Annotated in this window: 53 protein-coding genes; 26 read left to right on the plus strand and 27 right to left on the minus strand. The window is 60.5% G+C overall.

Annotated elements, in window-relative coordinates; all coding sequences use genetic code 11:
- Positions 1–277: 277 nt before the first annotated feature.
- On the minus strand, positions 278–1,003 hold the full coding sequence (locus A6D6_RS00525; protein WP_133491176.1) for a 16S rRNA (uracil(1498)-N(3))-methyltransferase: 726 nt from the start codon (positions 1,001–1,003) through the stop codon (positions 278–280).
- 116 nt (positions 1,004–1,119) lie between these two features.
- Between A6D6_RS00525 and A6D6_RS00530 the strand changes: the two genes are divergently transcribed.
- Genes A6D6_RS00530 through A6D6_RS00540 form a run of 3 tightly spaced genes read left to right on the plus strand, consistent with a single transcriptional unit; the run spans position 1,120 to position 3,564 of the window.
- Positions 1,120–1,581, plus strand: a complete 462-nt coding sequence (locus A6D6_RS00530; protein ID WP_133491175.1) for an NfeD family protein — start codon at positions 1,120–1,122, stop codon at positions 1,579–1,581.
- 10 nt (positions 1,582–1,591) lie between these two features.
- Entirely contained in the window at positions 1,592–2,551 is a 960-nt protein-coding gene (locus tag A6D6_RS00535) for an SPFH domain-containing protein (RefSeq protein ID WP_133491174.1), read from the plus strand.
- A gap of 2 nt (positions 2,552–2,553) precedes the next feature.
- The gene (locus A6D6_RS00540; RefSeq protein WP_133491173.1) at positions 2,554–3,564 is read left to right on the plus strand and encodes a YheT family hydrolase; all 1,011 of its coding nucleotides are present in this window, start codon (positions 2,554–2,556) and stop codon (positions 3,562–3,564) included.
- Between the two features lie 239 nt (positions 3,565–3,803).
- On the opposite strand, the gene A6D6_RS00545 is transcribed toward A6D6_RS00540, so the two are convergent.
- From A6D6_RS00545 to A6D6_RS00575, 7 genes are all read right to left on the minus strand, one after another.
- A complete protein-coding gene (locus tag A6D6_RS00545) occupies positions 3,804–5,123 on the minus strand; it encodes a hypothetical protein (protein WP_159659638.1) in 1,320 nt (439 codons plus the stop codon).
- A gap of 1 nt (position 5,124) precedes the next feature.
- Complete coding sequence (locus tag A6D6_RS00550; RefSeq protein ID WP_022997438.1) at positions 5,125–5,769, minus strand: 3-oxoacid CoA-transferase subunit B; 645 nt, start codon at positions 5,767–5,769, stop codon at positions 5,125–5,127.
- Positions 5,766–6,446 carry a 3-oxoacid CoA-transferase subunit A gene (locus A6D6_RS00555; RefSeq protein WP_133491171.1) on the minus strand — a complete coding sequence of 227 codons (681 nt, stop codon included), beginning with the start codon at positions 6,444–6,446 and terminating at the stop codon, positions 5,766–5,768. The genes A6D6_RS00550 and A6D6_RS00555 overlap by 4 nt, the downstream gene beginning before the upstream one ends.
- Before the next feature lie 12 nt (positions 6,447–6,458).
- The gene (locus A6D6_RS00560; RefSeq protein WP_236563928.1) at positions 6,459–8,408 is read right to left on the minus strand and encodes a TRAP transporter permease; all 1,950 of its coding nucleotides are present in this window, start codon (positions 8,406–8,408) and stop codon (positions 6,459–6,461) included.
- Positions 8,409–8,479: 71 nt separating this feature from the next.
- On the minus strand, positions 8,480–9,619 hold the full coding sequence (locus tag A6D6_RS00565) for a TAXI family TRAP transporter solute-binding subunit (protein WP_133491170.1): 1,140 nt from the start codon (positions 9,617–9,619) through the stop codon (positions 8,480–8,482).
- Between the two features lie 278 nt (positions 9,620–9,897).
- Positions 9,898–10,689, minus strand: coding sequence for an IclR family transcriptional regulator (locus A6D6_RS00570; RefSeq protein ID WP_133491169.1), 792 nt, complete (start codon positions 10,687–10,689; stop codon positions 9,898–9,900).
- An 83-nt stretch (positions 10,690–10,772) separates the two neighbouring features.
- The gene (locus A6D6_RS00575) at positions 10,773–11,477 is read right to left on the minus strand and encodes a TetR/AcrR family transcriptional regulator (RefSeq protein WP_133491168.1); all 705 of its coding nucleotides are present in this window, start codon (positions 11,475–11,477) and stop codon (positions 10,773–10,775) included.
- Between the two features lie 98 nt (positions 11,478–11,575).
- Between A6D6_RS00575 and A6D6_RS00580 the strand changes: the two genes are divergently transcribed.
- The 3 genes from A6D6_RS00580 (at position 11,576) to A6D6_RS00590 (ending at position 15,291) form a co-directional block, all read left to right on the plus strand.
- Entirely contained in the window at positions 11,576–13,018 is a 1,443-nt protein-coding gene (locus A6D6_RS00580; protein WP_133491167.1) for a coniferyl aldehyde dehydrogenase, read from the plus strand.
- A gap of 79 nt (positions 13,019–13,097) precedes the next feature.
- The gene (locus A6D6_RS00585) at positions 13,098–13,619 is read left to right on the plus strand and encodes a twin-arginine translocation signal domain-containing protein (RefSeq protein ID WP_159659639.1); all 522 of its coding nucleotides are present in this window, start codon (positions 13,098–13,100) and stop codon (positions 13,617–13,619) included.
- A gap of 55 nt (positions 13,620–13,674) precedes the next feature.
- Positions 13,675–15,291, plus strand: a complete 1,617-nt coding sequence (locus tag A6D6_RS00590; protein ID WP_133491165.1) for a GMC family oxidoreductase — start codon at positions 13,675–13,677, stop codon at positions 15,289–15,291.
- 23 nt (positions 15,292–15,314) lie between these two features.
- Here the strand turns inward: A6D6_RS00590 and A6D6_RS00595 are convergent, their stop codons facing one another.
- The gene (locus tag A6D6_RS00595; protein ID WP_133491164.1) at positions 15,315–15,683 is read right to left on the minus strand and encodes a MerR family transcriptional regulator; all 369 of its coding nucleotides are present in this window, start codon (positions 15,681–15,683) and stop codon (positions 15,315–15,317) included.
- Between the two features lie 79 nt (positions 15,684–15,762).
- On the opposite strand from A6D6_RS00595, the gene A6D6_RS00600 reads away from it, so the two are divergent.
- The 6 genes from A6D6_RS00600 (at position 15,763) to A6D6_RS00625 (ending at position 21,278) form a co-directional block, all read left to right on the plus strand.
- Positions 15,763–16,806, plus strand: a complete 1,044-nt coding sequence (locus A6D6_RS00600) for an SDR family oxidoreductase (protein WP_159659640.1) — start codon at positions 15,763–15,765, stop codon at positions 16,804–16,806.
- Between the two features lie 86 nt (positions 16,807–16,892).
- Entirely contained in the window at positions 16,893–17,387 is a 495-nt protein-coding gene (gene coaD, locus A6D6_RS00605) for a pantetheine-phosphate adenylyltransferase (protein WP_133491162.1), read from the plus strand.
- A gap of 92 nt (positions 17,388–17,479) precedes the next feature.
- On the plus strand, positions 17,480–19,165 hold the full coding sequence (gene ggt, locus A6D6_RS00610) for a gamma-glutamyltransferase (protein WP_159659641.1): 1,686 nt from the start codon (positions 17,480–17,482) through the stop codon (positions 19,163–19,165).
- Between the two features lie 88 nt (positions 19,166–19,253).
- The gene (locus tag A6D6_RS00615; RefSeq protein WP_159659642.1) at positions 19,254–20,000 is read left to right on the plus strand and encodes a helix-turn-helix domain-containing protein; all 747 of its coding nucleotides are present in this window, start codon (positions 19,254–19,256) and stop codon (positions 19,998–20,000) included.
- 52 nt (positions 20,001–20,052) lie between these two features.
- Positions 20,053–20,412 carry a VOC family protein gene (locus A6D6_RS00620; protein WP_133491159.1) on the plus strand — a complete coding sequence of 120 codons (360 nt, stop codon included), beginning with the start codon at positions 20,053–20,055 and terminating at the stop codon, positions 20,410–20,412.
- Between the two features lie 59 nt (positions 20,413–20,471).
- Positions 20,472–21,278, plus strand: a complete 807-nt coding sequence (locus tag A6D6_RS00625; RefSeq protein ID WP_159659643.1) for a hypothetical protein — start codon at positions 20,472–20,474, stop codon at positions 21,276–21,278.
- A 19-nt stretch (positions 21,279–21,297) separates the two neighbouring features.
- On the opposite strand, the gene A6D6_RS00630 is transcribed toward A6D6_RS00625, so the two are convergent.
- From A6D6_RS00630 to serA, 6 genes are read right to left on the minus strand one after another with little or no spacing between them, the layout of a single operon-like run.
- Positions 21,298–23,061: a monovalent cation:proton antiporter-2 (CPA2) family protein gene (locus tag A6D6_RS00630; RefSeq protein ID WP_133491157.1), complete on the minus strand. Its 1,764-nt coding sequence runs from the start codon at positions 23,059–23,061 to the stop codon at positions 21,298–21,300.
- A 33-nt stretch (positions 23,062–23,094) separates the two neighbouring features.
- Complete coding sequence (locus tag A6D6_RS00635) at positions 23,095–24,393, minus strand: CsgG/HfaB family protein (protein WP_159659644.1); 1,299 nt, start codon at positions 24,391–24,393, stop codon at positions 23,095–23,097.
- A 30-nt stretch (positions 24,394–24,423) separates the two neighbouring features.
- Positions 24,424–25,014, minus strand: coding sequence for a penicillin-binding protein activator LpoB (gene lpoB, locus A6D6_RS00640; RefSeq protein WP_133491155.1), 591 nt, complete (start codon positions 25,012–25,014; stop codon positions 24,424–24,426).
- Positions 25,015–25,053: 39 nt separating this feature from the next.
- Positions 25,054–25,452, minus strand: a complete 399-nt coding sequence (locus tag A6D6_RS00645; RefSeq protein ID WP_133491154.1) for a YcfL family putative periplasmic lipoprotein — start codon at positions 25,450–25,452, stop codon at positions 25,054–25,056.
- Positions 25,449–26,816: a COG3014 family protein gene (locus A6D6_RS00650; protein WP_133491153.1), complete on the minus strand. Its 1,368-nt coding sequence runs from the start codon at positions 26,814–26,816 to the stop codon at positions 25,449–25,451. The genes A6D6_RS00645 and A6D6_RS00650 overlap by 4 nt, the downstream gene beginning before the upstream one ends.
- A 54-nt stretch (positions 26,817–26,870) precedes the next feature.
- Positions 26,871–28,100, minus strand: a complete 1,230-nt coding sequence (serA, locus tag A6D6_RS00655) for a phosphoglycerate dehydrogenase (protein ID WP_133491152.1) — start codon at positions 28,098–28,100, stop codon at positions 26,871–26,873.
- Between the two features lie 115 nt (positions 28,101–28,215).
- Here serA and A6D6_RS00660 point away from each other — a divergent pair, with 115 nt between their 5' ends.
- Complete coding sequence (locus tag A6D6_RS00660) at positions 28,216–29,610, plus strand: D-2-hydroxyglutarate dehydrogenase (RefSeq protein WP_133491151.1); 1,395 nt, start codon at positions 28,216–28,218, stop codon at positions 29,608–29,610.
- 36 nt (positions 29,611–29,646) lie between these two features.
- Complete coding sequence (locus tag A6D6_RS00665) at positions 29,647–30,318, plus strand: fumarylacetoacetate hydrolase family protein (RefSeq protein WP_159659645.1); 672 nt, start codon at positions 29,647–29,649, stop codon at positions 30,316–30,318.
- Positions 30,319–30,363: 45 nt separating this feature from the next.
- Here A6D6_RS00665 and rloA3 read toward each other — a convergent pair whose 3' ends face one another.
- The 6 genes from rloA3 to A6D6_RS00695 form a co-directional block, all read right to left on the minus strand.
- Positions 30,364–30,930: a retropepsin-like aspartic peptidase RloA3 gene (gene rloA3 / locus A6D6_RS00670; protein ID WP_159659646.1), complete on the minus strand. Its 567-nt coding sequence runs from the start codon at positions 30,928–30,930 to the stop codon at positions 30,364–30,366.
- A gap of 68 nt (positions 30,931–30,998) precedes the next feature.
- The gene (locus A6D6_RS00675; RefSeq protein ID WP_133491148.1) at positions 30,999–32,870 is read right to left on the minus strand and encodes an MFS transporter; all 1,872 of its coding nucleotides are present in this window, start codon (positions 32,868–32,870) and stop codon (positions 30,999–31,001) included.
- Positions 32,871–33,479 carry a TetR/AcrR family transcriptional regulator gene (locus A6D6_RS00680; RefSeq protein WP_133491147.1) on the minus strand — a complete coding sequence of 203 codons (609 nt, stop codon included), beginning with the start codon at positions 33,477–33,479 and terminating at the stop codon, positions 32,871–32,873.
- An 85-nt stretch (positions 33,480–33,564) separates the two neighbouring features.
- On the minus strand, positions 33,565–34,185 hold the full coding sequence (locus tag A6D6_RS00685; RefSeq protein ID WP_159659647.1) for an acyltransferase: 621 nt from the start codon (positions 34,183–34,185) through the stop codon (positions 33,565–33,567).
- 67 nt (positions 34,186–34,252) lie between these two features.
- The gene (locus tag A6D6_RS00690; protein ID WP_159659648.1) at positions 34,253–34,978 is read right to left on the minus strand and encodes a glutamine amidotransferase; all 726 of its coding nucleotides are present in this window, start codon (positions 34,976–34,978) and stop codon (positions 34,253–34,255) included.
- A 104-nt stretch (positions 34,979–35,082) separates the two neighbouring features.
- A complete protein-coding gene (locus A6D6_RS00695) occupies positions 35,083–35,649 on the minus strand; it encodes a DNA-3-methyladenine glycosylase I (protein WP_159659649.1) in 567 nt (188 codons plus the stop codon).
- Positions 35,650–35,848: 199 nt separating this feature from the next.
- On the opposite strand from A6D6_RS00695, the gene glyQ reads away from it, so the two are divergent.
- Together glyQ and glyS are read left to right on the plus strand one after the other, a co-directional pair.
- Positions 35,849–36,853, plus strand: a complete 1,005-nt coding sequence (glyQ, locus tag A6D6_RS00700; protein ID WP_133491143.1) for a glycine--tRNA ligase subunit alpha — start codon at positions 35,849–35,851, stop codon at positions 36,851–36,853.
- On the plus strand, positions 36,853–38,925 hold the full coding sequence (gene glyS / locus A6D6_RS00705) for a glycine--tRNA ligase subunit beta (protein WP_159659650.1): 2,073 nt from the start codon (positions 36,853–36,855) through the stop codon (positions 38,923–38,925). The genes glyQ and glyS overlap by 1 nt, the downstream gene beginning before the upstream one ends.
- A 131-nt stretch (positions 38,926–39,056) precedes the next feature.
- Here glyS and A6D6_RS22195 read toward each other — a convergent pair whose 3' ends face one another.
- A complete protein-coding gene (locus tag A6D6_RS22195; RefSeq protein WP_159659651.1) occupies positions 39,057–39,347 on the minus strand; it encodes a P-loop NTPase family protein in 291 nt (96 codons plus the stop codon).
- A gap of 59 nt (positions 39,348–39,406) precedes the next feature.
- On the opposite strand from A6D6_RS22195, the gene gmhB reads away from it, so the two are divergent.
- The 3 genes from gmhB (at position 39,407) to A6D6_RS00725 (ending at position 41,149) form a co-directional block, all read left to right on the plus strand.
- Positions 39,407–39,958, plus strand: coding sequence for a D-glycero-beta-D-manno-heptose 1,7-bisphosphate 7-phosphatase (gene gmhB, locus A6D6_RS00715; RefSeq protein ID WP_159659652.1), 552 nt, complete (start codon positions 39,407–39,409; stop codon positions 39,956–39,958).
- Positions 39,955–40,716, plus strand: a complete 762-nt coding sequence (locus A6D6_RS00720; RefSeq protein WP_133491139.1) for a lysophospholipid acyltransferase family protein — start codon at positions 39,955–39,957, stop codon at positions 40,714–40,716. The genes gmhB and A6D6_RS00720 overlap by 4 nt, the downstream gene beginning before the upstream one ends.
- A gap of 67 nt (positions 40,717–40,783) precedes the next feature.
- A complete protein-coding gene (locus tag A6D6_RS00725; protein ID WP_133491138.1) occupies positions 40,784–41,149 on the plus strand; it encodes an H-NS histone family protein in 366 nt (121 codons plus the stop codon).
- Between the two features lie 99 nt (positions 41,150–41,248).
- On the opposite strand, the gene gyrB is transcribed toward A6D6_RS00725, so the two are convergent.
- From gyrB to dnaA, 4 genes are read right to left on the minus strand one after another with little or no spacing between them, the layout of a single operon-like run.
- On the minus strand, positions 41,249–43,663 hold the full coding sequence (gene gyrB, locus A6D6_RS00730) for a DNA topoisomerase (ATP-hydrolyzing) subunit B (RefSeq protein ID WP_133491137.1): 2,415 nt from the start codon (positions 43,661–43,663) through the stop codon (positions 41,249–41,251).
- A gap of 9 nt (positions 43,664–43,672) precedes the next feature.
- Complete coding sequence (gene recF / locus A6D6_RS00735) at positions 43,673–44,776, minus strand: DNA replication/repair protein RecF (RefSeq protein ID WP_159659653.1); 1,104 nt, start codon at positions 44,774–44,776, stop codon at positions 43,673–43,675.
- A gap of 52 nt (positions 44,777–44,828) precedes the next feature.
- Positions 44,829–45,929: a DNA polymerase III subunit beta gene (dnaN, locus tag A6D6_RS00740; RefSeq protein WP_159659654.1), complete on the minus strand. Its 1,101-nt coding sequence runs from the start codon at positions 45,927–45,929 to the stop codon at positions 44,829–44,831.
- Positions 45,930–45,967: 38 nt separating this feature from the next.
- Positions 45,968–47,365 carry a chromosomal replication initiator protein DnaA gene (gene dnaA, locus A6D6_RS00745; RefSeq protein WP_159659655.1) on the minus strand — a complete coding sequence of 466 codons (1,398 nt, stop codon included), beginning with the start codon at positions 47,363–47,365 and terminating at the stop codon, positions 45,968–45,970.
- A gap of 452 nt (positions 47,366–47,817) precedes the next feature.
- On the opposite strand from dnaA, the gene rpmH reads away from it, so the two are divergent.
- From rpmH to mnmE, 4 genes are read left to right on the plus strand one after another with little or no spacing between them, the layout of a single operon-like run.
- Positions 47,818–47,952 (plus strand): 50S ribosomal protein L34, encoded by a 135-nt coding sequence (gene rpmH, locus A6D6_RS00750; protein WP_022997393.1) that lies wholly within the window; start codon positions 47,818–47,820, stop codon positions 47,950–47,952.
- 46 nt (positions 47,953–47,998) lie between these two features.
- Complete coding sequence (gene rnpA, locus A6D6_RS00755; protein WP_159659656.1) at positions 47,999–48,391, plus strand: ribonuclease P protein component; 393 nt, start codon at positions 47,999–48,001, stop codon at positions 48,389–48,391.
- 40 nt (positions 48,392–48,431) lie between these two features.
- Positions 48,432–50,165 carry a membrane protein insertase YidC gene (yidC, locus tag A6D6_RS00760; protein WP_159659657.1) on the plus strand — a complete coding sequence of 578 codons (1,734 nt, stop codon included), beginning with the start codon at positions 48,432–48,434 and terminating at the stop codon, positions 50,163–50,165.
- Positions 50,166–50,220: 55 nt separating this feature from the next.
- Positions 50,221–51,597: a tRNA uridine-5-carboxymethylaminomethyl(34) synthesis GTPase MnmE gene (gene mnmE, locus A6D6_RS00765; RefSeq protein ID WP_159659658.1), complete on the plus strand. Its 1,377-nt coding sequence runs from the start codon at positions 50,221–50,223 to the stop codon at positions 51,595–51,597.
- Between the two features lie 6 nt (positions 51,598–51,603).
- Here the strand turns inward: mnmE and A6D6_RS00770 are convergent, their stop codons facing one another.
- Positions 51,604–52,857 carry a DUF2254 domain-containing protein gene (locus tag A6D6_RS00770; RefSeq protein ID WP_159659659.1) on the minus strand — a complete coding sequence of 418 codons (1,254 nt, stop codon included), beginning with the start codon at positions 52,855–52,857 and terminating at the stop codon, positions 51,604–51,606.
- 119 nt (positions 52,858–52,976) lie between these two features.
- Here A6D6_RS00770 and A6D6_RS00775 point away from each other — a divergent pair, with 119 nt between their 5' ends.
- The 3 genes from A6D6_RS00775 (at position 52,977) to A6D6_RS00785 (ending at position 56,783) form a co-directional block, all read left to right on the plus strand.
- Positions 52,977–53,453, plus strand: a complete 477-nt coding sequence (locus A6D6_RS00775) for a MaoC family dehydratase (RefSeq protein WP_159659660.1) — start codon at positions 52,977–52,979, stop codon at positions 53,451–53,453.
- Positions 53,454–53,558: 105 nt separating this feature from the next.
- Positions 53,559–54,941: a class II fumarate hydratase gene (locus A6D6_RS00780; protein WP_159659661.1), complete on the plus strand. Its 1,383-nt coding sequence runs from the start codon at positions 53,559–53,561 to the stop codon at positions 54,939–54,941.
- A gap of 207 nt (positions 54,942–55,148) precedes the next feature.
- Positions 55,149–56,783: a fatty acid--CoA ligase gene (locus A6D6_RS00785; RefSeq protein WP_133491127.1), complete on the plus strand. Its 1,635-nt coding sequence runs from the start codon at positions 55,149–55,151 to the stop codon at positions 56,781–56,783.
- The last annotated feature ends 65 nt before the right edge of the window (positions 56,784–56,848 follow it).

A 56,848-nucleotide genomic window follows, 5' to 3' on the forward strand; every position in this document is an offset into this window, starting at 1 on the left:
CCTCTTTAACGATGCAACGCATATCCCTGAAAAAATCCCCGGGGATGAAAACCGCCACCGGGGCAAACTCCTGTCGCGTTGCCTTCTGGGAATCAAAAGCCGTGCCAAATACTTGGATTTACAGAAAATACCGAGGGGAATGCGGAAATAGGGCGTGTTTACCTACCGCGAAGAATGGAAGTGCCAGATAAGAGGCACACCACGCAAAGAGAAAGCGTGCACAATGGCGGTATCGATGCCCTCATTTCGGGCGAGGAGAGTTCAAATGACGGGACCGTCAGGACAGCCAGGCCCATAAGGCCGCCAGCAATGCCACCGGCGCGGTTTCCGCTCGCAACACCCGACTGCCGAGGGCAAAGGCGGAGAACCCAGCCTGGAAAGCGCTGTCGAGTTCGTCGTCGTCGAATCCACCTTCCGGGCCGGTAAGCAGGGTCAGCTCGCTCTGCCTCCTCAGACTTTCCGGGGCAAACGGCTCACTCCCCGGATGAGCAATCAGTTTGAGCCCGGGCAACGGTCCGGCCAGCCAGTGTTTCAAGGGCATCGCGGCGAGAATCTCCGGCGGCCGGTTCAGTCCGCATTGCTCACAGGCGCTGATCGCTACCTGCCGCCAGTGGTCGCGCTTCTTGTCTTGACGCTCGCCCTTCAGGCGAACTTCACAGCGGGCGGTATCCAGAATCCGGATACGGGCAACGCCCAGCTCGGTGGCTTTCTGGATGGCGTAGTCCATACGCTCGCCCTTGATCATCGGCAATCCCAGGGTCACCGCCAGCGGCGGCGTGCGTTCCATCGGGTCATGGGCCAGAGGCAGTACTTCCACCGTTTTCTTGCCAACCGAGCACAGCCGGGCACGCCATTCGCCACCGTGGCCGTTGAACAGCACCACTTCCTCACCCTCGGTCATGCGCAGTACCCGGGCGATATGCTGGCTGGCGTTGGCGCCCAACTGGCAGGGCCGGTCGAGGTGAAACTCCTGATCATCGAAGAATCGGCGCATTGAAGGCATCGGCGGATCCGTTAACACGAGGGCGGTTTTTGCGGTGCGCCTAGGCTACCATAGGGCACTTGTCAGGGGCGTCATTTCGCCGCCAAAAGCACACCAATTACAAGGGATTGAAACCTATGCCGGAATACAGTTACTGGATCATTCTCGGGTTGATTCTGATCATCGCGGAGTTTTTGATCTCCGGGCTACTGACCATTTTTCTCGGTCTGGCGGCGGTAATCGTCGGCATCCTGGTGTTTTTTGGTGTGCTCGATGACCTGACCTGGGAAATCACCACCTTCGCCGTCATCAGCCTGCTGTTGCTGGTGGGGGCGCGCCGCTATTTGCGCGCCTGGCTGTTCGGGCGCGAGGCCCAGTCCAAATCCATCGAGGACAGCGCCGGCCTGATCGGCTCCCGCGCCACCGTCGATCAGGATTTCGTGGACGGTATCGGCGCGGTACGATACCGCGGCGCCCGCTGGCAGGCACAATCGCCAGTGGCCTTGAAGACCGGGGAGATGGTGCGCATCACCAAACATGATGGACTCTGGCTCACGGTCGAGCCCTGGTCCAGCACTTCAACCGACAAGCAACCGTAAGGATTACATTATGCAAGGATTGATTATTTCCGCACTGATCGCCATCGGCGTCATCGTGCTACTGGGGATGACCATTCGTATCGTTCCGCAACGGAACGTCTACGTGGTGGAACGGCTCGGCAAATACCGCACATCTCTGGAAGCGGGCATGCATATTCTCATGCCGTTCATCGACAAAGTGGCCTACAAACATTCCCTGAAGGAAATCGTGCGCGACGTGCCGCGCCAGAGCTGTATCACCAAGGACAACATCGAAGTCTCCATCGACGGTGTCATGTACCTGCAAGTGATCGATCCCAAATCCGCCAGCTACGGCGTGGACGACTATGTCATGGCGGCCCAGCAGCTGGCGCAAACCACGCTGCGTTCGGTGATCGGTAAGATCGATCTGGACAAGACCTTCGAGGAACGCTCCGAAATCAACATGGAAGTGGTTCAGGCGGTGGACGAAGCGGCCCAGCCCTGGGGCGTGAAGGTTCTGCGTTACGAAGTGGCGGACATCAACCTGCCGGCTTCCATCAAGGACGCCATGGAGAAACAGGTCCGCGCCGAGCGGGAACGGCGCGCGGTGGTGGCGGAGTCCGAAGGGGATCGTCAGGCCGCGATCAACCGCTCCGAAGGTGACCGCCAGGCGGCGATCAACCGCTCCGAGGGTGAGAAGCAGGAGATGATCAACATCTCCGAAGGTGAAAAGATGAAGCAAATCAACGAGGCGGAAGGTCGCGCCCGGCAGATCGAGCTGATCGCCCAGGCCACCGCCACCGGTTTGCGTGAAGTGGCCACGGCAGTGAAGGAAGACGGCGGCGAGGAAGCCGTCAGCCTGCGCATCGCCGAACAGTACGTGAGCGCCTTCGAGAAGCTGGCGAAGGAGTCCACCACGCTGTTGCTGCCGTCCAATCTGAGCGATGTGGGCGGTACCGTCGCCGGTCTGCAGAAAGTGCTGAAGACCATCGACAGAACCCAGCCCTGAGCATGACTTCCGCCGCTTTCCGGGCCCCCTGGTGGGCCCGTTCTCCCCACCTGCAGACACTGTGGGGGCCGCTGTTGCGCCGCACCAGGGCGCCAGCGCGGCGGCGGGAAGTTCTGCCACTGGCGGACGGCGATCATCTGCTGCTGGACTGGTGCGGCCCGTCTCCGGACGGACAGCTTCCCGTCCTGCTGCTACAGCATGGCCTGTCCGGTTCCAGCGATTCCCATTACATCATCGGCATCCAGCGGCGCCTGCTCGACCTGGGCCTGCCGTCGGTGGCGGCCAATGGCCGTGGCGCCCTGGCTCCCAATGATACCGCCAGGTCTTATCACGCCGGAGAGATCGATGATCTCAACGCGGTGATCGAGCACGTCCACGGGCTTGCCGGGGGAGCACCGGTGCTGGCGCTGGGGGTCTCCCTCGGGGCTTCACGATTGCTCAACTGGCTGGCCCTGGCGGACTCCGGCAAGCTGGACGGCGCGCTGGCGATCTGTGCGCCACTGCGACTGGCGAACAGCGCCGACCATATGGATCAGGGCCTGTCGCGAATTTATCGCAACCATCTGATCAAGACCCTGCTGGTTACGCTCGACGCCCAGGAGCGGCATTTGAGCACGGTGAACCCGGAACAGGCGGCGATCCTGGCTGGCCTCGACCGCACCGGCATCCGCTCCTTCTGGGATTTTGACGGCCGGATCGTCGCGCCCCTGTATGGTTTCCGGGATGCCGCCGACTACTACGCGCAATGCTCCGCCGGGACCCGCCTTGGGGCGATTCGCACTCCCACCTGGCTGCTTCAGGCGCGGGACGACCCGTTCATGACCGAGGCCAGCCTGCCCCGACAGCGGGATCTCAGTGACGCGGTGACGCTGGAAGTGGCCGAACACGGTGGCCATGTGGGGTTTGTTCAGGGTTCCATGCGGCGCCCGCATTATTGGCTGGAGGAACGGGCCGAGGCTTTCGTCCGCGCGTTTTCATCTGATCATCAAAGCGTATCGGCCGCTGCCGGCTGAACGCTATTCACACGGGATCGTGATCCACGGACCATTGCTGTCCCATAAATTTGGGAAGCCCTGGCATCTGGCCGCTAAACCCTTGTTCGTTCCCGGCCTGTTGACCTTGTAGACATGAATTTCCAACGTATTCGCTGGCAAGCCAGCGAATGAGCGTCTAGACGTAGCGGAATGTTGCGTGTAAGCAGGCTGGCCCATAACTGCGGGACACCAATGATCCACAGACCACGGCTTGCCGTTCACGGCATCAGCACCACGGTGAGCAAAGCGGCCAGCCCGCCGCTCAACACCAGCCAGCAGGCGGACAACCCCAGATTCCAGCGGAACGCGGCGACCCGGGCGTCGTAGCCGGTGAGTCGTTCCATCAGCAGTGAGTTGGCGGAATAGGGCGTACCGGTGGCGCACTGGGCCCAGCCACAGACGATCGCCAGCCCCAGGCCAACGTACGCTTCCGGCGGCCACACCGGCCCCATCACACCGCCGGCCAGGGTGCCCATGATGATCGGGTTCAATCCGAGCTGGCCACCACCGAAGAACAGAAACGGCACCACGAATGCCACCAACGGGTAGCCCCAGTGTGGCAGCGAGAACGCCTCCCCCAGAGAATGCAGCACCAGCAAACTGATCAGCGCGCCCAGAAACGATGAGCCCCCCATGATCACCACTTCGTTGGCCAGCGGCGCCATGGTCGGCAGCGATACCCGCTCTCCACGCCAGCGCTCGCGCACCATCAGCAGGATGACCGCGATCAGGCAGCTCAGGGTGACCGCCTTCGAGTAACGCAAATCCAGCAGGCCGTTGAACAGCAGCGTCACCGCCCAGATCGCGCTCACCACCGCACCGAAGCGCAGCCAAGGCATCAGCATACTGTCTTCGCGGTCGTCGCCGCCGACTGGTTTTTCCGCCTCCCGGAACAAAGCGCCGCTGGCCAGATAGACCATCGCCAGCGGCACGCTGATCGCCAGCAGCTCCCAGGAATGCAGGCCCACGAGGTAGGTCAGGGTAGTGACCACGGAGATCGACAGCGGGGAGAACATCGGCGAGGCACCATAGCCACGCAGCACACCACGGGCGGCGTTGCGTGCCATGGCCGAATCACCATGGCTCCGCACCTGCTGGTCGACCATCGAGCCGATCAGCCCCACCGAACCGAAGTTGAGCGGCACGGAAAGGAAGGCCGTGCCAAAAGTGATGCTGTAATAGCGGGGCAGGGGCCGGCCGCTGAACAGGCCGGCGGAAATCCGCTTCAGATCCGGTGAGCGGCCCAGCACCGCCGCCAATAACATCATGGTGACAATCAGCGCGGTCAGGCGAATCATGGCGGTGGCGGCCAACACCAAGGAGTGCGGTGCCACCAACAGCGCCGCCAGCAATGACAGCAGCACCAGCGTCAACAGACCCCGCGCCACCATCCGCAGCTCACTCCAGGCCAGGGTCACCGCCACCAGCGCGGCGGCGGTGCCCGCCAGATTCACGGCCGGCCAGGCCGGCAGCAGACCTGCGACCAGGGCCGCGTAGGTCAGCCCCGACCGCCAGCGAAGCCGCGCCGCCGTCGACACGTCAGCTCAGCGCCGGCAACAGCGTCGCGCCGGTCAGCGCCTGCACCTCGTCGAAGGTGTTGTCACCGTGCAGTTGACGTACCCGCAGCCCTTGGTCGGTCACGTCCAGCACCGCCAGATCGGTGTAGATGCGTTTCACCACGGCGGCGCCGGTGAGCGGATAGTTACAGCTTTCCAGGATCTTAGGCTCGCCGCTCTTGGTGGTGTGACTCATGATCACAAACACCTGCTTGGCGCCCACCGCCAGATCCATGGCCCCACCCACCGCCGGCGGGTAAGTGTCGTTATTGGTGGCCCAGTTGGCCAGGTCGCCTTTCTCCGACACCTGGAAGGCCCCCAGTACCGCCAGATCCAAATGGCCGCCGCGCATCATGGCGAAGGATTCCGCGTTGTCGAAGTAGGCGCCGCCGGGCAGCAGAGTGACGAACTGTTTGCCGGCGTTGATCAAATCCGGGTCTTCCTCGCCCGGCGCCGGCGCCGGGCCGACACCGAGGATGCCATTCTCGCTCTGGTAGATCACCTGCCGATCATCGCTGACGTAGTTCGCTACCATGGTGGGCATGCCGATGCCCAGATTCACGTAGGCGCCATCAGGAATGTCCTGGGCCACGCGCTCGGCGATTTCCGCTGGTTTAAGCCGCATCATTCCGCCACTCCTTTCATGCCATGTGCCACGACCCGATCCACGAAGATACCCGGGGTCACGATGCATTCCGGATCGAGATCGCCCACTGCATCCACCCGCTCCACTTCCGCCACCGTCAGTGCGGCGGCGGTGGCCATGGGCGGGTTGAAGTTACGGCCAGCCGTGTTGTAAATCAGGTTGCCCCAGGCATCCGCCCGTTGCGCCTTGATCAGGGCGACGTCGGCGGGCAGGGCGGTTTCCAGTACGTAGCCACGGCCATTGATTACTTTGGTTTCCTTGCCCTCGGCCAGGCGGGTGCCGTAACCGGTAGGCGTATAGAAACCGCCAATGCCGGCGCCAGCGGCGCGGATCCGTTCCGCCAGGGTGCCCTGGGGCACCAGTTCCAGTTCGATGGCGCCCTCTTCATAAAGGCGCTCGAACCAGACGGAACCGGCGGAGCGCGGGAACGAACAGACGATCTTGCGCACCAGACGGTCTTTCAGCAGGGAGGCGATACCCTCGTCGCCCACCCCGGCGTTATTGGAGATCACGGTCAGGTCCCGGGCACCATGTTGGCGCAGGGCCTCGATCAGTTGCAGGGGAAAACCGGAACTGCCGAAGCCGCCGATCATCACCGAATCACCATCCTTGACGTCGGCCACCGCCGACGCGAAGGAATCCCAGACTTTATTGATCACGTTCTTTCACCTTTACGATTCACGCGTGGAAGTCACCGCCACCGCCTTGAACAAACGCCGGCTCAGATACACCAACGCCAGCAAACCGAACCCGGTCACGTCGGTGATCGGTTCCGGATATATCAGCAAAGCGCCCGCCACGATCAGTACGATCCGCTGCAGCATCGTCAGCACGCCGACACGGTAGAGGTACCCTTCCATGGCGGAGGCCAACAGCCAGATGGCGGTGATCGCGGTCACCGTGGACAACAGAATCTTGCTCCACTCGCCCTGCAGAATGAGGGACGGGTTGAGCACGAACAGGAACGGCAGGACAAACAGAATCGCCCCCAACCGCATGGCGTACACACCGGTCTTGGTGGCATTGGCATCGGCCACGCCCGCGGCGGTGATGGCGGCCAGAGCCACCGGCGGGGTGACGTAGGACATCATGCCCCAGTACAGAATGAACAGGTGGCTGGCCAGCGGATTGAGACCGGCATTGACCAGGGCCGGCGCCAGCAAAATGGACAGGAAGATATAACAGGCACTGACGGTCATCCCCATGCCGAGAATGAAGCTGGTAACGGCACCCGCCGCCAGCATCAACGGCACACTGCCGCCGGCGTACAGCAACAACTCGCGGGAAAAAGCCCCCGCCACGCCGGTATAGGAAAGACCGCCGACCACCAGGCCGATACCGGCCAGGATCGCCACCAGATTGGAAACGCTCAGCGTCAGATCCTGAATCATGGTTTTCGCGCGGGTCCAGTTCAGACGATGGCTGCGCTTGAACATGGAAATACCGAGCAGTACCAGCGCGGCGTAATAAGGCGCGTAGGCCTCCAGACGCATCACCAGCAGCATGTAGATCAACGCCACCAGGCTGAACAGATAGGGCCAGCCGTCCTTCAGTGTTTCCTTGAGGCTGGGAATTTCCGACTCCGGTAACCCTTTGAGACCACGCTTGGCGGCGTAATTGTCCACCTGGAAAATCAGCGCCAGGTAGAACAGAAGGGCCGGCAGGAAAGCGGCGATCATGATCTCGGAGTAGGGGACACCAAGGAACGACGCCATGATGAACGCCACCGCGCCCATGATTGGCGGCATCAGAGTCCCGCCAGTGGAAGCACACGCCTCCACGGCACCGGCATAGTGTGCCGGATAGCCGGTTTTCTTCATGGTCGGAATGGTGATCGGACCGGTGGTGAGAATGTTGGAAATCACACTGCCGGACAAACTGCCGAGAATGCCACTGGAAAGCACCGCCACCTTGGCCGGTCCACCCCGGCTACGTCCCATCAGGGCGGTGGCGAAGCGCATGAAGAATTCACCGCCACCCGTGGCGGTGAGCGCCGCGCCGAACACGACGAAACCGATCACCAGTTGCGCCACCACCTGCATCGGAATACCGATGATGCTTTCCACGCCGATCACATGGGAGCGGATGGTTTCGGCGAAACCGTATTGATTCCCCCAAAGGAAACCGGGCATGTGATCCGCATAGAGGGGGAAACTGCCGAACAACAGGGCCACCGCCAGCAGCGGCCAGCCGCCGCAGCGGCGCACGCCTTCCAGCACCAGCACCAGCAGAATGCCGGAAAACACGGTGGCCTCGGTGGGCGCCATGAAGTCCCAGCCTTCCTGAATCATGACCAACCCGTGGTGCCCCAGATAACCACACGACATCAGCGCCGCCAGCGCCAGAATCCAGTCGTACCAGGACACCCGCTCGCGAGCACCGGACCAGGCCGGGAAAGTAATGAAGGCCGCCGCCAGGAACAGGCCGATCAGGTAGTACAGATACGCATTACCCAGTGGCTTGAAGCCAAGCAGCTCCAGATCGAAGGTTTGATTAATGGCCATCAACAGACCCAGGGTACCCAGGGTCATGACCAGCCAATAGGCCGGCCCGCGCAAACGGGAGGAAGGAGCACCGGCCTCCTGGCTGTGCTCTTGGGAAGCATCCGCAGACGTCGTCATGGAGGGACTCCGGAAATAACATGATGGAACCCGGGGCGGGCTCCCTTTCCGCCCCGGAATTCAGAGAAGGATCAGAGGGAATTGAGTGCCTGAGTACGGATACGATCCCAGATCGCGGCGAACTCTTCGTCGCTCTTGCCATCGCCTTCGGCCACGGCTTTCTGCCAGGCGTCACGCAATGCATTCAGGCGTTTGATGCGGGCGTCGTTCCAGGCCTGGGCCTCGTCGGTCCAGACGCCTTTTTCCTTCAAGTAACGGATGGCGCCTTCATGGAAGGGCGCGTCCGCCGCCGGCACACCAGCCTGTTTCAGGTCCCAGCGCGGCATTACCGAGGTGGCGTCCTTGTACAGGTCATAGGTTTCATCCAGCGCCTTGGTGAAGGCGTACACCAGATCCGCGTCGCTATCGGAGCGGACCACCAGCACCGGGTAACGGTAGGCCAGGATGTCCACCGGGTTTTCCTTGCTGATACCGGCGCCCACGGTTTCCGTGTAGGGCTGGAAGAACGGCGCTACCGCGCGCAGGCGTTTCCAGCCTTCCGCGTCATCGGCGGGCACTTCCAACCAACGGATACCACGGGGGGATTGCTCCAGCTCGTACACGTGGCTGGGCGTGGTGGTGGTACAGGACGCGTCGGCCTCGTTACGCGCCAGGGAACTCATGGCGTTGGCGTAGGTGGGGAACATCTTCGCGTCGACGTCATCCCGGGTCAGGCCGGCGAACGCCAGGAAGGCATCGCATTTGACGTTGATGGACGGGTTGCCCGCCACATAGGCGAAACGCTTGCCCTTGAGATCCTGCAGCGTATGAATGTCGGCATCCGCGGCGGTGAAGATACCGAACGAGGAAGGACGACCAGCCACCACCCGAAGATCTTGCGGTCCCCAACGGCGGGTGGAGAAATCATGGATCCCTTCACTGGCGAAGAACGTCTCCGTGGCCAGGAAGCCAATGTCGGCGCGCTTGCTCAGCACCGGTTGCAGACGACCAATGGAAGAGCCGGAAGGCTGGATACGGATACGGGTGCCGAATTTCTTGCCGAACGCATCGGCAATGGCGGACGCTTCGGCGTAGCCGGCGGAACCCACGTCATAGGAGGACCAGGTCATGGATTTGGGCAGTTCCGCGGCGTTGGCGCCGGCGGTCAGGGCCAAACCACCCCCAATCATGATAGAGGCGAAAAATCGACGCAGGCGAGTCGATGAAGTCATAAGCATCTCCGAGGATTGTTTTTTTGCGGCCGTCGTGGACGGCGTCAAAATCGTGCGTGACGATTCAGGGGCATCCCGCCCGGCTCAGGAGGGCCATCCTCATACCGGAGAGAATTCCGGCATCGGCCCTTTGCGAAAACTAGTCGGTCACTCCGGTTGGAGTCAATAAATTTTCCCAAATTCAAATAAAAAATTCTCGCATTTCAAGAAATGATCAGGAAACTGGTCACAAATGCGCCACAATATAAGCACTTATTTGTTTATCGGCCTGGTCAGCATCATTCCTGCAAACGGGATATTTCGTTCCGGATCACGTCGATCACCATGCGTCGACGCTCGTCGCTCATCCGCGACACCACCGAGGCCACACTGACCGCCACGTCCTGACCGGAGCCGGGCACCCGGAACGCCACCCCCAAGGCCGCCACTTCCGGGATGATGCGGCCATTGTTGAAAGCAAAACCGTCGCGCCGGTATTCCAGCAGCCACTGGCGCACCTCCGACAAGGTGATGCCCGAATAGCGCTCGTAGCGATCTTGATTGAGCAGCAGCATGCGGTCGCCTTCCTCCACCGACAGGGAGGCCAGCAGCGAACAGGAACCGGCTCCGATCCCCAGCGGCCGACGGGCTCCGACCATCAGCGTGTTGGCACTGATCGGGTAGGTACCTTCGGAGAGGTCGATGCACACCGAGTCCCGATTGGAACGGATCGACAGGTAAGTGGACTCCTCGGTGCGTCGCGAGATATTTTTGAGCATCGGTCTCAGCCGTTGCCGCAGCTGCAGATCCGGCGCCACCGCCTGGGCGGATTCGGCGATATCGAGCAATTCGAAGCCCACATGATAAGTCTTCACATAGGGATCGAAGGTCAGCAACCCTTCGTGGGTGAGGGCGGTCAGCAACCGATGGGCGGTCGCGGTGTTCATTCCCACCTCCCGCGCAATGCGTGACAGCGTGCCGCCGGTGGGGAAAGTGCGCGCGACCGTACGCAACAACAACGATGCCTTGGCCAGAGTGGTGCTGGTGGCGGGCTTGGCCTTCTTGGCGGTGGTGGTTCGGACTGAGCTCATGGGACTCCGCGGCGGCATATTTTCTCGTTATACGTGAATTTTATCTCGCATAACGATAGCCATTACCCCGCGATCTGCCAAGCTCAGCCGTTCGACGCCTCCCTGACAGAGGCATCGAATGCCGTGAACAGCAGGTTCTCCGTGCTGTCGCCAACCCGGAATTCCGCCTTCATGGCATCCAGATGGTCCAAAGCTTCTCCCCGCAAATAGGGCGCCTCCAGGCATACGATCTGGTAAATACCCTGGCGCAACAGCGCCCGATCCAGGCTCTCATTCTCGGCGGCGGCGGGGTTGAGGCCATGGGTCAGGCCCGGCCACGACATCGCCAGAACCCAGGTATTCACCATCAGGGCGCGCAGGTCCTCATCACTGGCTTCGATCAGACCGCTGGCCCGCAGTCCCTGATAAATATGCAGCCCGCGCTCCATGCCATCTTGCACGAACCTCGTGTATTCAGCGCGTAACTCCGGGTCTTGGTGGAGAAAATGCGGTAAATCCCGGTGCAGGAACCGGCCCTGCCACATCGACTCAAGAATCCCCTGCAGGTAATGCATCTTGTCCTGCCAGGTCAGTTCCCCCCGGGGGGGTGGCAACCATTCCCAGATCTGTTGGCGATAGCGCTCGAACAACGCCGCCACGATCGCCGTCTTGTTACGGAAGTGATAATACAGGTTGCCGGGACTGATCCCGAGGGCTTCAGCGATGTGGTTGGTGGTGACATTGCGCTCGCCATGGCGATTAAACAGGTCCAGGGCGGTGTCCAGAATGCGCGTCTTCGTGCCAGTCATACGGGGCCAATCCAATCAAAGGGGAAACACGGGGTTGACCTCTAGAGTAATTACTCTAAAAATCCCAATCAGTCCAATAACAATCCAAGAGGTGCATTATGGTCGCGGAAATCAAGGAGCTCAAAACCGATCAGGCGCAGATAACGCGCATGAACACCTTGTTCGAAGCCCAGCGGACCGCTTTCCGCCGTCAGCCCTATCCATCCGTGGAAGAGCGCCGTCAGGCCATCCTGCGCCTCAAACCCATGCTGTTGGATCACCAGGATGAAATCATCGAAGCGCTGCGCCAGGATTTCGGCAACCGCGCCGCCGATGAAACCAAGCTGGCGGAGTTGCTCACCAGCGTCGAGGGGATCAAGTACCACGCCAAGAAAGTCGCCAAATGGATGAAACCCAGCCGCCGCAAGGTCGGCGCGCCGCAATGGCCGGGCAAGGCCTGGGTGGAATATCAGCCGGTGGGTGTGGTCGGTGTGATCGTGCCCTGGAATTACCCCGTGTATCTGGCCATCGGCCCTCTGCTGGCGGCGCTGGCGGCAGGCAACCGGGTGATGATCAAGATGAGCGAATCCACCCCGGCCACCGGTGCTCTGCTGCAACGACTGATCGCCGACACCTTCCCGGAAGATCAAGTGGCGGTGGTCAACGGCGAAGTGGACGTGGCGGCGGCGTTTTCCGCGTTGCCATTCGATCATCTGCTGTTCACCGGCTCCACTTCCGTGGGCCGGCACATCCTGCGCGCCGCCGCGGAAAATCTGACACCGGTGACGTTGGAGCTGGGCGGCAAGAGCCCCTGCATCATCGGTGAGGATTTCCCGATGAACGAAGCGGTGGAGCGTATCGCCTTTGGTAAATGCCTGAACAGCGGCCAGACTTGTGTGGCGCCGGACTATATTCTTTGCCCCGAGCAGCGGGTGGAGGAATTCGTTGAACAGTGGCGCGCGCAGATCGGCAAGCTGTATCCGACCATGGCGGAAAACCCGGACTACACCAGCATCATCAACGATCGCCAGTACCAGCGCCTGCAGGGTTACCTGCGCGACGCGGAAGAGAAAGGCGCCCGTATCATCGGCATCAACCCCGCCAATGAGGATCTCGGCGACAGCCGCAAGCTGCCGCACACTCTGGTGCTGAACATCACCGACGACATGAAAATCGCCCAGGACGAAATCTTCGGCCCCTTGATGCTGGTGATTCCGTACAAGGGACTTGATCAGGCCCTGGACTACGTCAATGACCGTCCCCGTCCACTGGCGTTGTACTACTTCGACTGGAACAGCGGCAACGCGCAATACGTGCTGCGCAACACTCACGCCGGCGGCGTCTGCATCAATGACACCGTCAGTCACGTGGGCGTGGATGACATGCCGTTCGGCGGGGTCGGCCCTTCAGGCATGGGGCACTACCATGGCCACGAAGGCTTCCTGACCTTCTCCAAGGCCAAAGGGGTCTATCGCAAGGGCAAGTTCAACGGCACCAAGCATATCCTGCCGCCCTACGGCCGGGGCATGCACCGTTTCATCTATAAATACCTGCTCAAGTAACGGCTCGGCGGGCGTGACTTTTCAGTGACGCCCGCCCGCGATAACAAGCACAACAACACAACCAGGATGGAAACCGGGAATGGATCGTCGCGACTTTCTCAAACTCAGCGCCGGTGCCAGTGTCATGCTGACGGCGGGATCAAGTCTGGCCCTGTTGACCGGCTGCAGCCGTAACGACGGGCCGGCACACGGCTACCGCCACCTGCGCTCCCAGGACATCACCCTGCTCAGACCGCTGGCCCGGGTCTTGCTGGCACCAGCCCTGACGGCGGCGGAGGCCACCGCCGATCAGGCGCTGATGGCCTTTGATGATCTTCTTGACGGCGGCATGCCCGGCACCCGCGGTGCCGTATTCGAATTGCTGGATTTGTTGCAGTTGGCCCCCGGACGCTGGTACCTCACGGGCACCTGGAAGCACTTCGCCGAACAAACCGAAGAGCAGCTCCGCGCCACCCTGGATCATTGGTCACGCAGTGAAAGCGAGCTGCCGCGGGCCGCGTTCCAGGGTCTCACCAAACCGATCCATATGGGCTGGTACGTCAAACCGGATGCCGCGCGCACCACCGGGTACCCCGGCCCGCCGAAGAAGATTGTCATGTGAACAGGCCCCAAACCACCGCACCCAGCTGAAAACAAAAAAGCATATAGGTATCGCCATGCAGGATTTATCCACCTTGCCGATCAGCGGCATCAAGGATCTCTGGAAAACCGGTATCGCCGAAGGCTGGCACGCCCTGGATGGCCAGACCATCACCGAAAACCGCACCCTGGAAGCCGACGTGATCATCGTCGGCACCGGTGCCGGCGGCGGCGTCAGCGCGGAGGTGCTCACCCAGCACGGCCTCACCGTTATCCTGTTGGAAGCCGGCCAGTTACGCAGTTCCGACGACTTTATTCTTGATGAGGGCAAGGCCTACCACGACCTCTATCAAGAAGGCGCCATGCGTGCCACCAAGGATGCCGGCATGACCATCCTGCAAGGTCGCACCGTGGGCGGCACCACCGTGGTCAACTGGACCAGCAGTTTCCGCACGCCACGCCAGACACTGGACTATTGGCGGGACCGGTTCGGTGTTACCGAGCTGGACCGGGAAGCGCTCAATCCCTGGTTCGAAAGGATGGAACAGCGCCTCAACATCAGCAAATGGGCGATGCCTCCGAACGCCAATAACGCCGTCATCAAGAAGGGATGCGAAAAACTGGGATGGCACTGGGGCATCATCCCGCGCAATGTAAGCGGCTGCTGGAATATCGGTTACTGCGGCATGGGCTGTCCCACCGATGCCAAGCAATCCATGCTGGTCACCACCCTGCCAGCGGCCATGAAGGAAGGCGCCACCTTGCTCCACAGCACCCGCGCCGAACGCCTGCTGATGGAGGGCGACAAGGTCGTGGGGGTGGAAGCGCGGCCCTTGAATAAGGACAAGGAGCCCACCGGCGCCACCCTCACGCTGAAAGCGCGGGCCGTGGTGGTCTCCGGCGGCGGTATTCAAAGCCCGGCACTGTTGTTGCGCTCGGATGCTCCGGATCCGGAAAAACGGATCGGCAAGCGCACCTTCCTGCACCCCACCAGCTTTACTTTCGGTCGTTACGAAGAGGAAGTGGCGCCCTACTATGGCGCGCCACAATCACTGTATTCCGACGAGTTTGTCTTCAAATACGGCGTAGACGGCCCCGGCGGCTACAAGCTGGAGATGATGCCGCTGCACCCGGGCCTGGCCGGTGCCCTGATCGGTGGCATCGGTGATCAGGCCAGGCAAGAGATCGCCGGTTTGCCCCATCTGGCGGCCTCCATCGCGCTGGTGCGCGACGGCTTCCATGAAAACAGCGAAGGCGGTTCGGTGGAGTTACGCGACAATGGCGAACCCGTGCTGGACTACCCGGTGAACGCGTACCTGCTGGAAGCAGTGAAACGATCTCATCTGACCCAGGTGGAAATGCAATTCGCCGCCGGTGCCAAGACGGTCCGGCCCGGCCATTCCCACGCGCCACACTACCGCGACTGGGATGAGGCCCGGCAGGGCATGGAAACCCTGGAATACGCGCCCTTTATCACCGCCCTGGGCAGCGCCCACGTGATGGGCGGGTGCGCCATGGGCAGTGATGAGAAATACTGTCTGGTCAACAGCGATGGCGGCTACAAGTACCTGGACAATCTGTATGTCATCGACGGCTCGGTGTTCCCCACCAGTCTCGGGGTGAACCCACAGCTCACCATCTACGGCATCAGTGCGCGCAACGCCACCGCCCTGGCGGAAAAGCTCGGCGCCTGAAGGCATCAACCGCCGCGGGTCGCTCAGGTGCCGCGTGATCGCGCGGCACTTTCCTCCAGCTTCCGCTGCTCCCGCGCCAGCAGATCACGCACCTCCGACAGCTCCGCCAGGCGCCGCTCCACGGCTTCCCGTTTTTCCGCCATCAACGCCGCCCCCCGGGCACAATCGATGCGATCATCACGTAGCGCGTCCAGCACCTCGCGAATTTCCTTGAGGGAGAACCCCAACCCTTTCAGTTGCCTCACCATGGCCACCCGCTCCACCGCCGGTTCCGGGTAATCGCGGTAGTTGTTACCACGGCGGTCCACTTCCCGCAGCAGCCCTTGTTTCTCGTAATAACGCAGGGTGTGGCGACTCACTCCGGTTCTTTGTTCCAGTTCCGCGATGCGCACCTTTTCCTCCCACCAGTATTGACCTTAGAGCATACTCTACACTTTACAGTGGCGGGCCACTCATCAGGGAGAACCCGTCATGACGCTACTGATCACCGGCGCCACCGGCTTTATCGGCCGGCACCTGTGCGCCCGGCTAACTGCCCGGAGACAGCCCGTGCTGGCGCTGATGCGCCGCCCGCAAGCGCTCGAGGAGCTCCAAGCCACCGTGGACCGGCTCGGAGGAAACAGCCACTACCTGGACGCTCTGCCGGGGGACCTGAACGCCCCTGATCTTGGTCTCGCCGGCAGCCCGCCGTCGCTGGACGCGGTGGTGCATCTGGGCGCCCGTTTCGGTTGGCGGTTACCCGCGGAAGCCGCGCGCCGAACCAACGTTTCCGGCAGCCTGGCGGTGGCGCGGCTGGCACGGCGGCAGCAATGCCGGCTGGTCTTCATCAGCGGCTTCATGCTGGACAACCAACGCCACCTGAAACGCCTGGGACTTAACGGAGAAGATCCGGCGACCATCGACTGGCAACGGGTATACCGTCGTGCCGGAGCCTATGAAGCCAGCAAAATAGAAGCGGCGATCACGGTACGCTGGCAACTGCGCAACCAGGATTGGGTGGAAGTACAACCCGCCACGGTGGCGGGTCATAGCCGCAATGGTGATCTGGACCCGGCGCAACCCCTGCACGCCCTGATCGACAATTTGGCCCGGGGGCGGCTGGCGATGGTCCCCGGCGGCCCCGAACACTGGCTGCCATTGATTCCGGTGGATACCCTGGCCGAGATCATCGACCACGCCATCCAGGATCCGGCGCCGCCACGGCGAATCCTAGGGCTGGATCCGGATACGCCGAACCTGAAACCGATGCTGGCTTTGATCGCGGAAACTCTGGGATGCCGTTCTCCCAGGCTCCATCTTCCCATTCCGCTGCTCGCTCATCTGCTGCGGCTGCCCGCTCTGGCCCGATTCGCCAACACCGAACCCGAGGCGCTCCATTTCATTCAACCAGAGCGGTTCGACCTCAGTGCCACCATGCCCTTCCTGGAGCGCACCGGCATACGGCTCCCGCCCATGCCGCGAGTACTCCGGGCCAGTGCCGGTCACTATCTGGAAAGTCACGGACACGCACGGTAAAAAACGGCAAGGTTCCGGGTAATGTGCGTGCGCGCATGGATCGCGTTATGCTTGGCGCCCCATTTCAAGGACAAAGCGAGCCGAACATGACCAATCGCGTTGTTTACCCGGGCACCTTCGACCCCATTACCAACGGCCATAAAGACCTTATCGAACGGGCCGCCGACATGTTCGATGAAGTGATCGTAGCGGTGGCCGCCAGTGAAAAGAAACGTCCGCTGTTTACTCTGGAAGAGCGCGTCGCGCTGGTGGAAGAGTGCGTTCACGACCGCGACAACGTCAGAGTGGTGGGTTTTTCCCAGTTGCTGGCCCACTTCTGTCAGAACCAGAACGCCAACATTCTGCTGCGAGGCCTGCGCGCGGTCAGTGACTTCGAATACGAATTTCAGCTCGCCAACATGAATCGCAAGCTGGCACCGGAACTGGAAACCGTGTTCCTCACCCCGGCTGAGCATCTGTCCTTTATTTCCAGCTCCCTGGTTCGGGAGATCGCGCTGCTCGATGGCGATGTTCGGGAATTCGTACCAGACAACGTGGCCATCGCGCTGGAACGCCGCAAGAAAGAACTGGCCGGCGAGTAACCACCGCCAGCCCGCTCGCTGGTGAAGACTCGTTGGTGCTCGTTGATGAAGCGAAGAACCCGCCGGTACGGATTGAATCAGGAGCTTCCCTTATGACACCGCGTTCCTTGCTGCTGTCCCTGTTCGCCGGTTTCGCATTGTTGTGCGGCACCGCCAACGCCGATGCGCCCGACGAAGCGGCCATCGCCAGTGCCCACCCCCTCGCCACCGACGCCGGTTTCGAGGTTTTGAATGAAGGGGGCAACGCCTTCGACGCCGCCATCGCGGTGGCCGCCGCCCTGGCGGTGGTGGAACCTTACTCCGCCGGCATGGGCGGTGGCGGTTTCTGGCTGCTCCATCGCCAGAAGGACGGCCATGAAACCATGGTGGACGCCCGGGAAACCGCACCCGCCGCGGCCACTGAAACGCTGTTTCAGGATGACCAGGGCAACGTTGTGCGCGACCGCGCCATCAATGGCCCTCTCGCCGCCGGCATCCCGGGCCAGGCCGCGGCCTTTGTCCACCTGAGCGAACGCTATGGCCGTCTGCCACTGGCCCGGACCCTGGCACCCGCGATCCGCTTGGCCCGTGACGGCTTTCCGGTGGAACAGCATTACCAGACACTCGCCGGCTACCGTGTGGACGTGCTCAATCGTTACCCGGAAGCGGCCGCTATTTTTCTGCGCGACGGCGGCATTCCCAAAGCCGGCACCATCATCCGCCAGCCGGATCTGGCCAGGGTTCTGGAGGCCATCGCCGATCAGGGTTTCAACGGTTTCTACCGCGGCCCACTGGCCAGGAAGATGGTTTCAGGGGTTCGCGAGGCTGGGGGCGTCTGGACTCTGGAAGACTTGGAAAACTATCGGGTAAAAGAACGGGCACCGATTGTCGGCGAGTACCGGGGAGCCCGAATCGTTTCCGCGCCGCCGCCGTCCTCCGGCGGGCTTGTGATGATGGAAACGCTTAACATCCTCAGCAATTTCAATGGTGGCGAGATTAGTGAGGACTTACTTCCGCATCTCACCGTGGAGGCCATGCGGCGCGGTTACCAGGATCGCGCACGCTATATGGGTGATCCGGACTTTGTGGATATGCCTGTGGATAAATTGGTGAGTAAGTCCTACGCCAAGGCGCGCGCCGCCGGCATCAAGCTGGACAAGGCCACCCCCAGCGCCAGTCTCGGCGACCCGGTGACGGTGGAGGAAGGTTTCCATACCACCCATTTGTCCGTGCTCGATGGTGAAGGCAACCGGGTTGCCGCCACGCTCAGCATCAATCTCCCGTTCGGCAGTGCTTTCGTGCCCCCCGGCACCGGTGTCCTGCTCAACAATGAGATGGACGATTTTTCCGCCAAACCGGGCAGCCCCAACGCCTATGGCCTGGTCGGCAGCAAGGCCAACGCCATCGCCCCGGGCAAGCGTCCCCTGTCCTCGATGACCCCGACTTTCGTGGAAACGAAGGACGGTGTTGCCATTCTCGGCACCCCCGGTGGCAGCCGTATCATCTCCATGGTGTTGCTCGGGGTTCTGGAAGCGGTGAACGGCAAACCCGTGGAAGACTGGGTCTCGCGGGTTCGCTTCCACCATCAATACCTGCCGGACGAAGTGGAAGTGGAACCGGACTTCCTGGACACCGCCGAGGCCCGTGGGCTGGCGTTACGCGGCCATACTCTGAAATCCACCGGCCGCCGCTACGGCAACATGCAGGCGATTTATTGGAATAAGCGTACCGGCGAGGTCACCGCCGCCAGTGATCCACGAGGCATTGGCGCCGCCCGGGTGCGGGCGTCGGATTCCTGAGGCGGTCCGGCGCGTGACGGCACGGAGTAACCGGGTAAGATAGGGTTGATCCGTCTCACAATGGGAGGCCTCGACGGTGGACCTGTTGATGCCGCTCGCACCGCATCCCCGGTTGCGGCGTTACATCAGCCATTACTGGCTTAGCCGGAACAGTAGCGCCGGTGACCACCGCATCCTGCCCGATGGCTGTGTGGATCTGGTCCTGACCGCCGGTCACGATCTCACCGTCACCGCCTACGGTTCCACCACCGCCCCGGGAACCGCCCGCGTACAAGCCGGCCATCACTATCTCGGCATTCGTTTCCATCCGGGACAGCACCGTCATTTTCTGCCTCTGCCGGCGGCGGAACTGCGCGATCGCGCGCTCCCTTTGCCAGACAATCGAGGACTGATCGCGACATTAGGTTCCCAAGTTTTTACCCATCCGCACCCACATCGGATCCTCGATCAGCTGCTACTGGACTGGCTGGGGCATTATCCGGCGGAGACCGACGCCCTGGATCGTTGGCTGCTCCACGCACCCTGGAAGAGCGGTATCGCCCCTGTTTGTCATGCCTTCGGAGTGAGCAAGCGCCAACTACAAAGGCAATTTCAGCAGCGCCTGGGTATCAGTCCGGGGACCTTTCTGACCATCCGCCGCTGCCAATGGCTGATCCGAACCCTGACCCAAGAAGGCGTGCCGCCCCTGGCGGCGCTGGCCCAGGACGCCGGCTTCAGTGACCAGAGCCATATGACCCGTACCCTGAAACGGGTGATGGGCGTGACCCCCGCCGCCGCCATCCTGCCCGATCACGATGTCGCTTTTATTCAAGACGCGATGCGCGGCCCCCCCTAATCTGACACTTCCTGGCGCCGCCGAGGCGCCGTTATTCGACGGGAGATCGACGATGAAACTGTGGTCGGGTCTGGTGGTAACGAATCCCACGGCGGCGCGGGACTTTTATGTGAACCACTTCGGCAGCGAAGTGCTGTTCGACAGCGACTGGTTTGTCTTGTTGAGCCTGGGCGGCGGTGAGCTGGGCTTTCTGAAACCGGATCAGGACGCGCAGGCACCGATGTTCCGACAAACGGTAACGAATGGGGCCTGGATTGCCGTGGACGTGGATGATGTGGAGACGCAATACCAGCGATTCCGCCATGCCGGGGTCAATATCGAGGTGCCATTAAGGGACGAGCCCTGGGGCGACCGCCATTTCGTCGTTCGTGATCCCAACGGCATCCCGGTGGACATTGTACGCCATGGGTGATGGCGCCACCGTCACCGCGGGGAGTATCCTTAAGCGGAAATCGACGGCACGGTTGCTCCATGAAGTCTCTTTTTTCCGCGCTGGTGATGGGTTTTGCTTTGCTGCTGGTCGCTTGCAACGAGGGCTCTTCCCGGCCGGCCCCCCCACCGCCGTTCTCCCATCCTCCAGGGCCTCCCGCGGTAGCGGGCGTGCCCGTGGAGACGCATCAGAGCACGGTACGGTTGTTTCTGGATCACCTTGCTCGAAGGGAGTCCAGGGCGGGCTGGGATCTGCTCAGCCGGGAAAGCCGGGCGCTTTACCCCGACATCATGGCCTTCGCCCGCCAGACTTCGGAACAGGCGGAACTGGCCGCGGACTTGCTCGCCGACCCCGCCCTGACCTGGACCACCCGGGCCGTGGCGCCGGGAGCCCAGGTCGGGGTGACCACGGTATCCGGCGAAACCCGGCGTGAAGGGATGGTGGACAATGTGGCGTTCAGCTGGATCACCCGTTTCCAGCAAGGGCGTCTGACCATCGAACTGCCGCCCCAGGCGGATGACACCCTGTACCGCTGGGAAAATCCGAGCGGTACAGGGCCTGGCGGCCTTTATCAGGCAAACATGCCCCTTACTATCGCCTTTCCGGTAAACCAGGAAACAGACGTCAATAGCGTGGAACGGGTGCATGTCAGCCTGGATCAGCGTCTGAACGTGGCGCCGATGACCGCGATGGAAGAAGAAGACGGCAGTATCCGCCACACCTTCTCGCCGGAGCCTCTGGCACCCGGCCCTCACACGGCCACTGTCACCTGGTGCGATAGAGAGCTGAAGATCTGGTACCAAAGCACGGTCACCTTCATCGTTACCCCCACTGCGGAGCCAGGCTGACCGGATGTTGTAAACGGGTTTATTCCTGCTCCCGATCGGCGCTGAGCAGGGATTGCAGTTCCTCTCGCCCACGGGCGGACAGCTCGATCAGTTTCTCCAACTCATCACGGTGAGCCACCTGTTCGCGCAGCAACCGCTCATCCACTTCACGGAAAGTACGCACCAGATCAATGGCAGTGGTTTCCGGCAGCCCCAGTTGAGTCAGTACCGCCTGACTGGCACGCAGACTGGATTCCAGCGTTTCCCGCACCACATGCTGCACGCCGAGCGCCAGCAGGGAATAAGCGTGGTGGCGGTCCCGCGCCCGGGCAATCAGCGTTACCCGCGGAAAATGCTCCAGAATCAAATGGGCGGCACGCAGCGAATCCTCCACGCCATCCACCGCCAGCACCACCACACGGGCGTGACCGATACCGGCATGGTGGAGCAAATCCAGCCGGGTGACGTCGCCGAAATACACCTGGTTACCGTAACGCCGCACCGTATCGATGTGTTCCGGATTGGTATCCAGCGCGGTGAAGGGGATATTCCGGCTCAGCAGAATACGACCAACGATCTGACCAAAACGACCGAAGCCGGCCACCACCACCTGCGGTTCCTGATTATCGGGAATCGGCTCCTCGGGCAGGGCGGCATGGGGACGCCGTTCCGGCCAGAGCCGGGTGACCAGCTTCAACAGCAGCGGAGTGGCGGCCATGGACAGCGCCACCACCAGGTTCAAGCGACCAATATCATCGCTGCCCAACAATCCCAGGGCGCCGGCCTGAGTGAACAGCACGAAGGCGAATTCACCGCCTTGACTGAGTAGCAGCCCGAACAGCAGCGCGCCACGCCAGCTGTTGCCGGCGACTTTGGCGATCACCATCAACACCAGGGTTTTCAGCGCCAGCAGCGCTACCCCCCAGGCCAGGATATCCAAGGGCGCCCGCACCAGCAGCCGCAGGTCCATGGTCATGCCGATGGCCATGAAGAACAGACCCAGCAGCAGCCCCTTGAACGGCTGAATATCGGTATCGAGCTGCTCCCGATAGGGCGAATTGGCCAGCAACATGCCGGCCACGAAAGCCCCCAGTCCCATGGACAGGTGCAGCATTTCCATCAGGGCGGCCGCGCTGAGAACCAGCAGCAAAGCGGTGGCGGTCATCAACTCCCGGTTATGCAGTTTGGCCAGCCAGCCGAGCCAGGGGTTCAACAAGTAACGCCCAGCCAGGACCATGCCGACAAGCGCCAGCAAACCGATCAGCAGATTGGGTTTATCCGCGCCCTCGGCGCCACCGGCCAGGGCCGGCAGCAACAGCAACAGCGGGATCACCGCCAGATCCTGGAACAACAGAATGGAAAAAGCCCCTCGCCCCTGGGGGGTGCCCAGCTGCCGGGTCTCCACCAGCATTTGCACGGCGAAGGCGGTGGAGGACAGCGCCAGGGTGGCGCCAATAGCAATGGCGGCGTTGGTGGGCTCACCCCACCACAGGAAAAAGCCGGTCAGCAGGGCGGCGCTGAACAGCACCTGGCTCACCCCCAACCCCATCAATTGGCGGCGCCGCGCCCAAAGCTGTTGCGGAGCCAGCTCCAGGCCCACCACGAACAGCATCAGTACCACGCCCAGTTCGGCGAAATGCAGCACCCGATCCGCGCCCTGGATAGCCGCCAGTCCCATCGGCCCCACGATCACGCCGGCCACCAGGTAACCGAGGATGCTGCCCAGCCCCAGGCGCTGGAACAACGGCAGCAGCAGCACCGCTGCGCCCAACAGCACTAACGCTTGTACGAAAAAACCTTCCATTGGCGGCTCCTAGGAATTGGCTGTCGCGGCTCGTCAGTCCCAGCGGATCGGCGCGTCCGAGGAGCCGGGGGAGGGCGGCTGTCCGGCCGGGCCTTCTCCCCCCACTGCCGCGATCCCCAGCACCCGCACCCGGTCGCCTGCCTGCACCGCGGCGGCGGCCCGCGTTACGCGCGCCAGCGCGTACCCTTCACGGGTCTCGATCACTCGGGCCCGGGTCAGCTCGGCACCGGCCAGTTGAATCGGCAAGCCGGTGTCCGGATCCTTGATCCGTTCCCCAGGCCGGTATACCGACACCATCGCATCGGTTTCCAGCCGTCCCGCACCCTGGCTCAGATAGAGCATATCGCCGCTGACTTTCAACACCCGCACCGGATACAGCACGTCGGTGGCGGCGCCACTCAAGGCCCGGGCGATACTGGGATAGAGCCGGTCGGCCAAACGCTCGGGATGACGGCGGTCCTCAATGTTCTGCTGACGTGCCCAGGCCCGCACCGTGGCCTCATCCTGTTGCCAATCGAACAGGTCGCTCCACAACACTTCACCGGTGGCGGTATCCAGCAGCCGGTAACGGACCCGCACACGGGGCTCGAACCCCTGGAAGTCGGCACCGTAAAAGCGACGTTGCCGGTCGCCGATACTGAAATCCTCGATCCGTCCCACCAGCAACACATCCGCGCCCTGCACCCGACCCAGCCGGGCCCATTCCGCCGGCTCCACGCTACCACCGGACACCGTCGCTCTTTCCCGTTCCAACGCCGCCAGATGAGCGCGATCAAGCACCCGGAACCGACCCGCCTGCGTGAAGGCATCGACCAGATCGTCCCGCAGCCGGCTTCGCACCTCGGCGGCGCCGATGGTCACTTCCCCCAATTGATATTCATTGGCACGGGTTTCGAATGGCATCACCGCGATGGCCGGCAGGTGGCCACGCCCCGGCCGCAAGGACTGATAACGCAGCACCCGGGCTTCCACGCTCGCTTTCCACAAGGCGTCGTCAACCTGTTCCACCGCCAGTACCCGATAGCCCTGCAGGCTGCCCAGGGTCGGTAATTGCGGATCCGCTACCGAGGTCTGGCTGCCAACCCAGGTGCTGACGTCCCCCTGGCGCTGACTCATCCATTGGCTGACCTGACGGCGAAAGGCGGGGTCCACCGCCAGCGCCACGCCGCCGGCCTGACGCACCGCCCCCACCAGCGCTTCGCTGACCGCGTGTTGTGGTGTTTCACCATATCCCTCGGCGGTCACCTTGACGGTTTCGGTGGCACTCCAGACCAGGCCGCTCAGCAGCAGACCGAGCGTCACCAGGAGGGTTCTATAAAACCGGATCACCATGACTGCCTCCCTGCCCATTGGGGCAGCCTGTTACAAACCAAACAGACTGCGGCTGCGGGTCTTGCGGATTTCCTTCTCGCCGGACCATTCGATAATACCGCTCTGGATGTTCAGCAGCTTGAGCGTGAATTTGTAATACACGTCCTTGGTGCTATTGTCCCGTTTAACGATGGAAGACAGATTGCCGTAGAGCATGAACTCGGCACCGATCTGCCGGCCCATCTGGGCGGCGGTGGACTGATCCACCATGCCGGAGTCCTGCTGGTACTCCAGCTGCTGACGCACCCGGTCGACCACGGTCATATCGACGAAACGGAATTTGCCGGAGTTGATCAGCCTGGACTGGATCGTGTCGGTGATGGATTCGGTGTCCACATGCTCGCTGGTCTTGTTCTTGACCCGGTCCACGAACAGCACCGGGCGACGGTCGCGGGTGAGTTCCACCACCGGCGGGAACACCATCATGTCATCCACCATCTTGGCGGCGATCATCTGCAGATCCGAGGAGCCAAAGTCCGGAGTCACGGTCTCCCGCGCCTGGGGGTCGCCGTATTCCACTTTCGAGGCACAGCCGCTTGCCAGCAGCACCACTCCCAGCATCATCGCCATCACTATGCGCATCTTCGCTTCTCCTCGCGGGCATCCATTGGGGTCGGGGCGTTATTCACGCACCCATATTTCAAAGCGCACGGCACTGGGGTTGGGCGCCACCGCTTGCACATTCGCCTGACTGCGGCCGGCCATCACCAGTTGGCGCCAGGGTTGGGATTCCGGCGCCAGCTCAAAGCCTTGCTGGTCGAACCATTTGATCTTGTACTGGAAATCCAGTTCAAACTTCCAGCCGTTTTCCAGGGTTGCCTGCATGTACAGCAGGTCATTGACCCTCTTGCGCCGTACCTCTTCCACCGACAAACGGCTGGCCAGCAGGCTGTTATTGGAATACAGCTGCAACTGCTCGCCGTCATCCACCACTTCCAGGCGCGACATATTACTGGCCGAACAGGCCGTCAGCAGCAGCACCGCCAGCATCGGCGCGACGCGGCAAAGAAAACGGGTCATAGGGGTCCCTCCTGAACGGGTAGCACTCGGGCAACCAGACGCCCGGCGCGTTCGGTCACATGAATCAAGGTCAGGCCGCGCTCCGCAACCGGTACGGTCACGCTAGCATCGCCTCCCGGACCGCTCAACAGAACCTGTTGTTCCCCCACGGGCACGGTGACACGGCCAGCCTGGGCGTAAGCCGGCAAGCCCAGCCAGCTGCGCCGGTCAGCCTGCTCGCTGATCAGATTGAACAACTGCGTCAGGAAAGCGCCGGCACTGCCAAAATCGTCGTTGGCTTTCTTTTGCAGATTATACTTGCCGGTGGCGCGCAGCACCTGACGAATCAGCATCGCCGGCGCCTGTTCCCGCAGATTCCGTGCCGCCAGGGCGCCGACATCGGCCAGCACCCGGGTTTGCGCGGTCTGGCCCCCAATTTCAAAGGTCAGCGGGCGGGGGGCGGAGCGGGACATCACCGAATAAGAAGGGAACGCCACCAGGAACAGTCCATGCGGAGTGGGAATCGGCAGGCTCACTTCCTGCCGCGCCGGCACCTCGCCCTGTTCGTAGAGCACCGCCACGGTCCCCGTACCCTGTTCGCGATGGCCATCCAGGGCCCGGGAAACCCGCTGGACGTCCGCCTTGAGCCAGTCCGCCCGAGGATGCAGTTCCAACGCCTTCTTATAATCCACCAGGGCATCGTTGTACTCGCCGTGGGCTTCCCAGAACAGCGCCGAGAGATAGAAGGTCCAGGCGTTCTGGAAACTGCTTTTAACCGCGCCGGCGGCGGCATCCAGGCCTTCGAAATAGCCCTGGTATTGGGACAGATCCAGGGACGCCGCGTCCTCATCAACCTCGGCCAGCTCGCCCTCACGGCGCTGTTCGGCCAGGCGTTGCGCTTGCGCGGCCCGGCGCAACTCCACCGCGGTGCCGGTAACATCGCCGGCGGCCCAGTAATTCAGCGCCTGGTAACTGTGAGTAAAAATACGCTCGTAATCCGGCGCCCGGTAGGGCAGGGCGTTGTCGTTAATGAGCAAGGCGCCGGTCTGCGACGCCAGCCCGGTCACGCGGATCAGCGCCTGGGCATCGGTGTGCTCATAGTGATTGATGACATCGGCGAACACCGTCCGGCTGGCGGCGTCGTTGCCCAGGCGCTGCTGCAACAGCCCCAGTTCCTGCAGATAGAGCACCCCGTCCCGCCCTTTACCGGCACGTTCGAGGTGTTGAACGATGGCCGCGTCACGGCCAGGGGCGGGGTGAACCCAGGACTGGGCCTGACTCGGATAAGGCTGAAACAGGGAACCCACGGCACAGCCGGTAAGCCATAACGGCATCACCAGCATCAACCAGAGTTTTTTTCCGTTCCAACCTCGGTCTGCTTCCATGACCGCCCTGAAAAGCCAGAGAGCCCGTCACCCACGGCGACGGGCCCGATCGGTTTAGAACAGCACCCGGGTGCGGATGGTGCCCTCGATGGTCCGGAGCTTCTCCAGGGCCAACTGACTGTAGCCCTTGTTCACGTCAATCACGACGTACCCGATATCCTCGTTGGTCTGCAGATACTGACCACAGATGTTGATATCGTTCTCGGAGAAAACGGTATTGATCTGGCTGAGAATGCCCGGGATGTTCTGGTGGATATGCAGCAAACGGTGCATGTCCGGATGGGACGGCAGCGCCACCTCGGGGAAGTTCACCGCACTCAGGGTAGAACCGTTGTCGGAGTAGCGGATCAGCTTCTCGGACACCTCGGTGCCAATGTTTTCCTGGGCTTCGTGGGTGGAACCACCGATGTGCGGCGTGAGAATGACGTTATCGAACTCCCGCAGCGGGCTGATGAACTCATCATCGTTGCCCTTCGGCTCCTCGGGGAACACGTCGATGGCCGCGCCCAGCAGATGACCGTCCTTGACGGCGGCGGTCAGCGCTTCAATGTCCACGACCTTGCCGCGAGCATAGTTGATCAGATAGCTCTTCGGCTTCATCGCCCGGATCTGCTCTTCCTTGATCATCCAGCGGGTAGCCGGGGTGTCCGGTACGTGCAGGCTGGTCACGTCACACATGCCCAGCAGGTCGTGGAGGCTCTGCACCTGGGTGGCGTTACCCAGCGGCAGCTTTGGCACCACATCGTAGAAGTAGACTTTCATGCCCATGGACTCGGCCAGCACCGACACCTGGGCACCGATGTTGCCGTAGCCGACGATCCCGAGCTTCTTACCGCGGATCTCATAGCTGTCCTTGGCGGATTTCAGCCAGCCACCACGGTGAGCCTCCGCGTTCTTCTCCGGAATGCCCCGCATCAGGCTGATGGTGTGCGCGATCACCAACTCCGCCACCGAGCGGGTATTGGAGTAGGGCGCGTTGAACACCGGAATGCCGCGTTTCAGCGCCGCCTTGAGATCCACCTGGTTGGTGCCGATACAGAAACAGCCCACGCCGATCAGCTTCTCCGCCGCCGCGAACACCTCTTCGGTGAGCTGGGTGCGGGAGCGGATACCCACGAAATGGGCGTCCTTGATGGCGTCGGTCAGGTCGCTGCCGGTCAGGGCCTTGGGCAGTAGCTCCACGTTGTGGTAGCCGTTCGCCTTCAGATTATCCACCGCGTTCTGGTGGATGCCCTCGAGCAGGAGGATACGGATCTTGTCCTTCTCAAGAGAGGTATGGGCCATGGGTGGTCTCTATAGCGGGCTAAATGGGCGCGTATGGTATCATAGCGCGCCCCGGATGAGAGCCACCCGGACCGGTTGCCTTTTTCAAGTTGAGTTGAGGACTGTTGGAGTCGCCATGACCGCTTTAGCCCATGCCGCCCTGGAACAATTGACCGAACTGCTCGGTGCCCGCTGCCTGACCGATCAGGACAGCGCTCAGCGCTACGGGGTGGACTGGACCAAGGTGTGGGCCCCGGCCCCCACCGCCGTGCTGCTGCCGGAAACCATTGATGAAGTGCAGCAGATCGTCGAAATCGCCAATGAGCATGGCCTGCATCTGGTGCCCTCCGGCGGCCGTACCGGGCTCTCCGCCGGCGCCGTGGCGGCCTTTGGCGAGCTGGTGGTGGCCTTCGACCGGATGAACAAAATTCTGGACTTCAACGCCTACGATCGCTCCGTCACGGTCCAGCCCGGCGTGATCACCCAACAGCTGCAGGAATACGCCGAACAGCAGGGGCTGTTCTATCCGGTGGATTTCGCCTCCGCCGGCTCCAGCCAGATCGGCGGCAACATCAATACCAATGCCGGCGGTATCAAGGTGATCCGCTACGGCATGACCCGGGACTGGATCGCCGGCCTGAAAGTGGTCACCGGCAAGGGCGAACTGCTGGAGCTCAACAAAGGCCTGATCAAGAACGCCACGGGCTATGACTTCCGCCATCTGTTCATCGGGTCGGAAGGCACCCTGGGTTTCGTGGTGGAAGCCACCGTCAAGCTCGCCCGGCAACCCAGGAATCTGACCGCCCTGGTGCTGGGCGTACCCGGCTTCCAGGAAGTGATGAAGGTGTTGCACGCCTTCCAGTCGGAACTGGACCTGACCGCCTTCGAGTTCTTCTCCGACAAGGCCATGGCCCACGTGCTGGCGCACGGTGTCTCTCGTCCCTTCGATACCGATTGTCCGTTTTATTGCCTGTTGGAATTCGAACAGGTGTCCGAACAAAGCGCCGATCAGGCGATGGCGGTGTTCGAGCATTGCGTGGAGCAAGGTTGGGTGCTGGACGGCGTGATGAGCCAATCGCTACAGCAGCTGGAGCAATTGTGGCAGTTGCGCGAGCGAATTTCCGAGTCGATCGCGCCGCACACGCCGTACAAGAACGACATCTCGGTGACCATCGACAAGGTGCCGGATTTCGTCGAGGCGGTGGACAAAGTGGTCCAGGATGCCTATCCGGATTTCGAGATCGTCTGGTTCGGTCATATCGGCGACGGCAACATGCACCTGAACATCCTGAAACCGGAAGCATTGCCGAAGGAGGAGTTCTTCGAGAAGTGCAACAATGTTTCCAAGTGGGTGTTTGAAATCGTGGAACACTACAACGGCTCGATTTCCGCGGAACACGGTGTCGGCATGACCAAGAAGCCCTACCTGGGCTACTCCCGAAGCCCCGAGGAAATCGCGTATATGAAAGCGGTGAAGCAGGTCTTCGATCCAAACAACGTGATGAACCCGGGCAAGCTGTTCGACCTCTAAGCGGTCGATCATCAGCCCTTTTTCAGGATTATCGTGATGACGCCAAACTATCTTCACCGCTGGATCGATGGCTCGACCATGGACATGCCGGTGGGCAAAGTGGTGTGCGTGGGCCGTAACTACGCCGAACACGCCCGCGAACTGGGTAACGAGGTGCCGGAGCAACCCCTGCTGTTCATGAAACCCGCCTCAGCCCTGTGCAGCCTGCATGAGCCGGTGATACTGCCCAAAGGGCAGGGGGAGGTCCATCATGAAGTGGAAATGGTGGTCATGGTTGGCAAGACCCTCAGCGGCGAAACCGACCCCGAACGGGTCCGCTACGCCATTGCCGCCTACGGCGTGGGTCTTGATCTGACCTTGCGGGATTTGCAAAACACGCTAAAAGCGAAAGGACATCCCTGGGAACGCGCCAAGGCCTTCGACGGCGCCGCTCCGGTATCCGGCTTCGTCGACGCCCGTGGCATTTCCGTGCGCCAGAACCTGGAGGTGTCGCTGGAAATCAACGGCGAGACCCGTCAGCACGGCCACACCGGGCAAATGCTGTTTCCCACCTTTGAGCTGATCGCCCATATCAGTCAGACCTTCCGCCTGGATCCCGGCGATCTGATCTTCACCGGCACTCCCAGCGGCGTTGCGGCGCTGAATACCGGCGACACGCTGACCGCCCGTCTGGGCAACATTATTCAGGTGTTTTCGGAAGTCGCCTGACCCGCGAAAGCGGACCGGCGCCACTGGCGCCGGCCAGATGGATCACTAGTCGCCGATGTCCTCGTCGTCCTTCTGATCCTTGTTATGCTTCACTTCGGACTGATCGTCACAGGTGGGCGGGTTCTGGAAGGTACTGGTGACATCCAGCAGCCCCAGATGCTGAATGGTGCGACGTCCAAGCAGCACCGGATACAACATCTCGCTACGGTCACGAAGACTGAACTGCTCCTCGTAGACGGTATCGTCCATGCAGATTTTCATCAGAACCACCGGCCGTTCATCCCGGCCTCCGGCGCCACGCACGGTCAGATCCCGGAACAGTGGCTTCTCATAACGGCGCTCCACCTCTTTGCCGCTGTTGGCGTCTTCCACATCCACGGTGAATCGGACCCAGTCGTCACCATCCTTGGTGAAGGTTTCAATGTCGGTGGCCTGCATGGAGGACGTCAAAGCACCACTGTCCAGTTTGGCTTTCATCTCAACGTCCCAGGATTCGATGGTGGTTTTTTCCACCCACCCGAACACCTTTTTCCCGTCCTGGTCCGCTTGTGCCGTGACGGTGGAAACCAAGGCCGCCACCAGGATCAGGGCAGCGCTGGAAATTCGTCTCATTGATCGGCTCCTTTTGGATCTCCATGGCAATGTCCGGAAATAGACCCGCGTCGGGTGACTTCGTTCCCTCACGGCCGCTCTCGCAACGCCAACACCGCGCTTCGCATGGTTCGCGCATCAACCGCCTCGGGTGCCACCGGTTCACCGACAGTGAGTTTGACCCGTGACCAGAAGCGCCGCGGCATGCGGGTAAGGGCAGCGCCCCCTTTATGACTGAAGAAGCTGCCCCACAAGCCGGATAATGCCATGGGCACCACCGGTACCGGGGTTTCCTTAACGATTTTTTCCATTCCGCTTTTGAATTCGCCCACTTCGCCGTCAGGTGTCAAACGGCCCTCCGGGAAAATACACACCACCTGACCGTCCGCCAATTCCTCGCGTACCCGACGGAAGGCCTGTTGATAAATATCCGGGTGTTTTTCCTTGGAGGCAATCGGAATGGTCTTGCCGGTACGGAAAATGTAATTCAGGACCGGCATGTCATAGATGGGTTTCGCCATCACGAAACGAATCGGACGGCGTACCGCACCGGCCAGCAGCAACGCATCGGTATAACTGATGTGATTGCACACCAGCAAACAAGGCCCTTCCTCCGGAATGTTTTCCAGACCTTTATGCTTCACTCGATAGATGGTGTTGGTCAGCATCCATACCAGAAGACGAATCATGAATTCTGGCACCACCGTATAGATGTACAACGCCACCACCACGTTGGCTAACGCCAGCGCCAGGAAAAACTGCGGAACGGTAAGATCCAGGAGGCCGACAAAAACAATCCCCGCCACCGCCGACGCCACCATGAGCAAGGCATTCAGGATGTTATTGGCGGCGATGATGCGGGCCAGATGTTTCGGATTGGAGCGGTGCTGGACAAACGCGAACAGCGGCACGATATAGAAACCACCAAAGATACCGACACCAAGTAAATCGGCCATGATGCGATAGCCACCGGGCTGCTGCAGAAACTCCGATATCGACAGCTGACCGCTCAAATTCAACGACGCATAAGAGAAAAACAAATCGATACCGAACACGCTGATACCAATGGAACCCAACGGAACCAGCCCCAGCTCCACCCGCTTTCCGGATGCCTTTTCACAAAAAAAGGAGCCCAGGCCAATGCCGATGGAAAAGGTGGCCAGCAACAACGCGTACAGCCCCTCGGTACCCATCAGATAGTCATCCACATACACCTTCAACTGCGTGGTGTAAGCGGCGCCGAGGAACCAGAACCAGGAAATACCCAGCACCGACATCCATACCGATTTCACCTCGCGGGCGTAACCGACGATGTGCCAGGTTTCCTTCCACAAATTCCAATTCAGGCGCAAGCCCGGATCCGCCGCCGGAGCTTTGGGAATACCCAGGGAGCAAACAAACCCCAACACCGCCAGCCCAATCACCGCGGTACTGATTACCAGTGGCGTATTGCCACCCATTTTCAGCATCACCCCGGAAACCGAGCCCAACAGAATCGCCAGAAAGGTGCCCATTTCCACCAGGGCGTTACCTCTCACCAGCTCTTCATTGGGCAGATGCTGGGGAATGATGGAGTACTTGATCGGCCCGAAGAAAGTGGATTGCAATCCCATGAAGAACAGCACTGTCAACAGCCCGTAAACCGCGTCGAAATAAAACCCCAGCGCGGCGCAACTCATGATCACGATCTCCGCGAACTTGATCCAGCGGATCAGACTGGCGCGATCAAATTTGTCGGCGATTTGTCCGGCAAGCGCGGAAAACAAAAAGAAGGGGACGATGAACAACGCCAGAGCCACGTTATTCAGAGTATTGACTTCGGTTCCCACCACCACACCGGAGGCGATCAGGAGAATCAATCCCTGGCGAAACACATTGTCGTTGAAGGCGCCAAGAAACTGGGTGCCGAAAAATGGACCGAACCGCCGCTTGAACAACAAGGAAAACACACTCTTTCCCATTTATTTTTCTCCTTCCCTGGCGCATGACGACAGATAATGATCGAGTAGGGACTCCAGCATCATCTCCGGTGCGATATCGCCAGCCACATTCAGTTTATTTTCCACGTGCAGCAGACAGATGCCGTGCACACTGCCCCACAACGTCCTTGCCATCACCTGCCTTTGCTTCTCATCCGCCGCTGGCACGCCCCGTTTCAGCTGCACCTCCACTTGCTCGAACATGTGCCGGGTACGATCAATATACCAGTCCGGCACCGGAGCCTGGTTCGCCATCCGGTGGCTGAACACCAACTGCCAGAGGGCCGTATGCTGTTGAGCCAGACGCAGGTACTCAAACGCCATGGCTTTCAAAACCGCCACCGGATCATCATGGTGGGTTGCCTGATCGATGCGGGCATTCAGCGCATCCAATGTCTGTGCGTTCAAGTGCAGAATCAGATCATCCAGATTAACGAACAGGTGATAAAGCATCCCCGGGGTATAACCCAGTTTTCCGGCGATCTGACGAACGCTGAAATTATCCACCCCCTCCCGTTCCACCAGATCCGCCAAAGCCTGGATGGCCATGGCCCGGAGTTCTTCCTTGCTGTGCTGGTTACGCCTCGCCATTTTCCCTCCCTAAACACCGTTCAATCGGCCTAGCATGCAACACAAATAAACAGTGTTCAATAGCAGGGCATGGCGACCGCGTGCTTTATTCTTCCGGCGGCGCCCCCGGCCGGCGGCCTATGGGGCGCGCCGGATTGCCCGCCACCACGCACCAGGGGGGCACGTCCCGGGTTACCACCGCCCCCATCGCCACCACCGCGTGGTCCCCCACCGTGACGCCGTCGACGATGCCGCAACGGGCACCCAGCCAGACATCCTGGCCAATACGAATGCCCCGGGACGTCACCGGTTGCTCGCGAACCAGGGCGGCGGCCTCCCTGCCATGATTGAAGGCATAAAGCGCAGCATAGGCAGCAATGCGGGTGTGGTCGCCGATCTCGATACCGGCGGCCCCGCCTTCCAGAGTGGCGTGATGGTTGATGCTGACGTGGGCCCCGAGCCGGATCGGGCCATGCAGCACAGCGTCGGCGGCGATATGGCTGTGATCGCCAACCTGAATATCGCGGCCCGGCTCGGCGAACAGGCGCGCCTGCGGTGCGACAAAACAGTACTCACCGAAATGCACCGTTTCGAGGCGCTCCAGCTCCTTTTGCACCGCTGTCTGCCAGGGTTCCGCCCAGACCCGGTGCCGCTGCTTGAGCCGGGGATACAGCCAGGGCATATACGCCAGGCGCAGTTTGTGTTGTTCGCGGTAGGAGTCGCTCATGGCCTTGGTGAAGAAATGGCGAATACGGCATCCTACACCAAGCGCCGCCCGCCTACCGCCTGAGCGCCTAAGCAGCGCAGAGGTCTTGTACCAGTTGTCCGAAGCGACTCAGCACCTCATTGGCACCGGGGCACTCGCGGACTTCGGCCATGACGTCCGCGGCACGCTGGCCACTGATACTCCGTCCACGCAAGGTTTGCAGATAGGCCCGGGTGATATCCGCGCTGAACTCCGGGTGAAACTGACACCCCCACACCCGTTGCCGGTAGCGAAACGCCTGGCAGGCGTCGTGGCCGTTGCTGGCCAACACCGTCACCTCCGGCGGCGCCACCAGCACCGACTGCTGGTGCACCATCTGCCCCCAGGGCTGCTGGCAAAGTCCGGCGAACAGAGGATCCCGGGCCGCGTCCGGGGCCATTCTGAGCGCCACCGTGCCAACCTCCATGCCCTGCGGGTGGTCTCCCACTTCACCGCCAAGCAGTTTCGCCAGCAGTTGATGACCGAAGCAGATTCCCAATACCGGCGGCGCCGCTGGATGGGTGATGGCGTCATCGAGCCAGTCGGTCAATCGCACCATCCAGGGTGCCCGTTCGGTCACCATGGCATGGGAGCCGGTAATGATCACCGCCGCGATACCGTCCGCCGCCGGCAATGGCACCGGCTCACGCACATCACAGACCTGTATGGCGCAGCGATCACCAAGCCCCCGGGCGATCCAGTCCTCGAAGTCCCCGTAATGCCCGATCAGTTCGGGGTAGGTACTGCCGGCCTTTATTATCAACACCGGTTTCATGGGAGCCTCCTTCACCAGTCCCTGGGTTGCGTTCCCCAGTGCCTCAGCAAAGCCCATACCAGCTCTGGCGCCGTCGTTGTAAAAGTTTTCAATCCGGCCGGTTTTTACCCATCGGACAGCTGCCGATGGCGCGGACAACTGATCAGATGGTCGTTCACCAGGCCCGCGGCCTGCATAAAGGCATACATGATGGTGGGGCCGACGAAACGAAAGCCTTTCTTCTTCAATTCCCGGCTCATGGCTTCGGCGGTGGGGGTGACCGCCGGCACTTCTGACAACGACCGATAGTGGTTTATCCGGGGCGCGCCATCGACGAAGCCCCACAGCAGGGCATCCAGAGTCTGGCCTGCCTCACGCAGGTCCAGATAGGCCTGTGCGTTCCCCACCGCCGCTTTCATTTTCAACCGGTTGCGGATCAGCCCCGCATCCTGCAGCAGTTGCTCCCGCTTGCGCTCGCCATAGCGGGCGATCTTTTCCGGGTCAAAGCCATCCAGGGCCCGCCGGTAGTTTTCGCGTTTGCGCAATACCGTGATCCAGCTGAGGCCGGCCTGCGCCCCTTCCAGAAGCAGAAATTCAAACAATCGGCGATCATCGTGTTCCGGTACCCCCCACTCCTGATCGTGGTAGGCCACGTACAGGGGGTCGGTACCGCACCAGGGGCATCGTTCCATGGGCGATCTCGGTGAAGGAATGTCGGGTTCCGGGCCACGGTATCACCGGCCCCTGGGGAACGCTATACTTGCGGTCTTCGTTTCACGAGCCCGTCTCTCTCCCTCCCGAACACGGGGCCAGCGCCACCGTGGAGGGCATGGCATCGCCGCCAGGAGCGCGGGCTCGCACCGGTGCACCAGAGGATTAACAGGAAGCGACATGGCGGATCAACCGCAAGCGGACGTGATGACCTTTCAGGGCCTGATTCTGGCCCTGCAACAGTATTGGGCCGAGCAGGGCTGCGTGGTCGTGCAGCCCTTGGACATGGAAGTGGGCGCGGGGACTTTCCACCCCTCCACCTTCCTGCGCGCCATTGGCCCGGAAAACTGGAACAGCGCCTATGTGCAGCCGTCCCGGCGGCCCACCGACGGCCGTTATGGGGAAAACCCCAATCGACTGCAGCACTATTACCAGTTCCAGGTGGTCCTCAAACCGTCCCCGGACAACATTCAGGAATTGTACCTGGGCTCCCTGCGCCTGCTCGGCTTCGATCCGCTGGTGCACGATATCCGCTTCGTCGAGGACAACTGGGAATCCCCCACGCTGGGCGCCTGGGGGTTGGGCTGGGAAGTGTGGCTCAATGGCATGGAAGTGACCCAGTTCACCTACTTCCAGCAGGTCGGCGGTATCGACTGCTACCCGGTCACCGGTGAGATCACCTATGGTCTGGAGCGTCTGGCCATGTACATTCAGGGCGTGGATTCGGTCTACGACCTGGTCTGGTCCGATGGCCCCTTCGGCAAGGTCAGCTACGGCGATGTCTATCTGCAAAACGAAGTGGAGATGTCCACCTTCAACTTCGAGCACGCCAACGTCGAGGCACTGTTCAAGCAGTTCGACCTGTTTGAATCCGAATCCACCAAACTGATCGCGGCGGGCCTGCCGCTGCCTGCTTATGAATACGCCCTGAAAGCTTCTCACACCTTTAACTTGCTGGATGCGCGCAAGGCTATCTCGGTGACCGAACGTCAGCGCTTCATTCTGCGTGTGCGCACCCTGGCCCGGGCCGTGGCCCAGGCCTACTTCGATGCCCGCCGCAAACTGGGCTTCCCCATGGCCGATCCGGCCATCCGTGAGGAAGTGGAAGCGGAGCTGGCAAAGCAGGACGAGAAGGCGGCAAAAAAAGCGTCCGCCGAGAAAGGCGATAAGAAGGGGAAGAAATAATGTCCCGGGATTTACTGATCGAGCTGGGCACCGAGGAATTGCCCCCGAAGGCGTTGCCAACTCTCAGCGCGGCGCTCACCGAGGAGTTCGTGCGACAACTGGACGAGGCCGGACTGCAACACGGCGAGGTGAAAAGCTTCGCCGCGCCACGCCGGCTGGCGGTGCTGGTCCGTGACCTGGACGAAAAACAGGCCGACCGTGATATCGAGCGTCAGGGCCCGGCGGTACAGGCGGCGTTCGATGCCGAAGGCAATCCGACCAAGGCCGCCCAGGGCTTCGCCGCTTCCCTGGGGCTGACCGTGGACCAGTTGGACCGCCAGGACACCGGCAAAGGGGAACGCCTGATTGCCCGTATCACCGAAGAGGGCAAGGCCACCACCGAGCTGGTTCCGGCATTCTTCGCCCAGGCGATCCAGAAGCTGCCGATCCCCAAGCGCATGCGCTGGGGCAGCCGCAAGGTGCAGTTCGTGCGCCCGGCACATTGGCTGGTGGCATTGTTCGGCGACGAGGTCGTACCGTTCGAACTGCTGGATCTGCAATCCGGCCGCACCAGCTATGGCCACCGCTTCCACGCGCCGGGAGCCATTGAGCTGAGCCAGGCCGGTGACTACGCCGAGCGCCTGGAAAATGAAGGGCATGTGATCGCCGATTTCGACCGCCGCAAGGCGATGATCGAAGAGCAGACGATTGCCGCGGGCAAACAGGCCGGCGGTACCGCGCGGATCAACCCGGAGCTGCTCGACGAGGTCACCGCCCTGGTGGAATGGCCGGTGGCACTGACCGGCGGCTTCGACGAGGATTTCCTGCGCGTGCCCCAGGAAGCGCTGATCAGCGCCATGGAAGAGCACCAGAAATATTTTTCCGTGCTCGACGCCGATGGCAAGCTGATGCCGAAATTCATCACCATCAGCAATATCCAGTCCAAGGATCCCCAGCAGGTGATCGCGGGTAACGAGAAGGTGATCCGCCCCCGCCTGGCCGACGCCGCCTTCTTCTATGACAACGACTGCAAGAAGACCCTGGCGCAACACGCCGAGGGCCTGGCTCAGGTGGTGTTTCAGCAGCAGCTGGGCACCGTGGCCGATAAATGCCAGCGCATCGGGGCCCTGGCGGCTGTGATCGCCGAACAAATCGGCGGTGATAGTGCACATGCCAAGCTGGCGGGTGAACTCAGCAAGGCCGATCTCAACAGCGAGATGGTGTACGAGTTCGACACCATGCAGGGCATCATGGGTTACTATCTGGCCCAACGCGAAGGCCAGCCCGAGGACGTGGCCGAAGCGCTGTACGAGCAATACCTGCCCCGTTTCGCCGGCGACAAACTGCCACAAAGCAAAACCGGCATGGCGGTCTCCCTGGCCGACAAGATCGACACTCTGGTGGGGATCTTCGGTATCGGTCAGAAGCCCAGCGGCACCAAGGACCCCTATGCCCTGCGGCGGGCGACGCTCGGCGTACTGCGCATCATCATCGAAAACCAGCTGGAACTGGATCTGCGCGACCTTCTGGATCAGGCCGCCACCCAGCTTGGTGATCGTATCGACGCCGCTCAGGTTGATGAAGCCTTCGACTTCATCAAGGGCCGTTACCGGGCCATGTACCAGGAACAGGGTATCGCCACGCCGGTGATCCTGTCGGTGCTGGCCATCGAGGACGCCTGCCGCAAGCCGCTGGATTTTGATCGCCGGGTGAAAGCCGTGGCCGCGTTCCAGCAGCGGGAGGAAGCCCAGGCTCTGGCCGCGGCCAACAAGCGGGTCTCCAATATTCTGGCCAAGCTGGAACAAGCCCCGCCGGAAGAAATCGATGGCGCCCTGTTGGAAGACGAAGCGGAACAGGAACTCACCAATCTGGTGGTGGCCGCCTACGAACAGTCCGAGCCGCTGCTGGAGCGGGGCGACTACCAGGCGGTGCTGGAACTGTTGGCGGAGCTGCGTGCCCCGGTGGATGCCTTCTTCGAAAGCGTGATGGTGATGGCCGAGGACCCGGCGGTTCGTGACAACCGCCTGGCCCTGCTGAGTTTCCTGCGCGATCTGTTCCTTAACGTGGCCGATATCAGCCTGTTGCAGGAGTAGGCGCGGCGTTGCCCGGACAGGCGCTGGCGAGATCCACGTTCGCGCGGATCTCGTCCGCCTTCTTCTCCGCCACCAGGCACCGGTCCACATGAGGTGATTGCGAAACAGGTGGGGCGGGGTCGCCATGATAATCACCAAACGACAGCAAAGCGCTCGCCCGCTGACATATTCAACACCGTGGTTTTGCCCACTCCATTGGGACCAGTCAGACTGGTCAACGCCCCCCAATTAAGACCACTGACCGCTTTTACACCACCAAAGGCCATGCTCAGCCCCCGCACCTGCGGACCATGACGGGGACGCGCATCCAGAACGGGTTCGGCGTCCTCACCGAAGGGCAGGTTGGTAGCGCTGTCCTTGACTCGGCGGCCCATCCACGCCGTCAGCCAGCCCATCAAACCAAAGAGTAATCCGCCTTTCACATACCTTGCCGCTGCGCCGGGAGCTTTCTACACTGGGGCCCTTTTACGGGCAGGCCTCAATGACCAACAAGCTGATCATTCTCGACCGGGACGGTGTCATCAACGAAGACTCCGATGCCTACATCAAATCTCCCGGGGAATGGAGTCCGATCGCCGGCAGCGCCGAGGCCATTGCCCGTCTGAATCGGGCCGGTTATCGGGTGGTGGTCGCCACCAACCAGTCCGGTGTTGCTCGAGGCTATTACGATCTGACCACCCTGCAGGCGATTCACCAACGCATGGCGGCTCACCTGGCCAGCGTCGGCGCCCATCTGGATGGCATCTATTTCTGCCCCCATGGCCCAGACGATGGCTGCGATTGCCGTAAGCCTCTCCCCGGCCTGATCGATCAAATTGTTGCCGATTATGGCGATGTGGCCTCCGTACCCCTGGTCGGTGATAGCCTTAGGGACCTGCAGGCCGGAGTAACCCGAGGCTGCCGGCCGGTCCTGGTACTCACCGGGAAAGGGCTGCGCACTCAGGCAAAGGGCCTGCCCCCCGAGCTGGGCACGGTGGAGATCCACGACTCTCTGGCCCGCTTCGTCGACCATTTTCTCAAGGACTCCGAATGAGCGGATTTCCGCGTGAAGTCCGGGTAACCTGGAATATCCGGATACGCAGCTTGTTGTTTTTCCTGCTCTATAACCTCGCGGGTATTGTCCACAGCCTTGTCTGTGTATTGATTGGCCCGTTTCTGTCGTTCCAAAAACGTCACACCCTGGTCAACCTCTGGACCCGATTCGCCATGTGGCTGTTACAGAGACTCAACGGCGTGCGCTTCAGGGTGGAAGGGAAGGAACATCTGCAAGGCCAGGCCGCGGTGATTATCAGCAACCACCAGAGCAGTTGGGAAACCTTTTACCTACAGCTATTAGTGGGCCCCCAGGCCACGGTTCTGAAACGAGAACTGTTATGGCTTCCCTTTTTCGGCTGGGCTCTGGCATTACTAAAACCCATCAAAATAGATCGTGGAAAAGGCAGGGCGGCTCTGAAAGCGGTTATTCAACAAGGGGAAGAGCGTCTGCGCTCCAACATACCGGTGGTTATTTATCCTGAAGGTTCACGACAGCCGCCGGGATACATCGGCCATTTCAATAGTGGCGGAGCTCTTCTGGCCAGCCGCTCAGGCTTCCCGGTAATCGCGGTGACCCATAATAGCGGTGACTGCTGGCCGGCTCGTTCCTGGCTGCGATTACCGGGCACTATTACGCTTCGTATAAGCCCTCCAATGGATACTCGTAATAAAGACGCTAAAACCGTTACCCGGGAGGTAAAAAACTGGATTGTGATGAATTACCCGGGTGAATTGAACAAAATGGATAACGATTAATTGCGTTTCATTTGCAGAGTATTTAAAGTCCTGGCTGAGCTGATTTAACCAAGAAGGAACGCCAAGAATGACTATTAATCTCGACGACCTTTCCGTAGCTGAATTGGAAAAGCTGATCAAGCAGGCGGAGAGAAAGCTGGAAAAGAAACGCCGTGACGCAGTGAAAAGCGCTCAGGCGGAAATCGAAAAGATCGCCAAGGATTTGGGCGTTTCCGTCGAAGATCTTCTCGACGAGAAAACCACCGGTCGCAAAAAAGCGGCTCGTAAGGTCACTCGCAAGAAGACGACGAAAGTGGCCGTTCGCAAACCGGCCAAGATCAAGTACCGTAATCCGGCGGACAGCTCTCAGACCTGGACCGGCCGCGGTAAGCGTCCTGTATGGCTGAGAGAAGCGTTGGAAAAAGGCGGCAAGCTGGAAGACTACGAGGTCTGATTTCCACCAGCAGGCTACCTTCTGACACAAAAAGGGCTCCCGATGGGAGCCCTTTTTGTTGGTGAGGCGAGAGCAGGGAGGTTCAGCCCCACCAGCCGGTCAGATATCCAGATTGGATACGTACAACGCGTTGGATTCGATGAACTGACGCCGGGGATCCACATCATCGCCCATCAGGGTTGTGAAGATCTGATCCGCCGCAATAGCGTCCTCCACGGTAACCTGCAGCATACGGCGGGATTCCGGATCCATGGTAGTTTCCCACAATTGATCCGCGTTCATTTCACCCAGGCCCTTATAACGCTGCACGTTAATACCGCGACGAGCTTGCTGCATCAGCCATAGCATGGCCTCAGCGAAATCCCGGATCGGGCGGCTTGCTTCACCTCTCACCACCTTCGCGTCCTCGGCCAGCAGGCCTTCCAGCGTTTCCCCCAGCCGCGCAATACTTTGATAGTCCGGAGACTCCAGGAAATCCAGAGTCACTTGATATTCGCGGACTATGCCGTGAGCGAGCACTCGCACACGTGGCAGATACAGACCTCGCTCCGTATCTTTTTCAGCGCTGATGGTGAATTTCTGAATATTGTTTCCGAGATTGGCCAGGCGCGCCTGCAATTTAGCGCACCAGTCCACCATGAAAGCCTCATCTTCCAGTTTGCTCTCATCGATACTGGGCAGATAAATCATCTCCTCCAGCACCTGTGCGGGGAAGACCCGGGACTGACGCTCCACAATCTTCATGACCTTCCGGTACTCACCAATCAGATTGGACAGAGGCTCGCCACTGATAGGCGGTGCCTCATTGCCGGGGTGAAGCGCGGCCTTATCCAGCGCCAGCGTGGTCAGATACTCATCCAGGGCAGGGTCATCCTTGATGTAGGTCTCCTGTTTGCCCTTCTTCACCTTATAAAGAGGGGGCTGAGCGATATAGATATGACCACGAACAATCAGCTCCGGCATCTGCCGGAAGAAGAATGTCAAAAGCAGAGTACGGATGTGAGAACCATCCACGTCCGCATCCGTCATGATAATAATGCGGTGATAGCGAAGTTTATCCGCGTCATACTCATCCCGGCCGATACCGCAACCTAAGGCCGTAATCAGAGTTGCTACCTCTTGGGAAGAAAGCATCTTGTCAAAGCGGGCTTTCTCCACGTTCAGAATCTTGCCCTTCAGCGGCAGGATAGCCTGATATTTTCGATCCCGGCCCTGTTTGGCGGAACCGCCCGCGGAATCACCCTCCACAATGTACAGCTCGGACAGGGCAGGGTCTTTTTCCTGGCAGTCCGCCAGTTTTCCAGGTAGCCCGGCAATATCGAGTGCCCCTTTACGACGCGTCATTTCCCTGGCCTTACGTGCCGCATCCCGGGCCCGGGCAGCATCAATAATCTTTTGAACGATGTTCTTTGACTCGACTGGATGCTCCAGCAAGAAGTCCTGAAAACGCTCCGTCATGGTCTGTTCGACGGCGCTTTTCACCTCCGAGGACACCAGTTTATCTTTGGTCTGGCTGGAGAACTTGGGATCCGGCACTTTCACGGAGATGATCGCGGTCAATCCTTCCCGAGCATCATCGCCAGACGGGTTGGCCTTTTCCCGCTTCAAAAATCCCTCTTTTTCCATGTAATTATTCAGAGTCCGGGTCAGAGCCGCCCGAAATCCGGCCAGGTGAGTACCTCCATCCCGCTGTGGAATGTTGTTGGTGTAGCAGAAAATATTCTCCTGATAGGAGTCATTCCACTGCATCGCCACTTCCACGCTGATACCGTCCTCACGATCCATCTGGAAGTGGAACACCTGATTCAGCGCGTTCTTGTTCTGGTTCAGATAGGTAACAAAGGCGCTCAAACCACCTTCATACTCAAACACATCCTCATCCCCACTGCGCTCATCCACGAGATGAATGCGCACGCCGGAATTCAGGAAACTCAGCTCCCTCAGACGTTTGGCCAGGATATCGTAGTGGAATTGGATGTTGTTAAACGTCTCCGGGGAGGGGCGGAAACGAATAGCAGTACCGCTGCTTTCCGTACTTCCCACCACCTCCAGCGGTTTCTCAGGTACACCGTCATGATAAACCTGCTCGTGAACCTTACCGTGACGGCGAATGGTCAGCTTGAGCGTTTCGGAGAGGGCGTTAACCACGGAAACCCCCACACCGTGCAGACCACCGGAAACTTTGTAGGAGTTATCATCAAATTTCCCGCCAGCATGCAGCACAGTCATAATCACCTGAGCCGCGCTGACACCTTCTTCCGGGTGCAGATCCACCGGAATACCACGCCCGTTATCTGTAACGGAAACGGATTCATCGGGATGAATCGTGACTTTGATCTCGCTACAGTAGCCGGCCAGGGCTTCATCGATGGAGTTATCCACGACTTCGAAGACCATATGATGCAAGCCGGTGCCGTCATCCGTATCGCCAATATACATGCCGGGCCGCTTGCGAACGGCATCCAGGCCCTTAAGAACCTTGATGCTGGATGAATCGTAGCTGTTTTCCGCCATTTTCTTCCCTTACGAGTCGTTCGATATCCGCTGAATCCGTCCATGTTCCACGTGGAACATTCGGGCGGCAGCACCGCTGTTTTCAACGGTGGCCCGGCCCAGATGGTCCGCATCCACCGCAGTGATCAATGTCTGGTGGTTTCCCATAGTCAAAAAGCGCAACAGGGTATCCCGGTGGGTTTGATCCAGCTCAGAGCCGAGATCATCCACAAGGAGCGTACAAACCTTGTTCGCTTCAGAGATCATGGGGAGCTGAGAGAGCACCAGGGCATAAGACAATATCTTTGCCTGCCCGCGGGAAACGCGATCCCGGGCCACCACACCATCTTTCGTAATTCTGACATCCGCCCGATGAAAGCCGACGTGGGTAAAACCTCTACGCCGGTCTTCTTCCTCGGTTCGAATCAGCGCCTGAAGATAATCTTCTCCAGGACGCAGACCGTTGTGTAGCTCCAGATTGACCTTCAAATCAGGAGACAGCATTTCCAGAATTTTCCGCCACTCCGACTTCAGGCGGGCCAGATACGGTCTGCGCAACCCTTCAATAGTAGCAGAACTGGACGCCAGTTTCTGGTCCCAATAACGCAGCTCCCTCTGAGACGCATGCCCCGACCTAAGCAAGGCATTGCGTTGTTTGAGCACCCCATTTGCCTCCTTCCAAGCAGCCAGAAAAGAATGTTCCACGTGGAACATTCCCCAATCCAGGAAACGCCGACGAATGGAAGAAGCGCCAAATATCAATTCAACTGACTGAGGGTGCAAGGCGAGGACAGGGAGAAGGGTGGCCACATCACTCAATGCCGAAGGGGTCTGCCCATTGAGCTTTAACGATTCGATACCCGACAAGGCCCTACGGACCCCAAGCCTGTCCTGTTTGCCGGTTGGCTGATCCACCACCGCAAACAAGGTCGCCGCGGCCGCACCATCACGCACCAGGCGGGACAATCGCCCTCCACGAAACGACCGACCGCCACTGCCAATAAAATAAATAGCTTCCAGCAAGCTGGTCTTGCCGCTGCCGTTGGCGCCAAAGATCAGATTCAGCCCGGGCGAGGGCAAAAAGTCCGCCTGGTGGTAGTTACGAAAGTCAGAGAGACGGAGTTCGGTGAGCATAAGGAGGGAGGAGGGTAAGGGCCTCGCGGTACGAGGCCCTGGCACCGAAACGTCAGAGACGCATCGGCATGACGACATACACCGCGGCTTTATCTTCTGAGTCGGTGATCAGGGCACTGCTGTTACTGTCCCCCAATTCCAAATCCACCTGCGGGCCATTAAGTGTGGTCAACACATCCAGCAGATAGCTGACGTTGAAACCAATCTCCAGAGGAGAACCGTTGAAGTCAACGGACACTTCCTCCTCCGCCTCCTCCTGCTCGGGGTTATTCGCCACGACTCTCAAGCTGCCTTCGGACAGCTGCACCCGCACTCCACGATATTTCTCATTGGAGAGAATCGCCACACGGGCCAAGGCCTGCCGCAACGTTTCCCGATCGGCAAGAATCCGACGCTGACCGTCTTTCGGAATAACTCGCTCGTATTCCGGGAATTTACCGTCCACCAGCTTGGAGGTGAAGGTAATGGCACCCGCCACGATACGAACATGGTTACGCCCGAGGGTCAGGCGAACCATTTCACCGGCGTCCGCCAGGATGCGGGACAGCTCCATCACCCCTTTGCGCGGCAAAATCACCGAAGCTTCCTGATCCGGACCTTCCAGTTCCGCATCGCACAAAGCCAGACGATGGCCATCAGTGGCCACCGCCCGCAATGCTCCGGGGCGCAACTCAAACAGCATGCCGTTCAGGTAATAACGCACGTCCTGCTGAGCCATGGAAAAGGCGGTGCGGTCAATCAACCCCCGCAACACCCCCGGAGCGATATCGAATCCGGACGCGGCCTTGTCTTCTTCCTGGCTGGGGAACTCGGAAGCAGGCAAAGTGGACAGAGAAAACCGGCTACGGCCCGATTTCACCAGCATCCGTTCGCCATCCACCTCAAAACGGATCTCCGCTTCCGCCGGCAAGCTTTTGACAATGTCAACCAACTTGCGAGCCGGGACCGTCGTCTCACCGCTCTGGTTTTCCCCCTCCAGCGGCAAACGAGCCACCAGCTCCAATTCCAGATCGGTACCCGTCAGTGACAGCCAGCCATCACTGGCCTCCACCAGCACATTGGACAGCACCGGCAGCGTCTGTCGCTTCTCCACTACCGCCGCTACCTGCTGCAACGGCTTGAGCACCTGTTCACGGTTGATCGAAAATTTCATGTCCCTTTCCCGTCATCGATGAGCCGACCCCAGCGCCGTCAAGACGTGAGAGTTCTCAGCAAATTTTGGTAATCTTCCTCAATTTCGGGACTGGTTTCCCGAAGTTCACTCACTTTCCGACAGGCGTGAAGCACCGTGGTATGGTCACGCCCGCCAAAACTGGACCCAATCTCCGGCAGACTGTGGCTGGTCAGCTCCTTCGACAATGCCATCGCGATCTGCCTTGGCCGCGCCACCGATCGAGTGCGGCGTGGCGAATGCAAATCCGGAATCTTGATCTTGTAGTACTCCGCCACCGTGCGCTGAATGTTATCGATGCTGATCTGACGCGCCTGCAATGCAATCAGATCCTTCAACGCTTCCTTGATCAAACCGATATCAATCTGCGCCCCGGTAAACCGCACATGGGCAATAACCCGGCGCAGCGCGCCTTCCAGTTCCCGTACATTGGAACGAATGCGTTGAGCAATAAAGAAGGCCGCGTCGTTAGGTAACTCAATGCGGGCCTCTTCCGCCTTCTTTTTCAGGATCGCCACCCGGGTTTCCAGCTCCGGCGGCTCCAGGGGTTGCGACAACCCCCAACCAAAACGGCTCTTGAGGCGCTCTTCCAGGCCATCCACTTCCTTGGGGAATTTATCGCAAGTCAGGATGATCTGCTGCCCATTCTCCAACAGAGCATTGAAGGTATGGAAGAACTCTTCCTGGGATTGCTCCTTTCCAGCAAAAAACTGTATATCATCAATCAGGAGTGCATCCACGGATCGGTAGAACCGCTTGAATTCATTGATGGTTTTATTCCGCAACGCCGAAATCATATCCGCGACAAAGCGCTCGGAGTGCAGGTAAACCACCTTGGCGTTGGGGTTTCGCCGCAGCAATTCGTTGCCCACCGCGTGCATCAAATGTGTCTTCCCCAACCCCACGCCACCATAAAGCAGCAATGGGTTGTAGCCGTGACTGGCCGGATTCTCCGCCACCTGTTGGGCCGCGGCACAGGCCATGCGGTTGGACTTGCCCTCAACAAAGGTCGGGAAAGTGAACCCGGTATTCAGATTACTGCGATGCTTGGCCGCCAGTCCCACATCGGAAGGGGGCGCCGGCGGGGGGGACGGACGTGTTTCCGCCGTCGGCGTTGCCGCCGGGCGTGGCTCCGGCGCCGGACGTTTGGGAATGATCTCGGTCACCCGGGAGCTGCCCACCTCCAGGCGTAACTGGGGCAGGGGGCCCTGCTCCATCTCCCCCATAACCTCGCCGATACGCTCCATATACTTGTCGCGCACCCAATCCACCACGAAACGATTAGGCGCGAACAATGTCATCTCCGCACCATCGGCGGATACCGACACCTGCAAAGGGCGAATCCACATATTGAACTGCTGTGACGGCAACTCGTCCTCAAGTCGCGTCAAACAGCGATTCCAAAGCGTTTTGGACACATCCCCGCCTTGCCAGAAACCGTGAATTTGAACGGGCCATTCTATACCTCTGGGCCTGTAACTATCCACAGCTCGGAACGTCTTTTTTTTTCGGCCCCCGTCTGTGGATAACTATGTCCGCAAGCCTGTTGGCAGGGGGCCGTATAAGTATGGGGATAAACGGGTGAACCCATTTCTCCCACAGTTCCGGACAGCTTGTCCCAGCTTAGTCACCAGGAGTTACACACAGTTATACGCCGGTTACTCACATCGCAACGCACTGATCTACTTACACTTTCCAGGCTTATCCCCAGAATTGGCTTTACCTATAAAAACAACTATCACTAAATAAGAAAATAAATATTTAAAGATATTGATAAGCAAAACCCTCCGTTTGGCAAAGCGCTTGACAGCACCGCACGCCAGGGCTAATATCCGCGCCCTCTTAAGACTTCCACAGCGGGGATGCCGCCATGAAACGCACATTCCAGCCGAGCAATCTGAAGCGTAAGCGTAACCACGGCTTCCGCGCTCGCATGGCTACCAAAAACGGACGTAAGGTACTGGCCGCTCGTCGCGCCAAAGGCCGCAAGCGGTTGGCTGTATAAGCCAATCGCTGTTTCTTCTGGTGGCATCACCGGGGTAACAGACACGGTGAGCCCATCAGTACCCCCTTCCCAGAACACGCCCCCCCGATTCGGGTTCTCCCGCGGTTTGCGTCTGCTTGATGGCAAATCCTTCCAAGCCGTGTTCGACCAGCCGGACTGGCGCCTTGGTCAGCAATGTTTTCTGTTACTGGCCCGAGAAACCGAGCAGCCTTTCCCTCGTCTGGGTCTGGTTATCGCCAAACGACGTATTCGGCATGCCGTTGACCGTGGTGCGGTGAAACGCCGGATCCGGGAACAGTTCCGTTTACGCCAGCATGAATTGGCCGGGCTCGATATCGTGGTGTTAATGCGCGGCCCCCTGCCGGCCGAAAAGGAAAACTGGACCCCTTTGCTGGCGCGGCTGTTCGACAAGCTGCTTGCCAAGCGTAGGCAAGACTGAGAAACTGCCCCCCGCTTTTCCGCCAGCCGAATACAAAGCTATGGATATCCCCCGAGCCCTTGTCATTACGGGCATTGCCGTTGTCTCCTACCTGATGATTCAGGCCTGGCAGGGAGACTACGCTGCCCCGGACACCGTCGAGCCGCAAATCAGCGAGCAAGTGACGGGCAATAACGCCGACACCACGGACAATAATGACCTCGTGCCCGATCCGCAGGAGCATGCCGATCCCACGGCTGTCTCCATTCCCGGCGGAGAAGTCAGCGACAGCGTTCAAGACAACCCCAAAACGCAGAGTGGCGGCGCCATTCGTGTCGCCACCGATGTGCTGAACCTGGAAATCGATCCCCGTGGTGGCGACATCGTACGCTTGAGCCTGCCGGCTTATCCGCGTCACGCCGACACTCCGGACCAGCCCTTCGTGCTGCTGGAAAACACCTCTTCCCGCACCTATGTGGCTCAGACGGGTCTGATCGGCACCAACGGCACCGATTCCGCTTCCGGTCGTCCGGTATGGAGCAGCGCCGAGCAGAGCTACCAGATGGGCGATGCCCAAGAACTGAACGTGGATCTGACGCTGACCCAGGACAGCGGCGCCAAGATCACCAAGCGCTACACGTTTGAGCGTGGCAGCTATCTGGTGCGGGTGACCCATATCGTCGAGAACAACAGTGGCGAGACCTGGAGCGGCCAGCTCTACGGCCAGATCAAGCGTGATGGCGGCGATGATCCGGGCTTGTCCAAGCAGGGGTTCGCGCCGATGCCCACTTATCTGGGCGCCGCTTACTGGTCCAGCGAAAAGCCGTACAACAAGCTGAAATTCGGCGATATGGAAGAATCCTCCCTGCGTACCACGCAGGAAGGCGGCTGGATCGCCATGGTTCAGCACTATTTCCTGTCCGCCTGGATCCCTGATCCGCAATTGCAGCAGACCTATTCCACCGTGTATCAGAAGAACCGTGACCAGTATCTGTTGCGGTTCGTCTCCCAGGGACAGCAGGTGGCTCCCGGCGAAACCGGACAGATGTACGCCGAGTTCTATGCCGGCCCGAAAATCCAGGATCACCTGGAGGCGATCAGCCCTGGCCTGAATATGACCGTGGACTACGGTTGGTTGTGGTTCCTGTCCCAGCCGATCTTTGCTCTGCTGGTGTTCCTGCAAAGCGGTAAGCTTTCCATCTTCGGCCTGAATATGGATTTGGGTGTCGGTGTGGGGAACTGGGGTGTCGCCATCATCCTGCTGACCTTTATCATCAAGGCCCTGTTCTTCAAGCTCAGCGCCGCCAGCTACCGTTCCATGGCCAAGATGCGGAAAGTAGCGCCGGAGATGCAGCGCATCCGGGAAGAACACAAGAGCGACAAGCAGAAACAGCAAATGGAGACCATGAAGCTGTTCCAGCGGGAGAAGATCAATCCGCTTGGCGGCTGCTTGCCGATCCTGGTGCAAATGCCGGTGTTCATCGCTCTCTACTATGTGCTGCTGGAATCCGTGGAGCTGCGCCAGGCGCCGTTCTTCCTGTGGATCCAGGATTTGTCGGTGATGGACCCGTACTTCGTCTTGCCGATTCTGATGGGCGCCTCCATGTTCCTTCAGACCCGCCTGAATCCGACTCCGGCGGATCCCACCCAGGCCCAGGTGATGAAATGGATGCCGGTCATTTTCTCGGTCTTCATGCTGTGGTTCCCGGCCGGTCTGGTACTCTACTGGTTGACCAACAACCTGCTGTCCATCGGCCAGCAATACATCATTACCCGCCGCATCGAACGGGAATGATGGAAAAAGGGGGCCGTTGGCCCCCTTTCTGATTCCGGTTCCGGGTAAGCACGCCATGTCCGCCACTGATTCCGATACCATCGTCGCCATCGCCACCGCTCCCGGCCGTGGCGGTGTCGGCGTGGTGCGACTTTCCGGTGATCGCGCGCTGGACATCGCCGCCGGCGTGGTCGGCGACCAGCCACTACAGCCGCGTCAGGCCCATTTTCGCCGTTTTCGCGATGAACAGGGCGACGTCATTGATGAGGGGCTGGTGTTATCGTTCCCCGGCCCCGGCTCTTTTACTGGCGAGGATGTGGTGGAGTTCCAGGGCCACGGAGGCCCGGTGGTGCTGGACATGCTGGTGCGCGCCTGCCTGTACCACGGGGCCCGTCAGGCGCGGCCCGGTGAGTTCTCCCAGCGGGCGTTTCTCAACGACAAACTGGATCTGGCCCAGGCCGAGGCCATCGCCGATCTCGTCGATGCCGGCACCCAGGCGTCAGCCCGCGCCGCTCTGCGCTCCCTGCAGGGGGCGTTTTCCGAGGAAGTAAATCGGTTGGTGGAGCAGTTGATCCAACTGCGTATCTATGTGGAAGCCGCCATCGATTTTCCCGAGGAGGAGATCGACTTTCTCTCCGATGGGAGAGTGGCCTCCGATTTGGCGGCGTTGTTGGCGCAAGTGAACCGGGTGCTCGCCACCGCCCGCCAGGGACGCCTGGTCCGTGAAGGGCTGACTCTGGTTATCGCCGGGCGGCCCAATGCCGGCAAGTCCTCCCTGATGAACCGCCTGGCCGGTTTCGACGCCGCCATTGTTACCGAAGTGCCCGGCACCACTCGGGACGTGCTGCGTGAATCGATCCAGATCGACGGCCTGCCTCTGAACATCATCGACACCGCCGGCTTGCGTGAAAGCCCGGACCGGGTAGAGCAGGAAGGGATTCGCCGGGCCTACGAGGAGATGCGCAAGGCGGACCGGCTGCTGGTAGTGGTGGATTCTCAAACCGGACCCGAAGCGCTGAAGGATCCGGGGCAGCTGTTACCGGACAGCCAGAAGCAGCTGGAAAATCTGGAACTGCCGGTGACCGTCGTACTCAACAAGGCCGATCTCAGCGGTATGAAGCCCGGCCCCCTGGCGGGCAACCCGGACACCTTTGTGATTTCCGCCGCCTCGGGAGAGGGGCTGGATGCGTTGCGCGATCATCTGAAAGCCGTGGCCGGCTACCAGAGTACCGACGAAAGTCCGTTTTCCGCCCGCCGCCGCCACATCACCGCCCTGGAGCAGGCCCTGGCCGCGCTCGATAAAGGTCAGCGCCAGCTGGGCGATCACGCCGCCGGCGAACTGCTTGCCGAGGACTTGCGCGCCGCGCAGAAGGCCCTTGAAGACATCACCGGGGTGTTCACCGCCGACGATCTTCTGGGGCGGATTTTCTCGTCTTTCTGCATCGGCAAATAACCGGGCTCAATCCTGCTCCAGCCAGCGCGCCAGCGTGCGTAATTCCTCCCTGTCCCGCTCCAATGTCAGCGCCTGTTCCGCTCGCGCCAGCGCCAACCCGGCATGAAGCCGGGCGCTGGCGCGAAAGGCGCCGCCGTGGGAGGCCAATGCCATGAAGGCTTTTTGCAGACGAATCTGCACTTCCAGCAGGGCCGCGCCGTCCCGGGCGATGGGGTTGAACAGGTCGTCGAAAAATTCCCGTTCGTTGAGCAAGGGAACCCGGATCCGGGGCCAGCGCACGGTCTCGTCCGCTTCGTTGCGCTGGGTATGCCAGTGATGCAGAACCCGCACCGCCCGTCCGATCACATCGATGGCGGTGCCGGGGTCGTTAACCGCCGGGGACAACGCCCGCGACGCTATTTCGGAGAGCACCACCAGACCGAAACGTGGATCCTGATCGAAGGAGCGCTCGTCATCCACGGTGAAATGGTCGCGCACTGAAGAGGCGTCATCGCCGGTGGCGCCGATCAGCCAGGCAATAGGCCGGGCCGGATGCACAAAACGGCCGGGAAGGGCGGTCAGGTAAATCTCGGCGTTGTTCTGTTCCGCCCATTGAGCGAGTGCCTCCACATCCACATGTTGGATGTAGCCCACCAAGGTTGGGTAAACGGGAAGCGCCTGGTCCGGGATCGACTGTTCCGGGGACCAGGGCTTACCGCCCAGAGCCGGGTTGGTGGCGCGTTGAACAATGGCCGCGCGAGTGGCTTGTTCAACGCGGTCGGTGGTTTCCCCGACCCGGCCGAGGCGCGACAGATGTTCAATCCAGCGCAAAATAGTCACGACGATGATAACGATGACCACCAGGGTGACCAGAAACAGAATCACCCGACCGCCCTCGCCGTAGGCACCGGTGCTGAGCGCCACCAGTCCGACCAGGCTGAACAGGAAGGAACCAATAAAGGTGGCCAGCACGTTCTGAGTAGTGGTGTCCTGCATCAGCAACCGGGTGGCCCGGGGTGTCACGTTGGTGGTGGCGGCGCCGTAGGCGCTGACCATGACACTGAGAGAGAAGGTGGTGACCGCCAGCATGCTGGAGGCCAGCACATTGAGAATGGTGTCCACGGACTTGGCACCGACGCTCACCGGCAGGTTCGTGGGCAGCCAGCGCTGGCCGATAATGGCGAGCAAGGACGTCGCCACGGCGAGAATGGCGAATGCGGTGGCCCGAACCCAGAGGGCGCGGGAGAACTGGACCAGCAGCCACTGCCATTTTGAAAACATCCTTGCACTCCTTGCCCCGGCGATGGCTCCAGAATACCTCAGAGACGTGGGGGAATGGGGTCGTTATTGGTATCCGGTCGGCGCTATGATCGGATCTTTCGTTTGCACGGGAGAACACGATGACAATAACGAACTTCAGCAAGCCCCAGGACGACCGCTATTTTGAAGATTACCTGGTGGGCACGACCTATGATCTGGGCTCCATTGACGTGGAGGAGGAAGAGGTCCTTTCCTTTGCCCGCCGTTTCGACCCCCAGAAGATGCACACGGATCCCGAGGCCGCCGCCGCCGGCCCGTTCCAGGGGCTGATCGCCAGCGGCTGGCACACCCTCAGCCTGATGATGCGACTGATGGTGGATAACTATGTTTCCACCGTGGCGGGGCTGGCCTCTCCCGGAGTGGATGAGGTGCGCTGGCACAAACCGGTACGTCCCGGTGATCGATTGTCCATGCGGGCGACGGTTCTGGAGGCGCGCCCGTCCCGTTCCAAGCCGGATAGGGGCCTCATCTATTCATTGATGGAAGGCGTCAATCAGCATGGTGAAGTGGTGGCCAGCTTCAAGGGCATGGGGTTGATTCTGAAGCGGCCGGCTTGATGCGGTATCGAACATGACTATGGCCGGAATCGCCGGCGCCACCCTGGACGTCCAACCGGGCCTTGCCGATACTGAGGTTTCACTTCCCGGCTGAGGAGAACGGTCATGAGTGACACACGGGTGGAGAAGGATTCCCTGGGCGAAGTGGCGGTGCCAAAGACGGCGTTGTGGGGCGCGCAGACCCAGCGCGCGGTGAATAATTTTCCGATCAGTGGACGTCGGTTGCCGCCCCGGTTCATTCAGGCCGTGGCCCGGATCAAACACTGCGCGGCGTCGGTGAATGTGGATCTGGCGCTGCTGTCCGAGGAGCGGGGCAATGCGATCCGTTCGGTCTGCGAAGCACTGATCCGTGGTGAGCACGCCGACCAGTTCCCGGTGGACGTGTTCCAGACCGGTTCCGGTACCAGCACCAATATGAACGTCAACGAGGTGGTGGCCCATCTGTGCCAGACCCGCGGCGTCGACGTGCATCCCAACGATCACGTCAACCTTGGACAGAGCAGCAATGACACCATCCCCACCGCCATTCATGTCTCCTCGGCGATCGCCGTCAACGAACAGTTGATGCCAGCCCTTGAGCATTTGATCACCACGCTGGGGTCGAAAGCCGGGGAAGGCAGGGATCTGGTCAAAACCGGCCGTACTCACCTGATGGACGCCATGCCGGTGACGGTGGAACAGGAGTTGCGCACCTGGGTGCTGCAACTGCAGGCCGCCAGCCAGCGCCTGGCCGGCGCCCGGGAGGAGCTGCATGCGCTGCCGCAGGGCGGTACCGCGGTCGGGACCGGTATCAATGCTCATGCCGAATTCGCGGAACGCTTTGTTGATGTGCTGTCCGATGAAACCGGGCATCCCTTTACCGCCATGCCGTATCCGGCCGTGGCGCAGAGTGCCGTGGATGCGCCACTGGCGCTGTCATCGGCGTTGCGGAGTCTGGCGGTGGTGTTGATGAAGATCAGCAATGACCTGCGCTGGATGAACTCTGGTCCGATTCACGGCTTGGCGGAAATTCAGCTCCCGGCCACCCAGCCGGGATCGTCGATCATGCCGGGGAAGGTCAACCCGGTGATCTGTGAGTCCGCCACCATGGTCGCCGCGCAGGTGATGGGGCTGGATCAGGCCAATACGGTGGCGGCGCAGAGCGGTAATTTTCAACTCAATGTCATGTTGCCGTTGGTGGCCGCCAATCTCCTGGATATGCTGGAGTGGCTGTCCAACAGTTGCCGTAATCTGGCGGATCAGGCCATCGCCGGCATGACTTACAATCGTGAGCATCTGGCCGAGGGAGTGGAACGGAATCCGATCCTGGTCACGGCCCTGAACCCCGTCATTGGCTACGAGAAGGCAGCGGCCATAGCCAAACAAGCGTTCGCCAGTGGCCGGCCGGTGATCGACGTCGCCGCCGAGCAGACCGATCTGTCGGTGGAGGAACTCACTGCCTTGCTCGATCCGCTCAAACTGACTCACCCGGCGGCCTCTGACTCTTGAGTCAGTCGCCGGTCGTGACCTCGACGATCAGCTGTGACAGGCTTGGCGCCGGGCTTTTGTGACCACCGTCCCTGGCGGTCACCCTCCGGGCCGTTGCCAAGGCAACGTCAACAATTGCTCCCGGCGATTGTTCCTGGGGAAGCTAGGCGTGGCGCCTATATTCCGGATTCGCCACTGTCACAATAAAAACGTGGAGAGTAGTAACCGATGAGCAACGATCTGACCATCCAGCGTACCGCGGAAGCCGTGGAGTCGCCGCTCTTGATCAACAGTATCCTGGAGGCCGGCGTTCGCAACGCTCCCAATCAGGAAATCGTCTACGCCGATCAGCGGCGGATGACCTATCGGGAAATGGGGGAGAGGGTTGCTCGTCTCGCCAGCGCTTTGCAGCAACAAGGGGTGAAGCCCGGTGACACCGTGGCGGTGATGGACTGGGACACCCATCGCTATCTGGAAGCGTTCTTCGCCGTACCGATGATGGGCGCGGTCCTGCATACCGTGAACGTGCGTCTGAGTCCGGAGCAGATTCTCTACACCATCAACCACGCCGAGGATGACGTGGTTCTGGTGAACCGGGAGTTTTTGCCTGTGCTGGACCAGATCAAGGACCGCATCGAGACGGTCAAGACTTACATCCTGCTGGATGATGAAGGCGGCGACACCGATACCACCATTGATCTGGCCGGAGAGTACGAGGCGCTGGTGGCCCAGGCTTCCGCCCAATTCGATTTCCCGGAGCTGGACGAGAACACCCGCGCCACCACGTTCTACACCACGGGCACCACCGGCCTGCCCAAAGGAGTGTATTTCTCCCACCGGCAGCTGGTATTGCACACCTTTGCCGGTCGTGCCGCTCTGACGGGCACCGGTCATGGTCGTTTCAACCAGAACGACGTCTACATGCCGATCACGCCGATGTTCCACGTGCATGCCTGGGGCGTCCCCTTTGTCGCCACGCTGTTGGGGGTCAAGCAGGTCTACCCGGGTCGTTATGTACCGGAAACCCTGCTCAAACTGCTGATCACTGAAAAGGTGACCTTCTCCCACTGCGTGCCCACCATCATCCAGATGCTGCTGCAATCCGAGGCGGTGAAAAGCATTGATCTGAGTGGCTGGAAAGTGATCATCGGCGGTTCCGCGTTGCCCAAGCCGCTGGCCAAAAGCGCCCTGGAGCGCGGCATCGACATCTACAGCGGTTATGGCATGAGCGAGACCTGTCCTCTGATCTCCCTCGCTCTGTTGACGCCGGAACTGGAACAGGCGGATCTGGAAACCCAGGCGGATTACCGCACCCGCACCGGCCGTCCGGTACCCATGGTGCAATGGCGCATCGTCGATGGTGACATGAACGATGTGCCCCATGATGGCAAGGCTCAGGGCGAACTGGTGTTGCGCGCCCCCTGGCTGACCCAGGGTTACCTGAAGGATGAGTCCAACTCCCGGGAGCTGTGGCGCGGCGGCTGGATGCACACCGGGGATATTGGTGTGATCGATGCCGATGGCTGGCTGAAAATCACCGACCGCATCAAGGACGTGATCAAAACCGGTGGTGAATGGGTCTCTTCCCTGGATCTGGAAAGCCTGATTCTTCAGCACGACGCCGTGCGTGAGTGCGCCGTGGTGGGCGTGCCGGACGAAAAATGGGGTGAGCGCCCGGTGGCGCTGGTGGTCAAGGGCACCGAGGTGGAAGCACGGACGATCATCGATATGGTGGCGGATTACGCGGAAAAAGGTGTGATCAGCCGCTATGGCATTCCAGATCGAGTGGTGTTCGTGGAGGAGCTGCCGCGCACCTCCGTGGGTAAACTGGACAAGAAGAAGATGCGCGCGGAACTGGTCTGATCCCCTGGCCGGCGGGGTCCTCCCGCCGGCTTTCCCTTTTCCCTGTCATATAATGACTGCACAAT

Source organism: Alcanivorax xiamenensis, from assembly GCF_009846745.1.
Taxonomy (GTDB): domain Bacteria; phylum Pseudomonadota; class Gammaproteobacteria; order Pseudomonadales; family Alcanivoracaceae; genus Alloalcanivorax; species Alloalcanivorax xiamenensis.

What these genes read in the sequence shown, in the direction of transcription:
- A6D6_RS00525 (WP_133491176.1), bottom strand. Translation starts at nt 1,003, where the DNA reads ATGCCTTCAATGCGCCGATTCTTCGATGATCAGGAGTTTCACCTCGAC.
- A6D6_RS00530 (WP_133491175.1), top strand. Translation starts at nt 1,120, where the DNA reads ATGCCGGAATACAGTTACTGGATCATTCTCGGGTTGATTCTGATCATC.
- A6D6_RS00535 (WP_133491174.1), top strand. Translation starts at nt 1,592, where the DNA reads ATGCAAGGATTGATTATTTCCGCACTGATCGCCATCGGCGTCATCGTG.
- A6D6_RS00540 (WP_133491173.1), top strand. Translation starts at nt 2,554, where the DNA reads ATGACTTCCGCCGCTTTCCGGGCCCCCTGGTGGGCCCGTTCTCCCCAC.
- A6D6_RS00550 (WP_022997438.1), bottom strand. Translation starts at nt 5,769, where the DNA reads ATGATGCGGCTTAAACCAGCGGAAATCGCCGAGCGCGTGGCCCAGGAC.
- A6D6_RS00560 (WP_236563928.1), bottom strand. Translation starts at nt 8,408, where the DNA reads ATGACGACGTCTGCGGATGCTTCCCAAGAGCACAGCCAGGAGGCCGGT.
- A6D6_RS00565 (WP_133491170.1), bottom strand. Translation starts at nt 9,619, where the DNA reads ATGACTTCATCGACTCGCCTGCGTCGATTTTTCGCCTCTATCATGATT.
- A6D6_RS00570 (WP_133491169.1), bottom strand. Translation starts at nt 10,689, where the DNA reads ATGAGCTCAGTCCGAACCACCACCGCCAAGAAGGCCAAGCCCGCCACC.
- A6D6_RS00575 (WP_133491168.1), bottom strand. Translation starts at nt 11,477, where the DNA reads ATGACTGGCACGAAGACGCGCATTCTGGACACCGCCCTGGACCTGTTT.
- A6D6_RS00580 (WP_133491167.1), top strand. Translation starts at nt 11,576, where the DNA reads ATGGTCGCGGAAATCAAGGAGCTCAAAACCGATCAGGCGCAGATAACG.
- A6D6_RS00585 (WP_159659639.1), top strand. Translation starts at nt 13,098, where the DNA reads ATGGATCGTCGCGACTTTCTCAAACTCAGCGCCGGTGCCAGTGTCATG.
- A6D6_RS00590 (WP_133491165.1), top strand. Translation starts at nt 13,675, where the DNA reads ATGCAGGATTTATCCACCTTGCCGATCAGCGGCATCAAGGATCTCTGG.
- A6D6_RS00600 (WP_159659640.1), top strand. Translation starts at nt 15,763, where the DNA reads ATGACGCTACTGATCACCGGCGCCACCGGCTTTATCGGCCGGCACCTG.
- coaD (WP_133491162.1), top strand. Translation starts at nt 16,893, where the DNA reads ATGACCAATCGCGTTGTTTACCCGGGCACCTTCGACCCCATTACCAAC.
- ggt (WP_159659641.1), top strand. Translation starts at nt 17,480, where the DNA reads ATGACACCGCGTTCCTTGCTGCTGTCCCTGTTCGCCGGTTTCGCATTG.
- A6D6_RS00615 (WP_159659642.1), top strand. Translation starts at nt 19,254, where the DNA reads ATGCCGCTCGCACCGCATCCCCGGTTGCGGCGTTACATCAGCCATTAC.
- A6D6_RS00620 (WP_133491159.1), top strand. Translation starts at nt 20,053, where the DNA reads ATGAAACTGTGGTCGGGTCTGGTGGTAACGAATCCCACGGCGGCGCGG.
- A6D6_RS00625 (WP_159659643.1), top strand. Translation starts at nt 20,472, where the DNA reads ATGAAGTCTCTTTTTTCCGCGCTGGTGATGGGTTTTGCTTTGCTGCTG.
- A6D6_RS00630 (WP_133491157.1), bottom strand. Translation starts at nt 23,061, where the DNA reads ATGGAAGGTTTTTTCGTACAAGCGTTAGTGCTGTTGGGCGCAGCGGTG.
- A6D6_RS00635 (WP_159659644.1), bottom strand. Translation starts at nt 24,393, where the DNA reads ATGGTGATCCGGTTTTATAGAACCCTCCTGGTGACGCTCGGTCTGCTG.
- lpoB (WP_133491155.1), bottom strand. Translation starts at nt 25,014, where the DNA reads ATGCGCATAGTGATGGCGATGATGCTGGGAGTGGTGCTGCTGGCAAGC.
- A6D6_RS00645 (WP_133491154.1), bottom strand. Translation starts at nt 25,452, where the DNA reads ATGACCCGTTTTCTTTGCCGCGTCGCGCCGATGCTGGCGGTGCTGCTG.
- A6D6_RS00650 (WP_133491153.1), bottom strand. Translation starts at nt 26,816, where the DNA reads ATGGAAGCAGACCGAGGTTGGAACGGAAAAAAACTCTGGTTGATGCTG.
- serA (WP_133491152.1), bottom strand. Translation starts at nt 28,100, where the DNA reads ATGGCCCATACCTCTCTTGAGAAGGACAAGATCCGTATCCTCCTGCTC.
- A6D6_RS00660 (WP_133491151.1), top strand. Translation starts at nt 28,216, where the DNA reads ATGACCGCTTTAGCCCATGCCGCCCTGGAACAATTGACCGAACTGCTC.
- A6D6_RS00665 (WP_159659645.1), top strand. Translation starts at nt 29,647, where the DNA reads ATGACGCCAAACTATCTTCACCGCTGGATCGATGGCTCGACCATGGAC.
- rloA3 (WP_159659646.1), bottom strand. Translation starts at nt 30,930, where the DNA reads ATGAGACGAATTTCCAGCGCTGCCCTGATCCTGGTGGCGGCCTTGGTT.
- A6D6_RS00675 (WP_133491148.1), bottom strand. Translation starts at nt 32,870, where the DNA reads ATGGGAAAGAGTGTGTTTTCCTTGTTGTTCAAGCGGCGGTTCGGTCCA.
- A6D6_RS00680 (WP_133491147.1), bottom strand. Translation starts at nt 33,479, where the DNA reads ATGGCGAGGCGTAACCAGCACAGCAAGGAAGAACTCCGGGCCATGGCC.
- A6D6_RS00685 (WP_159659647.1), bottom strand. Translation starts at nt 34,185, where the DNA reads ATGAGCGACTCCTACCGCGAACAACACAAACTGCGCCTGGCGTATATG.
- A6D6_RS00690 (WP_159659648.1), bottom strand. Translation starts at nt 34,978, where the DNA reads ATGAAACCGGTGTTGATAATAAAGGCCGGCAGTACCTACCCCGAACTG.
- A6D6_RS00695 (WP_159659649.1), bottom strand. Translation starts at nt 35,649, where the DNA reads ATGGAACGATGCCCCTGGTGCGGTACCGACCCCCTGTACGTGGCCTAC.
- glyQ (WP_133491143.1), top strand. Translation starts at nt 35,849, where the DNA reads ATGGCGGATCAACCGCAAGCGGACGTGATGACCTTTCAGGGCCTGATT.
- glyS (WP_159659650.1), top strand. Translation starts at nt 36,853, where the DNA reads ATGTCCCGGGATTTACTGATCGAGCTGGGCACCGAGGAATTGCCCCCG.
- gmhB (WP_159659652.1), top strand. Translation starts at nt 39,407, where the DNA reads ATGACCAACAAGCTGATCATTCTCGACCGGGACGGTGTCATCAACGAA.
- A6D6_RS00720 (WP_133491139.1), top strand. Translation starts at nt 39,955, where the DNA reads ATGAGCGGATTTCCGCGTGAAGTCCGGGTAACCTGGAATATCCGGATA.
- A6D6_RS00725 (WP_133491138.1), top strand. Translation starts at nt 40,784, where the DNA reads ATGACTATTAATCTCGACGACCTTTCCGTAGCTGAATTGGAAAAGCTG.
- gyrB (WP_133491137.1), bottom strand. Translation starts at nt 43,663, where the DNA reads ATGGCGGAAAACAGCTACGATTCATCCAGCATCAAGGTTCTTAAGGGC.
- recF (WP_159659653.1), bottom strand. Translation starts at nt 44,776, where the DNA reads ATGCTCACCGAACTCCGTCTCTCTGACTTTCGTAACTACCACCAGGCG.
- dnaN (WP_159659654.1), bottom strand. Translation starts at nt 45,929, where the DNA reads ATGAAATTTTCGATCAACCGTGAACAGGTGCTCAAGCCGTTGCAGCAG.
- rpmH (WP_022997393.1), top strand. Translation starts at nt 47,818, where the DNA reads ATGAAACGCACATTCCAGCCGAGCAATCTGAAGCGTAAGCGTAACCAC.
- yidC (WP_159659657.1), top strand. Translation starts at nt 48,432, where the DNA reads ATGGATATCCCCCGAGCCCTTGTCATTACGGGCATTGCCGTTGTCTCC.
- mnmE (WP_159659658.1), top strand. Translation starts at nt 50,221, where the DNA reads ATGTCCGCCACTGATTCCGATACCATCGTCGCCATCGCCACCGCTCCC.
- A6D6_RS00770 (WP_159659659.1), bottom strand. Translation starts at nt 52,857, where the DNA reads ATGTTTTCAAAATGGCAGTGGCTGCTGGTCCAGTTCTCCCGCGCCCTC.
- A6D6_RS00775 (WP_159659660.1), top strand. Translation starts at nt 52,977, where the DNA reads ATGACAATAACGAACTTCAGCAAGCCCCAGGACGACCGCTATTTTGAA.
- A6D6_RS00780 (WP_159659661.1), top strand. Translation starts at nt 53,559, where the DNA reads ATGAGTGACACACGGGTGGAGAAGGATTCCCTGGGCGAAGTGGCGGTG.
- A6D6_RS00785 (WP_133491127.1), top strand. Translation starts at nt 55,149, where the DNA reads ATGAGCAACGATCTGACCATCCAGCGTACCGCGGAAGCCGTGGAGTCG.